We start from the raw sequence: 57671 nt of genomic DNA on the forward strand, positions 1-57671 counted from the left end.
ATTAAGTTACCACTTCGGTTTTCAAGCAGAAAAAGGCCGTCTTCATAAGTACCAGCCCATATTTGATTTTGAGTATCGGCGAGTACAGTTCTGAATATTGTTTTTTTTGACAATCCCAGAACCTCATTCATTTTTAGCGGCACAAATTTCTGCCTGCTTCCGTCCAGTTTAAAAATATCATCGTCAGTAGCTACAAAAACACTGCCATCTTTGCCTTCTGTTATATCAATCAGTCTGTTGGAAAATATAGGATAATGCCTGATTGCCTTATTTGCGGTTTCAAAGTAAAATGCACCATTTTCGTCTGTTAATATCCAGATATTCATCAACTTATCCATCATCAAAAGTTTGACAGACACGCTTTGCAACAAATGATCTTTCCCTAAGAACTGATGAAACCCTTTAAAACTATCTTTTTCAGAATTGTAAATATTTAACCCTTTGATGGTACCAACCCACAAATGCCCTTTTTTGTCATCTAATAGAGTCTGAATAAAATTGGAATTAGTTTGTCCGGTTTTATAAACTTTAAAATCATATCCATCAAACCGGTTCAGCCCGTCCTGTGTTCCGAACCACATAAAACCATCAAACTGAACCGATGTATAACCGCTACCCTGCGACAAACCTCTGTCCTGCGAATAATGCTCAAAGTAAATCTGGTCTGTATTTTGGGCCAGGCAGCTTAACCCAATCAAACAAGTGATAGCAAGTAACAGACGCTGAGCCATATTATTGAAAATATTGTATTCTAACAGTCCAATTAATGCGCAATTAATTTCACTAAAATTTCACAATTCCTGTAAGTATTTCTGGGAATATATTATTTACCGAACTCAAAACCTGCCCCTGAAAGATGGAATCGTACTTATCACAAATATGTATTTAAAATCCATAGTATTATAAAGTAAAATTACCCGATTTAATTAATCAGGTAATTTTACGTGTTATCTTGTTTTATTACCAAAACCAGATTTAACTATAAATATTATACGTTCTTAAAATTGAAGGATAAAAGACAGATTAATTACTAAACTGCTTTAAGTAATAATGCATGTTCTTACTTGCGCTTGTCAAAACATTACTTTTCTTTCAAAACCATGAAAAGGGAACTACCGAATGGCGCAGTATGAAATATAGTTTCTTCAAGTGACATCATACGCAGTAGCAGGCTGTTGATAAAATTGCCGGGATAACTTACATCCGAGTCGGGCGTGGCAGTACTTAAATTCTCTTTTCTGATTTGACGGCGCTGCCAAATCCTTACTAACCATATTGGAAGGGATAGCAGAAATGGCCAGTACGTTTTGTATTTCACATTTAGATTGACCAATCCGAGGTACACTTCAAAATCTTCGAATGTAAACCTGCGTGAACTGCCGACAGCCAGATCGTGCGTGCCAGAAAATGCTTCAAATGCGTGAATATTGATCAGAATAATTCCATCTTTATTCAATCTTTTCCTGAATATTTTCAAAGCGCTAATGATCTCTGTGTCAGTCAGAAAATACAACGCATCGTTGCAGCAGATCACATCAAAAGTTTCATCGGGCCGAAAAGCGTTTACATTTTTGAGATCACCAAAACTCACATCCAGATCCCTGGCCAGTGAGAAATCTATGGCATGTTCGGAGAAATCAAAACCTGATATATTGTGATACCCTTTTTCCTTTAAAAACGAGAGCAGCCCGCCGGTTCCACACGCAGCATCCAGTATTTTGAGTCTGGGGTTAAAAACCTTAAAGTGATTTGTAATCTGCAACAAAATTTTGCGGTGAAGTACCTGATACCACCACAGTTTTCGCTCTGCTTCATACATGCGCTGGTATTCAATTCTGTTATTTATCATAGCGACTGTGTACTGTTATACTTGATAACATACTGTGGCTGACCACTCTGCGCCATAAAACTTTTCCCAATATATTCACCCAAAACGCTCAGAAGTGTACATTGAATTCCTCCAATAAAAATGAAAGCTGCTGTTACGACCTGCCAGCCTTTGGGGTCCGGGCCAACTATCCATTGTCCGAAAAGAAAAACCAGCATCAGAAATCCCAGGCCAAACAGCCCAAGGCCAACAGGCATGAACAGGCGGATCGGTAAAGAAGAATAGCAGAATAATATGTTGAGAAACAATGAAATAAGCTTTTTCCAGGTATAGTTAGAATTGCCTTTTTCCCTTTTCTGATGCGCCACTTTTACTGTTCCTATATTGCCGGTGATGCGAAAGATAAGGCCATCTATATACGGATAAGGTCCCTTATATTTAATAATTTCCTGCACTACTTCCTGTTTTAATAATTTGAAACTTGACAGGTACAAATCCCTGGGTTTGTTCAACAAGTAACTGGTGAGCCAGTTAACAAATTTACTTCCCATATTTCTGTGCATGGCATGCTGTTTTTTGGAGTAGTAAGTATAAACCACATCGAAATCACCGGTTTCGGCAGTAGTTACCAGTTTCAAAATTTCCTCCGGCGGATTTTGAAAATCATCATCAATCATCACGCAATATTCTCCAAATGCCCAATTGAGTCCGCACATCACTGCATTAAATTCTCCAAAATTCCGGCGAAGTGATATAAAACGCACATTGGAATTCTTTTGAGCTATTTCTTTACATACCGCTTCTGAACCGTCACGGCTGTTGTCATTTACCAACACAATTTCAAAAGAGACAGTAACCAAAGCAGCCTGAAGACGGTCAATCAGGAGCCTGATCGAGTGTTCGCTGTTATAAACGGGTATAATAACAGATAGCTTCATATAGTATCAAACCGGTTAATACACTGAATAATATAAGTTACTTCTGAGTCCGTCAAAACCGGATGTAATGGAAGGCTAATCACCTGATTGTGAATAAGTTCTGTAATGGGCAATTGCAAATGACTGAGATGGGAATAGGCGCGTTGCTGATGAATGGGCAAAGGATAATGTACATTGGTCTGTACACCGGCTTTTTCAAGATGCGCTATTAATACAGTTCTCTGAGGATGCCTTACTATAAATAAATGCCAGACGTCCTCATTGCGTTTGTCACCGGGTGGCAATATTAATTCCTGCAATTTTATTTCGTTTAGGTACCGACTGGCAATGTGCTTTCTCCGTTCATTATCCTTATCTAAAAAAGGAAGTTTAATGCTCAGAATGGCCGCCTGTATTTCGTCCAACCTGCTGTTTACCCCCTGGTAATCATTTTTATACTTTTCAACTGAACCGTAATTTCTCAGATAAGTAATTTTTTCAGCCAAATTTCTATCCGATGTTGTAACAGCCCCGGCATCTCCTAATGCTCCCAGATTTTTGGTCGGATAAAAACTGAAAGCGGTAGCATCTGCAATACTTCCTGTTTTCTTATTCTGGTAAATAGCTCCGTGAGCCTGCGCCGCATCAGTAATTACCTTTAAATTATAGCGGTTTGCAATTTCGAGAACTGGTTCCATTTCACAACTCCGGCCATAGAGATCAACCGTAATGATGGCTTTGCTAAGCGGTGTTATTTTCTCTTCGATTTTAGCAGGATCAAGCAGCATTGTAACCGGATCGGGCTCCACAAATACAGGAATATGATGGAGATAGCTTACGGGCAGTACTGACGCGATATAAGTATTTGCAGGAACAATAATTTCGCTGCCAACAGGAAATTCAAACGCTTTTAATATTAATGTGATGGCATCCAGGCCATTGGCTGTTCCAATACAATACTCCGCTTCACAATAGGCTGCAAAATCTTTCTCAAATGTTTTCAGCTCATTTCCCAAAATATACCAGCCTGACCTCAATACCCGTAAAGTCGCTTCCTCAATAGCTGGAAGGTAAGGTGCATTAATTTGATTTAAATCCAGAAACGGGATCATTGGGGAATTAGCTGATTCAGCATATAAGGCTGGTCGATATAATCCGACTGATCGTAATATTCGTTGGAAAGCACCAGAAGAATTGAATCCTCAGAAAAGGAATCCATAATATGCCAGTCTTTCGGTTCTAAAATAAGGCAGGAAGCAGGATTGTCAAGAAAAAAATATTCTTCATTTTCACCATCGTTAGAGTACACACGGCAACTCCCATGAAGGCAGACAAGTGCATTCCAGGTTTTGTGATGCCTATGCCCTCCTCTTTTTATTTCACTTGCCCCGTAAATGTAAAATACACGCTTGATTGTGCCAGGTATAATCTTTTCAAAAACTGTAAGATTACCGGCGCCAGAAGTAAAAGTATTCAACTCAACTAATTGTGGCATATTTAAAAATGTGTGTTAGGAGTTAGCTAAAAAGCCCGTATCAAATTCTAAGTTTTTTCTAACCTCATTGCAAGGTAAAAAGTTTTTTTATTTAAAATATCCTATATACGTAACCTATTAAAAGTGACTAATCATTTCTTGGAATAGTTACTTAAAATTAATAATTTAATTAAAGAAATTCCAGCCTGCTATTTTATCCAAAAACATAAATATCTTAACAGGTAATGGTTCGAGCCATAGAATTTTATTATAACCCATATAGAATATTTGTGGGTGGCTAACACAAATAATCATTGAAAAAAATAAAATAATACGTATGGATGACATAGAGGCTGTTTTTACTAAAATAAACATAGCAATCAGCAGGAATGGAAATCCGTAAGACAGAGCCCGGTCAATATCGTGCACATAAATACCGGTGGCTACCAAAATAACAAAACCAATAACCAGAGCTGACAGCAATATGTATCTCTTGGTTAAATACAAAATAAATGCTGCGGCTAACATGATCAGCCAGGTTCCTTCGAAAGCCGCCCAGATACTGCTTCCCAGGCCATTTCGATGCGCATCGGCAAATAATACGGGCGTACCGATCGTGGAGTAATGATGATTAGGAAAATAAGTGACCTGGACATAATAACGTATGGTAAAATAAACTAACCATGCAGCCCATACGACAAGGCTTTCCTTTGAAAAAGCAAGTTTTAAAAGCGTACCAAAGCTAAAATTATTTTTCTCCCACGCTTTGGTAACCATCCACCAAAGCAACAGATAACCGCCTGCAACTACTGCCCGTTCGTCCGTAAAAAAAGCTGCCTGCAGAGACAGAAAAATAACACCAGAATTTTTGCTGAGCAAGGCAACCAGTAAGAAAAACCAGGCAAAACCATCGCCATAACCATGCACGTCCGCAAATGTCCAGACATTGACAAAAATGTTGGATACAGACAGGATAAAGAAAGCTGTGATGATTTTATCCTCTGAAATTGAATAAATGTATTTTCCTGTCTTATATAAAAACAAAATGCCCAGAACGGCCTGAAATACAAGGATCAGGAGCACATTATGCCCTGTAAGGTATGAAAGTAATGGAAGCAGCCACCGGAAGATCATATTTTCGCGGCGGACATCATACTCCATATCTCTGGGATGAAAAAGATCCTGAGCCTGATTTTGTATAAAAACCCAGGCATCCATTTTCACGCCATTTTCACTAAGATGGTCGATCAGTAATGTGTAAGGAGGAAAGGCAAGAAACAGGGATAATACGACCGAAAAAAAGACAAGCTGCCAAAGCCAATTCCTGGCAGATAACTTTGATTCGAGCCAAAATGTAAAAGAGTGGTAAAAATTTTCTAAAAGCATGCTTAACTGTAAATGCGAATTACTTGTTCAAATATACAGCATGTATACGTTAAATAGTTCAATACCGCCGTTAGCACATTTCAAATTACATCAATTGCAATTCAGATCAATACCTCCCACACTTTCATTTCCAGCTGGCCACAATCCTGCTTCCCTCCTCACTTTCTTCGATATGCAGATAAGTCTGGATTTCCTGCTGCAAGTCCTCTACATGGCTTATGATACCAACTATCCGGTTCTCTTTTTGCAATGATTTCAGGGTTTCAAAAACCATTTGTAATGCATTTTTGTCAAGAGAACCAAATCCTTCATCCAGGAAGAAAAAGTTATGACTGGATTCATTCCTGACGTGTATATGATCGGCCAGAGCAAGTGCGAGTGACAATGCAGCCTGAAATTTTTGTCCGCCCGATAAAGTCTTGAGCAAACGCATATGACCGCCATTAAGCAAATCCCGGACCCAGAAGCTATTTCCTTCTCCCAGTTCCAAATGCAACTGCTGGTGGGTCATCTGATGAAAACGGTGATTGGCCGCCTGGATCAGGTTCTGGAGATAAATACTGGATGCATAATCTACAAAACCGCTGGAACGGAAAAGCTTTGCCAAATCATCCAAATGATCTTTACGTAACAACAGGCGGCTCCTTTCTTTTAATAACAATGCTTTTTTTGCCAGATCTTCTGCCATTTTTTTTAGTAAACCGTCCTGCCGGCCTTCTTCCTTTCTCCATGCATTCAGGCTGGTTGTCAGATTACTCTTACCATTGATCAGCTCTTCATGTTTTTCTGGTATGTATGTTTGGTCCTGGTTTTCGAGTAACAGATTTTCAAGGTCTCTCTTAGTTGTGTTCAAAGTGGATTTGAATTCGTCAATTGTCTTTCTTTCAACCGCAATCCGGATCGGCATTTCCAGTATTTCCCTGACTAGATTTTCAGATTCAAATTCATATTTGTTTAATTGTTCATAAATAACCACCTGTATCCCTGTTAATTGCTCCCGGTTTATTTCAAGTGCTGCAAATAACGTCGCCTGACTTCCGGAAATCGTATTTTTTTCTTTTTCAAGAATATCAATTTCTCTTTCTGTCTTTTCATAAAGCTCTTTTATTTTCTGATAATTGTGTTTCAGAGCTGCAATTTTATCGATAATAACGGCTTTATCCTGCCCGTTAAAGTCAGTCAATTTCACTTTTTCCAGCTGACCGGATAATGTAAAAACTGTATTTTCAATTCTGAGGATTTCGTTTTTCAGATTTTGTAAAGGTTTTTCGATCTTTTCTACTTTTTCCTCAGTATCAGATTCTATTTTAGCTGTCATACTTTTGATCAGCACATCGTTTTCTTTTACTTCTTTCTGAATTTTCTCAATTCCTGAAAAATATTCATCGAATGCTTTCCGGTCACTTTTATCAAATTTAGCCCAAACAAAAAGCGACTCATGACGTGTGATACGCTCGTTTATAGCTTTCAATCTGGATCTCATCGTATCGAGCTGATTCATCAGATTATCAATCCGGCCAAAATCTTTTTCTACAATGGATTGAAATCTCCGGACTGATTGATCCAGTTTTTGCAGGCGCACCCGCTGATTTTCAATTTCAGTAATTTCTCCTGATAAATGACCGTCTTCATGTAACACAGCCGGATGATGCTCAGAACCACAAAGCGGGCATGGTTCACCACTGGTAAGTGTACTCGCATATTGGTGTAAAGCACGCTTTGTTTCTATTGATATTGTTTGTTTTTCAAGATTTTTCCTGGCAATCTCATTATCGGCCAGGTAATTCTGAACAGCAGTTTCAATAATTTCTGCGTTAAAATCAGAAGCAATATTGATGAAAAATGACTGGTTAGCCTGTCCTATTTTTTCTTTCAGGAGTTCTTTCTCTTTTTCAAGATTTTCCTTTAAACTATTTCCTTCGGCTAAGGTAATTTTCTTATTCTCATGGATTTCATCGCAAGTTGCAAACCATGACCTTACCTGGCTAAGTTCTTGTATATCTGTTAATTTACTTTTTTTATGCTCGTTTTCTTCTTCCTTTTCCTGTTTTTGTTTTTTCAGCAAAACAATCGTTTCTTCCTTTTCTCTCAGCCTTTCTTCTCCCCTTAAAAGCGCACTTTTATTTTTTTCAACCTGAATATTCTGGTCTAAAATCAGGATAACTTTTTCCAATTCTGCGGCCATGTCCAAAAGCTCCTCACGCTTTTCGTAGTGATCCTTTAATCCAGTTAATATTCCACTTTGGCTTAATAAAAGTATTTCAAGCTCCGAACTTCTTAGCGCATTTTTATCAAATGTATCCTGATTCCGAAGTATAGTATCCGTAAGTGATTTTTTTTGATCTATAAGCGTTTTAAAGTGCAAAGAACAAATTTCAAAAATTCGTAATTTTTCTTCCCGGCCTTTCATTATGGAGCGTTTGGATTCAAGCTCTGCCAGTTGGAATTGAAGCAACTGCATTTTCTCAAACACCAGTTTCAACCTCTGCATCTGGTCAAGCTGGCTGGTAAGGACAAGTAATTCATCATTAACTGCTTTTATTTGAGCCCTGACTTCCTCACGCTTTTTTTCCTCCTCTTCGATCATGTCCGGAGTTACTATTCCCAATCCCAGTAACTGTCCATCCAGATTAGACAGATCCATGTCATTTTTTTTGCTGAGGCTCCCCACATTCCGGCTCAGATCGTACTTTTCCAACTGAAAAAGCTCCTTCATCATCCGTGTCCGTTCCGAATCTTTCAGCTCTATAAATTCCTGGAACCTGCCCTGAGGAATAATGATCGTTCTCCTGAAATTGTCGTAGCTGAGGCCAATAATACTTTCCGTAGTTTCATTTTCGGCAAGTGGAATCCAGGCATCTTCTTTCCATAAATAAGCCTTTCTTTCAAAAGTTTTTACCTCCTTAAAATTCTTGCTGTTACGCTTCCCTTTCACGGTAAACTTATACAGCTCTGCTTTTTTTCCTGCAATACACTCAAAATCAATCAGTAATTCATCCGAACGAAGGTTCATCATATTGTACGTCCGGTCATCACCTTTCGAATTCAATCGTTCAGTATCTCCGTACAAGGCAAAGGTAATGGCTTCCAGAATAGAGGATTTTCCGCTTCCAACCGCACCAAAAATCCCAAAAAGTGATGCATCCGTTAACGGATCAAAATGTATTTCCTGTTCTTTCTGGTAGGAATATAAACCTTTGATTTTAAGATATTTTGGAATCATTATGTAGAGGCTGTCGGCCGTTAGCTTTCGGCCTTCGGCTTCATTGATGTTTCAATATATTATTAGTGGCTATTTGCTGATTGCCGAAAGCCAATATTTCAACCCTTTGCTGATGGCCGATTGCCAAAAGCCGACGGCTCATCCAAAACCATTGCAAGCAAATCATCCAGATAAACACGGTCATTGCTCAATCTTGGAACCTTGTTTTGGCCGCCCAGTTTCTGGCGTTTTCCCATCCATGCATAAAAAGTACCCGCAGGAACGAAGTGAATCAGGGGAGCCAGCAATGCCATATCTTTATAACGTTTGGCATCATAATCAGAATTTACTTCCCGTAATGCCTCGTCCAGAACCCGCGTAAATTCTTCACGGTTATGAGGTTCTTCAGTAAACTCAATGACCCACTCATGGCGCCCACGCGAACCGTCACCCATATAAACCGGTCCGGCAGTATAATTAGCAGCAAGCGAATTTGTTTTTTGCGTAGCTACTTTAATCGCGTGATCCGCATTTTCCACGATCACTTCTTCACCAAAAGCATTGATAAAATGTTTGGTACGTCCGCTCACTTTAATTCTGAAAGGATATTTTGAAGTAAATTTGATCGTATCGCCAATCAGATACCGCCACAATCCGGCGTTGGTTGAAATCACCAGTGCATAGTTTTCGCCCACTTCCACTTCATCCAGTAACAGTGCTCTTGGGTGTTTTTTACCGACTTCATCCATGGGTAAAAACTCATAAAAAATCCCATAATCCAACATGAGCAGCATTTCGCCTATCCTGTTCAGATCATCCTGAATAGCAAAAAATCCCTCAGAAGCGCTATAAGTTTCCAGATAAGTTACCTGATCAGAAGGAAAATATTTTTTAGTGAAAAGATCCCGGTAAGGCTCAAAAGAAACTGCACCGTGCACAAAAACTTCAAAATCCGGCCACACTTCAAGCATATTGTCCTTTCCGGTCAGTTCCAGTATCTGGTCAAGCAGAACGATCGTCCAGGTTGGTACACCTAATATGCTGGTCACATTCTCCTGTGAACAAATCGTGGCCATTTTTTCCAGCTTGCTTTCCCAATGATCCATCAGGGCAACTTCAAGCGGTGGTGTACGCATTATTTCTCCCCATGCCGGCAGATTTTGCATAATAACTGCCGACACATCTCCAACCTGTGTATAATCGTCGAAAGGGTTCGCATGCAGAGTTCCGCCAATAGATAACCCTTTTCCATCAAAAACCTGGGTGTCGGGCCTGTTCTGGATCAGCAATGTCATCATATCTTTCCCACCTTCGTAGTGGCATTCTTCCAGTGCTTCGGGCGATACAGGCAAATATTTGCTGCGGGCATTGGTAGTACCGGAAGATTTGGAGAACCATTCGATTTGTGAAGGCCAAAGCACATTAGGTTCACCTTTTAAAACACGTTCTATATAAGGGTATAATTCCTCGTAGGAAGATACCGGAACCTGGTTCTGAAAATCTTTGATGGTTTTGATCTGGCCATAATTGTGCTTACTGCCCCATTCTGTATAACGCGCTGTTTCAATGAGTTCTGAAAATATGCGCTGCTGGGTCTCAATCGGAGACTTCATAAACTGCTCTATCCTTTCATAGCGCCGTTTCAAAAACCAGACAGTCATATCGTTTACCAGCTTCATGTTTTATCAATTAGTTGAACGTTTTAATCTTCCAGATTTTGTAAAAATAGCAAATAAAAATGGTGAGAGAACAGATTAAAACTGTTTCCCTCACCATATGCATATGACGTATATCTAAGATTTGGTACTAAATTTCCTGTAAAGAAACAAAAGAAGTACTGCACCGAGAATTGCAATAAAAAGACTGCCAAGGTTAAAACCATCGACGGTGCCAAAACCCAGTAAAGATGAGATCCAGCCACCTACCACTGCTCCTGCAATACCAATTAGAATGGTTACGATAAAACCTCCCGGATCAGCACCAGGATGAAGTGCTTTAGCAATTGCTCCGGCCACAAGGCCGACGATGATCCATGTTAAAATTCCCATGTACGATTTAGATTAGATTATAGTGAATGATTACTTCCCTAATATTATAAAAACTATGCCGTACACAAAAATTTCGCAGGAAATTTGTAAATCCAACGCTTTCGGAAACGCAATTTCTGTAACGGTGCATAATTCCTTATTACTGCGTGCGCATCCTGTCTATTTATCATAAAACATATTACTTCCACCTGCTTTTTTTGTAATGCTGGATTCTATTTCCGATGCATTTTCTAGAATCCTGGCCGTTTCCTGCGGCATTTTCCGAACAACCCTGGCTCCGACTATCTGATACAAAGCTTCACCTAACAGCGGGTCTTTGGGATTACCATAAGGATACAATTTCATACTTTCCGTGACAGGAAAATCCGGTGTGAACCCCACATAATAATCCGATTGATGCTGGCTATTCAATGATTTGGTAACTATCGGCTGCAATCCCCATTTTATCTTTTTTGAATCATCACTGATCGTAATGGAACCTACATTTTTTCCATAAGTTTTAGCTCCGACCAATGTTACATTCATGAATGGTTTCAATCCGTTGATCAGCAGTTCACTGGCAGAAGCCGTATTCCCCGACGTCAGAACAATAAAGTGATTGAGGGACGATCCGATATTTTGAGTTTTAGCTTTAAACTTATCATAAAAATATGCCTCTCCAAATTGTTTTTTCAAAACCGGCGTGACAGTGGAATTATATTCTTTATAGTAAAAAATATCATTGGAAGTAACTTTTCCGATCAGACTGGCCAGATTGGTTGATGAACTCACATAACCGCCTCCATTATATCTCAAATCAAGTATTAGTGAATTAACATTATTGGCTTTAAAATTGGCAAAAACCTGATCCAGTTTCAGGTCGTACTGGTTGGAGTTGCTGCCATTGGGGCTTGGGAAAAACTGATGATAAACAATATAGCCGATTTTATTACTGCCATACTGAAACAGCGTATCAAAGTAAACCGGGTCTTCTTGTAAAACAATTGGCGTAACTTCTTTCTTAACCGTGCTTTCAGAAATAACGCCATCGTCGGTTATAGAACCCAATGAAAAAGTTAACACGCCTTCCGCATTTAGCAGCTGACTATAATTTGCCCCGGTTAACGCCTGGCCATTCACACCGGTAAATACATCACCACGTTTTATTCCTGCTTTTGCAGCCGGAGAATCCGGCAAACTGTACAATACAACACCTACGACATTACTACTGCCTTTTGGATAGTAATACAGTTTGTAATCCATTCCCGTAGATTTGGATTCACCACTCAATCCCGCTTTCAATTCATCCGCACTTTCCTGGATCCAGGAAAAACGGTCGCCTTCCGGATTGGTCGTTGCATTGTATTTGTAAAGCAAAGATTCGAAAAAGGCCTCAGGTTCCAGAGATACGTTGGGATTTGCAGGAATTTTATCATTCCAGTAATACCAATATTTCATCTGTTCCAAAATCCACTTGTCAGTTTCTGATTCTGTGGCCGGCTCTACTGTTTTATCATGACAGGCAGATAGAAATCCAAAAAGCACAAAAAACAGCAATACATGCTTTACATTCATTTTACTTACATTTTATAATCTAAAAATACGCCACTAATGATATCGCAAGCCAGATTCATTTGTTCCTCATTGATTACCAACGGCGGAGCAAATCTTATTTTATTTCCGTGTGTAGGTTTACAAAGCAATCCTTTATCCATCATCTGATAACAAAGTTTCATTGCAGTCGGGCTGTCTTCGGTATCATTAATTACAATTGCATTTAAAAGCCCTTTACCTCTAACGGTTTCAATCAGAGAACATTGCTTTTGAAGAGCCAACATTTTGTTACGGAACAATTGCCCCATCAACTCTGCATTTTCAGCCAGGTTCTCGTCCTCAACTACTTTCAAAGCAGCAATAGTAACTGCACAGGCAAGCGGATTTCCACCATAAGTAGAGCCGTGTTCACCAGGCGCAATTGTCAGCATAATTTCGTCATTGGCCAGTGCCGCCGACACAGGAATGGTTCCTCCTGATAAAGCTTTTCCTAAAACCAGAATATCCGGTTTTACCCCTTCCCAATCACAAGCCAGCCTTTTCCCTGTTCGTCCAATGCCAGTCTGCACTTCATCCGCGATAAACAATACATTGTATTTTGTACACAAACCGCGAACGCCTTTGAGATAACCATCTTGTGGAACTACCACACCTGCTTCTCCCTGAATAGGTTCTACCATAAAACCTGCGATATCCGGATCATTTTTGAAAGCATCTTCCAAAGCGTTCAGATCATCGTAAGGAACCAGGATCACACCGGGTAAAAAAGGGCCGTAATCATCCGTGCTCGATGGATCAGTAGACGACGAAATTGCAGCCAGTGTCCTGCCCCAGAAATTACCTGAAGCATATACGGTTTTAGCTTTATTGGGAGCGATTCCTTTTACTTTGTAAGCCCATTTACGTGTAAGTTTTAAGGCAGTTTCGCCACCTTCTACGCCCGAATTCATCATCAGGACTTTATCATAACCAAAGTATTCACAAAGAAATTTTTCACATTCACCCAGTTGGTCGTTATAAAAAGCACGGGAAGTGAGAGTGAGTTTTTGCGCCTGTTCTATCATGGCAGCAACTATATCAGGGTGGCAATGCCCCTGACTTACAGCACTGTACGCCGATAAAAAATCCAGATACTGCTTTCCTTCCACATCCCACACATGCACACCCAATCCTTTGGCAAGTACAACAGGCATGGGTTTATAATTATGCGCTCCGTATTTGTATTCAAGTTCTATAGCATATTGAGAAGTATCCAAAGTAGCTGTGTCTTGTGTGATTGTGTTTGTATAGCTGGCCATTAATATTATGGTAAATAGTTTTAATTTAATGATGTAAAATTAGGCAAACCCTTCTTATTTTAACAGGTTTAACTTAGCTTGTTTGCTTACTTATTGCTATGAAGTTACAATATATTTCGGACAGTAAAGGCATTACAACCGACGTATAGATTCCTGTTACATAATGAAATACATTGAAAAAGAAGTAGCTGCAATTGAACCGGGTGAAAAATAATTGTTATGTGCTGTATGCACTACCTGTTTGTAGCAACACATAATTCAAATTGAAAGTCATGCCGCATGGGGGCTACACCACAATACTGATTTGTGTATTTTACTGCAATCGGGGTAGTCGCTGCGTGGCAAAAAATAAGCTGACAAAATATATTTTGCTACAAACGAGGTAACCACAATGTGGTATCCATCCATTTTACAATTAATAAAAAAAGCAAAACAATAAATCCCCATTTTTATTGAATCCCCGGATTATCTGAATTAACTTTGCACAAAATCTCATAGGGGTGCCCAACCGAACGGGCTGAGATCATACCCATACTACCTGATCCGGATAATGCTGGCGTAGGAAGAGAAAGCTAAAAGTAAGAAACTTGAAAATTCACTTTAACTGATTTCAAATTATTACAATTCGAAGCGTTTCACATTTTATTTTTAGAACCAAAGGATAGGTGGCCCCTGCCTGTTCGTAACAACTTATCATCGCTATGCGAAAAGTTACGACCTATCTGTCGACGCTTGTTTTAAGCGTATTATTTATTTTCCCATCCTGGGCCCAACGATCAGTTTCCGGCCGGATAACTGATGGAGACGATGGCAAACCTCTGCCCGGCGCTTCTGTAAAAGCCGGAGAAATTCGTGGCGCCAGTACGGATAAAAATGGAAATTTCACTTTAAAGAACATTTCTGAAAACATCCCAACACTCGAAATATCTTACATCGGCTATGAAACAGTTAAAATGGATATTTCTGACTCTGGTATTCCGCTGGAAATCAAACTCAGTAAAAGCACCTATCAGGCTGATGAAGTGATTATTAATGCAACCCGTGTAAGTAATAAATCGGGAATGGCTTTTACTAACGTAAGTGCTGAAACGCTCAATAAACAGAATCTTGGCCAGGATTTGCCGGTTTTATTGAATTTCACACCATCGTTGGTAAGTACAAGTGATGCAGGAGGAGGGGTTGGCTATACCGGTATCCGGATCCGCGGCTCCGATGCTTCCCGTATCAATGTAACTGTAAATGGAATTCCCTATAATGATGCTGAAAGTCAGGGTGTTTTCTGGGTAAATATGCCCGATTTTGCTTCTTCAGTTAATAGTATCCAGATTCAGCGTGGCGTTGGAACCTCTACCAACGGCGCGGGAGCATTTGGTGCTAGTGTTAATATCAACACCAATGCATTTCATAAAGAAGCCTATGCGGAACTGAATAATTCGCTTGGATCCTTCAATACGTTCAAAAATACCATTAAAATCGGTACCGGATTATTGAAGAACAAGTTTTCGGTTGATGGGCGTTTGTCCAGGGTTTCGTCGGATGGTTTTGTAGACCGCGCCTCTTCCAATTTGCATTCCTATTATCTTTCCGGGGCATATTTTGGTAAAAAAAGTTTTGTGAGAGCCAATGTATTTTCAGGAAATGAAAGGACATACCAGTCCTGGAATGGTGTGCCGGAAGCTAAACTTAGAGGTAACCAGAAAGGAGTTTTAGAATATATCAAAACAAATGAACTTGATGAAAAAGATGCGGATAATCTGATCAGCTCCGGCGACCGCACCTTTAATTCCTATACCTATAAAAACGAAGTCGATAATTACCGGCAGGATCATTACCAGCTAGTTTCTTCCCATACGTTAAGCGACAAACTGACCTTAAATGTAAACGGATTTATGGTACGCGGACTTGGATATTACGAGCAATACCGGACGCAGGATAAATACAGCGATTATAATCTTCCTAATGTCGTGATAGGTGGCGATACGCTCTCACGCACGGATCTGATCCGCAGGCGCTGGCTGGATAATTACTTTTATGGAAGCACTTTTTCCGTGGATTTTAATAGTTTCAAAAAAATTACTGCAAGTATTGGCGGAGGCTGGAATAAATACGATGGTGATCATTACGGACAAATTACGTGGGCTCGTAATGCTGGAAGTATTGAAAATGAACATCAGTATTATTTCAATAAAGCAGTCAAAAAAGACTTTAATATTTACGGAAAAGTATACTACCAGCTTACGTCCAAACTGAACGCATTCGTCGATTTACAGTTCAGGCAGGTTAGCCATACTATCAATGGAACTGACAATGACCTGGTGCCGCTTTCATTCAACCAGTCTTATTCATTTGTAAACCCTAAGGCCGGACTTACGTACCAGGTTGCAGAGCAAAGTTCCGTTTATGCATCTTACAGTATGGGCAACCGCGAGCCTAACCGGGATGATTTCACGTCCGCCACGGCACAGTTGTTTCCAAAACATGAAACATTACATAATGTTGAAGCCGGTTTCAGGACACAAAAAGGCATTTGGGCATTTGCCGCCAATTATTATTTAATGAAATACAAAAATCAGCTCGTACTCACCGGACAAATCAACGACGTTGGAAATGCTGTTCGCGTCAATGTACCGGAAAGTTACCGGACAGGTATTGAACTGGAAGGGGCGGTTGCTTTTGGTAAATTTCTGAAATGGAATGCCAATGCCACATTCAGCCAGAATAAAATCCAGAATTTTACCGAATATGTTATCGACTACGATACTTACGAATACAAAACCTTTGATCACGGGAAATCTGATATTTCATTTTCGCCTGATGTCATTGTAGGTAGCCAGCTTACATTCAGTCCGAAAAAGAGCCTGGAACTGGCATTATTAACCAAATATGTAAGCAAACAATATCTGGATAATACTTCCAGCGAAACCCGTAAACTGGATGCATATTTCACCAATGACATCCGCCTTACATGGACAGTAAAACCAACCTGGGCAAAAGAAATCTCATTTAATTTACTGGTGAATAACATTCTGGATGAAAAGTATGAGTCCAATGGTTACACGTACGGCTATTATTCCAGCGGTGCTTTAACACAGGAGAATTTTTATTTCCCTCAGGCCGGGACGAATTTTCTGGTTGGAGTTAACCTGAGGTTTTAAGTTAATAATTTGCTTCCTACATTGCCTGCCAAACCAAACTAGTTCGAGCTTAAATTATTAGATAACAAGACATCAAAATATAAAATAGCGTTTCGCCGGGCGACGGTCGCTGAAATTTTTCTGTACCAGAAAAGTCGAAATTTCAAACAAAACAGGAAAGTAAAGGTGAAGCGCCTGCGTGCAAACGTGGGCGTTCCTTTTGCTTTGTGTTGTGGGCTTCGACTCTCTCGGAAACAAGCATCGGAATCAGCCCGCGCTTTTGCGTTTATACAATAAAAGTCAGACGGTTCCTTGAAATAGCCCAGGCAAGGAATTATGAATCAATCAGAATCGATTACAGGCCCCGATTTCGTTCATGCAATACAAGAAAAATATGTAGCTATGGTTGACGAGTTTATTTACCGTGTTGTACATGCTACAGAATATGAAGACGGTTGCATCATCTTTAAGGTTGTCGTAGCCATTGATACGCCCTAGGAGTCCGAAGGCCTTCCCATGCATTATAGTCAGTGGCTTACCTGGGATTATTCCACTCAGGTTCAGCCGGGAACCTGCCCGTTACGCAGGTGCGGCCTATTGGAAACGGCTTACTATTATAATGAGCCCCATGTTATGACTGCGACTTTCAAGTTCATGAATGACCCGGACGTGATTATCGAAAGAATTGTTAACCGTAGCATGGGTGCCAATTTTGAGTATAATGAGCATAATTTCAGCCACATACAGTACTTTTTAGATCAGCTGCACCCAATCATTATAGATCATGATCAGGAAAAGTACTCTTACGATGAAGCTGACTTTCCGCCGGCTGTTACCACCGGTTAATAATTTTTTTGTTCTATTCTACAAGCCATTAAAAGTAAAAGTGATAGGTTTGAGCGCTTGTTGAAAAAGAGTTACATCATCTAACAAATTAAAGCAAGCATTTAAAATTGAAAACTTCACGATGCTGTCACTGAACAATACAGCATACTCTTAACTGGTAAGCCTGTCATAGAGCTACCGATATATCTCAACGGAATTTGTGAAAAACTTCTTTTTGAACGGCCCTTACGGGGCATTCAAAGAGAAAATTTGTGCGCCCTAGCGCTTCTTTGATTATTTCTTAAAACGCAAATTGCCTAAAAATCATAATACAGTACTCATGAGAAAAATTTACCTGTTGATCCTGTTGATCGTATTTACCCTTGGTTCAATCAATGCTCAAAATGTAACTTATCAAACTCTACATACTGGTTCTACTTTTGATAATAGAGCTATCAATCAAAGCTTGACCGTTGGCAGTCTAGCCGCTTCTCCTTCCGTTTCCGGATCTGGGGGTGCAAACTATTCAATTCCTATTTTTGCTGCTCCGGGAAGCAATTCAATAACTCCCTCATTATCTGTTGAATATAACTCTCAAGGGGGTAATGGAATTGCTGGAATGGGTTGGGAGATATCCGGATTATCGTCGTTGGTAAGAAGTCCGCGAACTGTATATCATGATACTTATGCAAACCCGGTTGAAGTTACATCTGACGATCGTTTTTCACTTGATGGCCAAAGATTGATTCTAAAAACCGGCACTTACGGTGTAAATGCGTCAACATACGGATCGGAAAGCGAAAATTTTTCGACAATAACATTAAATGGATCAGGAGTTAATATGTGGTTTAATGTTATCTCAAAGGACGGTGTTATCATGGAGTATGGAAATACTTCTGACTCTAAAAGGGTTGCCGATGGAGAAACGGCGGTTCTTTTTTGGCGCGTAAATCGAATCCTATATCCCGATGGAAACTACATTGAGTTCAAATACATTAATCTCAATAATGATTTTAGAATTGATGAAATCAATTACACAGGTAACGCGTCTGCCGTTCCTGTGCTTCTCCCATATAACAAAATTAAATTCGACTATAAACTTAGGTCTGATTTAAATGCTTTGGAGGATGGTGGAAATTCAATCGTAAATGCTTATCTGTTAGACAAAATAGTCGTCACAGCCGAAGGATCCACCGTTAAATCCTATCAATTTAATTACGGGTGGGATAATATCAATTCATATTTAAAAGAGGTTGTTGAGTCTGGCAGTGACAATTCGGTATTAAATGCCACTATATTTAAGTATGGTGATGCGCCAATAGAATTTCAATCGGGCGCGTCAGGAATTGTTGCAGGTCAAGCAGTCGATTTATTCCCGGGCGATTTTGATGCGGATGGCTATACTGACGTAATGGCCGCCACTTACCAATTGAACAATTCTATCAAGTATCACACTGGATTTAAAATCTATAAAAGGACGCCGGGAAGCGCAACATATACTTCTTCTCCGACTATTACCCTTCCTTCATCTACTAATTATACGTTACTCGAAAAAAAGAATTCTTCACTTTCATATAACTTCCTTAGTGCCGACTTCACAGGTGACGGGTCGGATGATATTTTAGTGACCAACACAACTGGTTCCGGGGCTGGGAGAGTTCTAAATAATCTCCTCCTATATAAGAGTGATAATAACGGCACGTCGTTTACCCCAACAACAATTTCTACTTATCCGGGATACCCGTATATCAACACAACAGGCAACTTTATTTTCCCCGGTGACTTTGACGGAGATGGGGTTCAGGATATTTTGACCATTTTAGGCAGTTCCAGTACTAATTTTTATTCACATCTGTATTTTGGCAACAATTCGACTAGTTTCGGTTCTGTTGGTGTAACTGGATCCATAAATTTCCCTGTGAGTGATTGGGCTACTATGGACCAAATTCATGTTTTAGATTTTAACGGAGATGGGAAAAGTGACCTAATGCTCATTAAAAATAGTACATGTGAGATACTAACTTTTGATGGTTGGGTGGCAAGACGTATCAACTTGTCCACAGGTTTTCTTTCAAAAGACCATCTTATTTACTTTGGAGATTTTAATGGCGATAGTAAAACAGACATTCTTACCCGTGGCTCACTAACCAACAATACTTTTCCGTGGACGAAAGCAATCTCATCAGGAAAAACATTCATTTTAACCCCCATTACCTTCCAGCACACACCAGATATCACAGGATCCTACTCTGACGATCATTTCACCATTTCAGATTATAATGGTGATGGCAAAATGGACATTTACCATGGATGGAATTATTTTGTCGGGGCAGGTGCGAGTACTTCACGGCTAGACTTGTATTACTCAAAAGGATCCAGTGGGTTCTACAATACACAGCATACCTTCTCGAGTACATTAGGATTTGTAGGGAATCAAGTATTCGATCTAAATGGCGATGGAAGGTCTGATAATGTAAACATAACTTTCTACGGCGACCCATTTGATATATTCTATTTCAAGAAAGATGGCAAGGAAAACTTACTGGAAAAAGTTAAAAATGGCCATAATCATATAACAGAGTGGAATTACAAAAGACTAAACAATGCGGACACATTCTATACCCGGGCGAGCCTCACAGTACATCCATTAAATACTCTTCAGCCTTCGTTTAACTGTGTTTCAGACTTTAAAAGCCAAAATGGCATTGGTGGTTATTCAATCAATATAGTTATGAAGAAGCAAAATTGAGTAAAACAGGTAAAGGATTTTTGGGATTTAAAAAAGTAACTATCTCAAATCTGGCTACAGGAATAATAACCGTTTCAGAAAATGAATTTAATACCACTTTTTTTGCTGTCGCGCCCTATCGTACCAGCACGTACCTTAATTCTATATCACCATCAACATTGCTAAACCAAAGTACGCTGACTAATCAATTTGTAGATCTGGGAAATAAGCGTTTTTGGTATCGGATCAACAATGTTGCTGATAACAAAAATTTTGAAGGGCAGACCGTTAATACAGCCAACACGTATGATAATTATGGTAATGTGACAACAAGTATTGTCAATAATAACAATATTGAAACCAAAACAACCACGTCGGTTTATGGGGCATACGTTACCACGATACCTAACAGGCTTACTTCCATTACGGTTTCTAATTCCCGAATAGGAGACCCGGTACCACATAACGTTAGTACAACCTTTACTTATAACTCCTTGGGACAATTAACCTCTAAAACAGATTTTAGTGGCCTTCCCAAAAATGTTATCACGGCTTATGAGTATTCTGATCTTGGCAATTTAAAGAAAACCACAATAATGCCTGCATCTATGACTGCTCGGATCACATCCGGAACTTATGATAGCAAAGGTCGTTTTTCACTCTCTAGCACTAATGTTTTAAGTCAGGTTTCCAGCGCTACTTACGACGCCAAGTGGGGAAAACCGCTTACCCTTACGGGAGTTGACGGGCTCACTAGCACAAACGAATACGATGCTTTTGGAAAATTAAAGAAAACGACCTATCCTGAAGGATTTAGCCTTATTCAAACTTACGCATGGGATCTTGCAAATGGCGTTTGGTATAGCCTGGCAGACTACGATCAACCAGGAAAGCCCTTTACAAAAACAACTTATGACATTCTCAATCGGGAGGTCAAAACAGAGACTGAAGGGTTTCAAAATGAAACAATCACAAAGGTAAATAGTTATGATGCGCGTGGTAATGTTGCAACTTTTACCCAACCGTATAAATCGGGAGAATCTGTTTTGGTCACTACAAATACCTATGATGCTTACAACCGGCTTTCTTCTTATGGAAACAGTGTTTTTGGTACTACAAACATATCATACTCATTCGGCTCCGGAAACCTCTATACAGGGATTACCAATCCTGCCGGGCAGTTAACAACGAAAGTGACAGACGCAAGCGGAAAAACCATTATCGCATCAGACGCTGCCGGTAGCCAACTATTATATACCTATGGCAGCCACGGCAATTTACTAACTGTTAAGGCAGGAAGCGCTACAATTGTTACTAATGAATATGACGCTTATGGAAAGCAAACCAAGCTCATTGATCAAAATGGAGGTGCCACAATCTATGAAAGTAATGCACTTGGACTACTTGTTAGCGAAACCAACGCTAAGTCAGAAGTCCACACAATGGAATATGATCTGATGGGACGAAATACATCCAGAACAGGGCCCGAACTTACCACAACCTACGAGTATTATCCTTCGGCGACAGGGCCACTGGCTACTTCGGTGAACCAGCTTAAAAAAGTCACAGGATTTTCTGGAAATACAACCGAATATACTTACGATGGTTTTGGGCGGGCTGCTTCTATAAGGGAGACCATAGAAGGTACTCCATATACGACAACGTATGGTTATGATATTTATGGGAGTATAACTTCTGTTGACTATCCGTCAGGATTTGGCACCAAACATACTTTCGATTCAAATGGATACCCAACCACAATAAAGAATAGTGATAACTCCATCACCTTCTATACCAATACGGGAATGAATGGGAGAGGGCAAAATACCACTTACACGCTTGGAAATACAAAGAATTCCGTCAATACCTATTACCATGGAATGCCGACGCAATATTTGACGGCCGGGCTTCAAAACTTGGAAATGAGTTGGAATTACACCAGCGGAAATCTAACCCAGAGAAAGGATAACATTAAGTCAAAAACAGAAGATTTTACTTATGATAATCTTAACCGCCTCCTGACTGCTACTATAGTCGGGCAAGCTGCACAAATAGCTACTTATGATAATAGTGGAAATATATCATCGAAAATCGATGTAGGATCCTACACGTACCATGCTACAAAAAGGAATGCGGTCACTGGCGTTGCCAATTCTTCATCTGCTATTCCTTTGCTTCAACAAGACATTGGCTATACGTCGTTCATGCAACCTCAAGCTATAAGCGAAAACGGGGCACTGCTAACCTACACTTATGGAGCGGACTACGAACGTACCAAGAGTGTGCTTACCTCGCCCTCTGGTAATGCAACCCGTTATTATTTTACGGCTGGTTTTGAAAAAGTTATTATTTCAGGAGTTGAACGGTACATCCATAATATTATTTCTCCTGCTGGATTAATTGCCATTGTCGAGATTCAAGGATCTGTGCAAACTCCTCATTACATATATACGGATCATTTAGGCTCCATCCTTACTATTACCAATAATTCAGGAACAGTTGAAGGGGAACAAAGCTTCGATGCTTGGGGAAGAAGAAGGAATCCGACAACTTGGGTGCCATTACTACCGACGGCTGCAAACGGCTTACCGACATCATTGGCTTGGTTACAAAGAGGCTATACCGGACATGAACACCTGGATAATTTCGGGCTTATTAACATGAATGGGCGTTTGTATGATCCTGTTGTAGGCAGAATGTTAAGCCCTGATAACTATTTGCAAGACCCGTTTCACACACAGGATTACAACCGTTACTCATATTCCAAGAACAATCCTCTCCTTTATACCGATCCAGATGGTAATCACCCGATAGTGGTAGCAATAATTATTGGTGCTGTTATTGGAGCATATTCCGGGGGAACAATAGCAAATCAAGGAAATTATAACCCTTTCCAATGGGATTATAGATCAGGAAAAACATGGGGTTATATGCTTGGTGGTGCCATAGTAGGGGCAACTTCTGCCGGAGTGGGTTACACGATTGCTGCGTCCGGTATTGCGTTTGCTAATACAACTGGAATCGTTGTTGGGTCGTATATTAGCTCCGTTGGAACAGCTTTGTATACTTCCGGGCAAACAGACGTAAGCATAGGTATCGGTTTCGCTAGCTATAATTTGGCAACAGGCAAATTTGGCTATTTTGGTAAAAAAGGAAATTCATTTCTTGACAATTTAGGCTACGGGCTGGGTGCATTGGCAAATATTCAGGATATTCTCATCGGTTTTAAACCGGGAAGTGCGCAGATTCAAACCGAAAACCGGCCAGCTCAGGGAAAAGAATTGGATTTAATTGGCCATTTTCAAGTATTGGATGAAAGGGTGGATCACTGATTGATTTTGGGCCTTATAAAGAACTGGATGGTCATTTTACACGTTTTTCACCTGCTAGGAACAACTGGGTAGAGTATGCTATGGCTGATGGAACAATAGAGACCAAAAATATACCTGGTAATCTACATCCAAGTTCAATAACCATTAAAGGGCTAAATATTACTAGACTTAAAAGTATCTCGAGCAACCTTAATTCAAATGCCGGCTCTTATAACTTTTTACTAAGAAGTTGTTCTTCCGTTGCTTCAAGAGCTCTTATGGCTTCTGGGTACTTTACTTTAGGAGGAATCCATCCTTATTTATTAAGAGCTTCCATTTTCTTAAGAGAATTTGGGGTGAGACCGAGTTTATCAGGATACCTTTTAACTAGATAAAATTATGAAATCAATAATAATAATAATAGTACTAGGAACCCTTATGTTTTCTTGTTCCAAATATTTACCATTATCGTCAGGAAATATCGTTTCCATTCGGCCTGTTTTTAACGATAGTTCGTCGTATTACTCTAACAGTTACTCTTATGGTTACATAGTCGGGTCTGATTCGGTAAAGTTTGATAAATGGAATATTAATGTAACCGAATACCTTTCCAAGAACATGCATAAGATTGATATCTTCGAAAAGGAACAAAATCCTGAACGAGTTATGAAATTATTTGAGAATAGGAAAATCTCAAAATACGTATCAATTAAGGTGGCTCGTTTAAGAGAGTTCGGATATATTCAAAACGATAAAGGACAAGTAATTCTTTATGGAATAACGAAGGGGCAAACCTTTATTGATCTGTGCAACAACCGTGTTTATCATTAACGATATACCTTTTAGATCAACTTGGATTAAGCTCCAAGTTGATCAGGATATCTTTTAACTAGATAAAATTATGAAATCAACAATATTTTAAGTATAGCACTAATCATGTTTTCGTGCTCAAAATATAGTCAGCTACAACCAGAAAAGATAGTTTCTATCCGTCCAGTTTTTAAGGATACGACATATTATCACCCCTACGGATATAGAATTGGGAAGGATATAGTCAAACAAGATAATAGCAATTTATTTGTAAAAGAAAATCTTTCTGAGCACTTGAACCATTTGGTTTCTTATGAAAATGAAATAAACCCTGAGCGAATCACAAAACTATTTTCCAATAAAAAGACTACAAAGTACCGTCCTATTAAAGTGGTAGGGTTAAGAGAGTTTGGTTATATTCAAACAATGGATCAAAAAGTAATTTTTTATGGGATAATGGGGAAACGTAGTTTTATTGATTTATCAAGCAATCAAGTTTATTTACATAATATGTTCCTAACCGTTTGAATCATTGGACCAGTTTGTAGCCTCAAACGAGAAACAGAAATGGTATCAGAGATGATTAAGAATGCACGCCTAAGTTCATCAGGAAGAAAATTGCTTACCTCGCAACAAAAGGCTTACTTAGTGGAAGAATGGGATTTATCTGGCTTGTCTTGTCCCGAGTTTTGTCGTCGACACGGTCTAATATCAAGCCAGCTATATAAATGGCGTAAGGATGCAAAATCAGGAGCAGTTATGAGTATAAAAAATGATGGCCAGCTACACTCTAAAACGGAGTTAGAGGTCTTGCGAAGAGAAAATGATGAACTTAAGAGGGCTCTGGGAGAGGCCACACTTGATATTAAGGTTCTAAAAAAAGCTGGAGATGGATCAACTACGAAACCGGCAGTTGAATCGCTATCCAGGGAATTCGGATTAAGTATCAACCGAATCATCAAAATATTGGGAGTTGCCAAATCTAGCATCTATTACCAAGCCAGGCCTTATCCCAAGAGAAAGAAAATTGTAAAAAAATACCTGTCAGATGCGGCTAAGGCTAATATTCGATCAATATCAAGCATGAAGTCAACCTATGGAACACCTCGTGTGCGAGCTATTTTACAAAGGGATTATGGTGTTACATTATCCAAATATATGGTTCACCGCTTTATGAAAGAGGAAGGTTTACTATTAAAACGATTTCGAACCAGAGGAAATAGTAGGATTCATACTGGAAAAATAGCCGTTGTTAAATCCAATACAAGATGGGCTAGCGACATAACGTCTATTAAGTGTTGGAATGGTCAAAAACTTCGACTGGCCTTTGTGATCGACTGTTGTGACAGATCAATTATTAGCTGGAAAGCAGGCACGCATATTCAAGGATGTGATATCGAATTATTAGTACAGAATGCCCTATTTGAAAGATTCGGTGAAAGTTTACCGCCAAAAGGGCAGCTTCAACTACTACATGATAACGGACCTGAATACATAGAGAAAAATCTAAGAAAAAGTCTTAAACAATGGAATATTGAAGATTGTAATACACCGACATATTCACCACAATCAAATGGCATGTGTGAGGCACTGAATGGCACTTTTAAAAGAGATTACGTCTTTGAAAATTGTCTCGATAATCCAACAGTTGTGATGTCACAAATACAAAAATGGGTAGATGAATATAATAATTTTGCTCCTCATTCAGCTTTAAAAATGAAAACACCAAAAGAATATTTTAACTTTCAAATCGCTGCGTAACTAGTCCAGTTTTTAAGCGGAAAGAGCAAATACAATTGACTGAGAATTTAAAAGGTTCTATTCTAAATCATGAAATCGATAATACTAGCCGTAGCAATTATGTTTTCTTGTTCTAAGTACATCCCGCTACGGCCTGAAAATATTGCTTCTATACATCCCGTATTTAAGGATACAACAAGTAATCATTTTCTAGGATATAGATTGACTAACGGAATTGTTGTAAAATATGATGGACGAGATACTTATGTGAAGCAATATTTATCCGAAAACTTAGGTATTCTGGATTCAATCGAAAAAGACGCTGACATAGAGAGGTTTACAAAGGTGATTTTGAACAAAAAAACTTTCAAGCCAATACCGATACCTGTAAAAGCCTTACCATTTAAAGAGTTTGGATATATAAAAACAAAAGAAGGTGAAATTATTTTTTACGGTTTACCGAAGGATGGTTTTGTAGACCTGACAAGTAACCGTGTTTATTATTAATGATGTGCGTTTTAGACAAACTTGAAAGTCATATCAGGTTTGTTAGGATATCTTTTAATCAGATAAAAATATGAAATCAATAATAATAGCTGGAGCAACCGTTATGTTTTCTTGCTCCAAGTACACTTAGTAAAATTACCCAACCATTAAACATCAGTATAATATGAAGAATTTAATTAGTGCTTTATTGCTATTTTTTATTTGTAGCGCCCAAACCTGCTCTTCGCAGGATGAACCTAATGTCGTTTCCAATGAATACGAATCTTGCTGTGGCACCCAGCCCGTAGAATTTACATCTGGTAAGGCCTATGCATATGTACCCAATGTGTTTACTCCTAATGGTGACAATATCAACGATGTATTTATGCCCTACGTCAATGAAGACGTTTTAGAGGTACGTGCATTCACGATATTGAGCGCAAAGGGTGACACAATTGTTTTTCAAAGGCCATTTTTTAACTATAAAGACATAAATGAATATGCATGGAAAGGTGTACGGTCTGACGGTTCCCGCTATACAGGTCTTTTTAAATATAAAATGCAAATTCTTAATTCGGAACGGGTTTTAAAAATTGTTGAAGGCCAAGCATGTGTTATTCAATGCGGAACAGATGCTAAGGTCTTTAAATCCAAAGAAGGCTGTTTCTATCCTGTACAGGCCGCAAAAAACGGAACATTGGACAAATCTATATCTATTGCCGAAAAGGATTGCTTTTAATCAAGAATAGGCTAAAACTTCTTTTTTTATGCTAAAATATTACTTTCTTATAGCCTTCGCACTTACCAGCCAAATTTCAAAAGCGCAAATAGTTTTTGAATATGATGTTTTAGGCAACCGTATTTTAAGAAAAAGATCGGGCGCACTCCCTGTAACCTTGATCAGCTTCACCGCTACCAAAGTATCCGGAGAAGTTGAAGGATCCACCGCATTATTAAACTGGCAAACTTCATCAGAAACCAACTCCGACCGTTTTGACATCGAGCGTAGCCTGGATGGAAAAAAATGGATGAACATTGGCAACGCGACCGCTAGTGGGGATAAGAAATCTAGTTCTTCATATTCATTCCCTGATAAAAAGCCAATGGACGGCGAAAATCTGTACCGGCTTAAAATGATCGACCGAGACGGCTCATTTTCATTCAGCCGGATACAAAGCGTGTATTTTGATACTCAAATTAGCCTTTACCCCAATCCGGTTAAAGACCTGCTTAAAATAAATGGCGCTGCCTCCGGAAAAGTACAGTTAATAAACAATGCGGGTAAAGTGGTTTTCAGTTCAGGCAATATCCCAACTGAAGGGATTGATATGGTCAATCTATCCGCTGGCGTTTACCTGGTAAGAATTACACATAAAGATGGATCATCGACAGTCAGGAAGGTCGTAAAACAGTAAGGCAGACATGTTTTACATTCTTGTTGTAGACACCGAAGACAATATCATCGCAGAAATCGAGGAAGATGATTATGAATCGTTCATCATCAAATGTTATAACTTTAGGGAAGAAGAGCCATTAGATAACATGCATGTATTCGAAATCCTGGACGGGAAAACGACCCGGCTCACCAGTGAAACCATTGAAGAAATGATACAGACCTGGTTAGATACAAACGTGAAAGCATTTGCCCAATAACCTGCTAATTAATGATAATACGTTATGCATTCTTCATTTCCCGGACACCGTTGTCCGGGCTTTTTTATGAAAATTATACTGTTCATGCGAATTAAGAGTTGAAATGTAGCTGATTTTAATAGCAAAATGGAAAGCCACTTTATAGGTTAATATCTTGACTATCAGTGTATTTGAAGTGTCAAAAAGCACTAAAAACAACACATGATTAACCAAGCTATCACTACCAGATTAGCGGTCCGCCGCCTTTATGGAAATAAAATTTATATAAACAAACTTTTTTTGATAAATTTCAGGAGCAGAAAAACAACGAAATGCTTGAACCGGTAAAACTCACAAAAGGAGAACCCGAAAACATTAGACAATTCAATAAAGCATTTAACGACATGTACTCGAAAGCGGTCTCATCCCTTAGACAACCAATAGAATCATACTTCAATTGGTTGATAGAAAAAACGGATATCCAAAGAGCAAGCAAAGTTTGTTCAACAAAAGGTTTACTTGTTCACCGTTTCGGAAAAATTGCTGCCGCTTTCCTAAATCCAATTGTTAATGCTTAATTCGCATTAATATGTAATTACAACCAATTTTAAGTTTTAAGTGTCCAATCAATGAGATTCGAAACTTAAAACTATCTAAAATGAAACGTTTGTTTTTTCTATTCACAATATTGGGAACCCTGTTAGCTTGCTCAAAAAAAGAAACTTCCCCGGAAGGTTTGACTACCAAGTTTAATTCTGAAAAATTCCCGCAAAAGTGGCAGTTGGTTTCTATGACAGGAAATGTCGCCAATATCCCGCCGCAAACTGGTTCTGATATGTCATGGCAGGAATTTTATCTTTTTAATGCCGACGGCACTTTTAGCAAAACAAGAGAAAGGGACGGTGTTACAAAAACGATAACAGGTAAGTTTTCATTTAAAAATATCGGGCAGGAAAATTACATGGAGCTAACTTATGATGAGGACAGTGAATTAATTGGAAATTGTTATGCAACGGCAACAGAAGAATTAATTATAAAATCCGACATCCAACTTGCAAACACGTGGAATGCATGTGATGGCCCCGGACTGATGTATAATAAAGTTGAATAGAACCAGAAACCATATCCAAATTTTAATGCCATAGGAATGAAATATCGGTAGTAACCAGAATCCTTGTACTGATCTCAATGCCATTTGGCATGAAACGTTCCATCGAAAGTAACTTCTGTCATAATATATTCTGTTACATCCTGCTGGGATTTTGTAAACATTTGCATCTTTTGCTACTGATATTCTATTACCGCGTAATTAACAAACAATACCTCCTAAGAAATTTTTCTTTTGAGTTAAATATTATAGACAGAGAAATTAACTCCCCGCAACGCTGCGAAAAACTCCCTTTACCACCGCGTTTAAAATTTTTTTGACCAACTTTGCCGCATGAAATTGAAAAATGATCTTTTGCTTCGGGCAGCACGTGGCGAGAAAGTGGAGCGCACGCCTGTCTGGATGATGCGCCAGGCCGGACGGATTTTGCCGGAATATCGTGCAGTCCGTGAAAAAGCAGGTAGTTTTATTACCCTGGCTACAACACCCGAAATGGCTGCTGAAGTTACTTTACAACCTGTGGATTTGTTGGGCGTGGACGCCGCCATCATATTTTCCGACATTCTGGTGATTCCCGAAGGAATGGGATTGCCCTATGAAATGATTGAACAACGCGGGCCGGTTTTTCCTGATACTGTACATACTATTGAGGATCTCGAAAAGCTTCACATCGCTGAACCGGAGGTTGATCTGAAATATGTATTGGATGCTATAAAACTGACCAAAATTGGCTTGGAAAACCGGGTTCCTCTCATTGGTTTCGCCGGAGCTCCATTTACGATCTTCTGTTATATGACGGAAGGAAAAGGGTCTAAAACTTTTTCCGTGGCAAAAAAACATTTGTATGCAGATCCCGGATTTTCGCATTTACTGCTCCAAAAAATTACGGATAGCACCATCGCATACCTGAAAGCACAAATCAAAGCCGGAGCAGATCTGGTTCAGATATTTGATTCCTGGGCTGGTATTCTTTCCCCTGAACAATACCGGATTTTTTCCCTGCCTTATATCAGGCAAATATGTGATGCCATTACGGAGGCTCCCGTTACCGTTTTTGCAAAAGGTGCATTTTTTGCAAGAGAAGAAATCAGTAAATTAAATTGTTCGGTAGTTGGCCTCGACTGGAATATGGACATTGCCGAATCGCGTAAACTGATACCAAATAAAACTTTACAGGGCAATCTCGATCCATGTGTATTGTATTCGTCTTATGACGGAATTAAAGCCGAAGTGAAGAAAATGATAGACCAGTTTGGTACACAACGCTATATTGCCAATCTGGGACATGGGGTTTATCCGGATACCAATCCCGACAAAGTCCGCTGCTTCATTGAATCGGTAAAGGAGTACTCCTCGTAGCAGGCGTAGGTTATACGGAGAACCACGGAGACAAGAGGAGAGCCACAGAGTTATATTCAAAAGATGAAAAACAAAATCTCCCTTAAATTACACTCTGTGGCTCTCTTTAATACTCTGTGGATCTATGTGAACCTAACCTTTCTCCAATGCCCTTCAACAACAAAACAAAGTGCGTTTTCCTTGACCGTGATGGTGTTTTAAACAAAGAACTTGGAGACTATTTATACAGAACCGAGGACCTCATCATTCCCGATGGCGTTGTTGAGGGTTTGCAGTTATTAAAAAAGGCAGGTTTTCTGCTGATTGTCATTACAAATCAGGCTGGTATTGCACGCGGATTATACGACGCTGAGGCAGTTTATGCCATTCACCAGCGTATGCAGGAAGCATCAGGAAATATCCTGGACGATCTTTATTTTTCTCCTTATCATCCTGAATTTTCGGGAAAATCACTTTCCCGAAAACCTGATTCGTTGTTGCTGGAAAAAGCAATTTCCAAATATCATGTAGATCCCGGGCAATCCTGGATGATTGGCGATCGTGCACGGGATATGGAAGCCGGGCATAAAGCCGGCCTGCAAACGATACACATTATTTCAGGAAATGAAATTTCAGCTGGAAACTTTGCCGCAGCTGATTTACTTGAAGCAGCAAAAATTGTTTTGAGTAGCTGTTAGCTTGCAAATCAGTGTAAGAAAACCGAGCTCCTTTACAGCCATTTTAATAAATTAATTATTTAAACGCGCTGTGAAGTAGTTGCTGGCGCTGTTTTTTGGATTGATCCGTAGGCCGGACATGCATGTTTGGTACAGGATGCAATTGTAAGTGTTCCGCAAACGGCAAGAAGAAATAGTATTTTTTTCATCTTTTCAGATATGTATAGTTAAATGTCAGTGTAAAAATATAAAAATAATTCTTTGAACGAGTGTTTTAGTCTGACTAATAACGAACTCATTCAAAGAACTTTATATCAAACCTTAAATTTTTGTTTCTACCAGCTCTTCTTCCGGCTCAGAAATTCCTTCCTCGGCCGGACTTTTCATTTCAGGTGAAATATATGATTCATCTTTGAAGCCTAAAATTCTCAGCATAGAATCACTATTTTGTTCATTGGCAAAAACTTTGGTTACAATACGGCCGTTTTCGTCCTTATCTACCAGCACATGCTTTGGTGCCGGAATCAGGCAATGCTGAATGCCGCCATATCCACCCAATGATTCCTGATAAGCGCCTGTATGGAAAAATCCGATATACTGTGGCTGATCATCCTCATAGATAGGCATGTATAAATCAGCACTATGCATTTCGCTGTTATAAAAATCCTGAGAATCACAGGTCAGTCCGCCGAGGTTTACTTTTTGATAAGGGCTATCCCAGTTATTGATTGGCAACATGATGTATTTCTGGTTCATACCCCATGAATCAGGAAGCTGAGTGATGAATGAACCATTGATCATATACCAGAGCTCCTTGTCATTCTGAAGTTTTTTATCGATCACTTCATAAATCACAGCTCCGCTCTCACCAACCGTATAACTTCCGAATTCCGTAAAAAGATGTGGAACAGGAACATTGTTTTTATTACAGATCCACTGGATATTTTCAACGATTTCATCAATCATCTGCTGATAATCGAAGCCGGTCTGCAAAGAAGTCTGAATAGGTAACCCGCCGCCGATATCAATTGAATCAAGATCAGGGCAAATTTTCTTCATCTCGCAGTATTTGAACATAAACCGTGTAAGTTCACTCCAGTAATACGCACTATCTTTAATGCCGGTATTGATAAAGAAATGAAGCATTTTTAGCTTAAACCGCGGATTCGACGCAATTTTCTCTTTATAAAGTTCTGTTACATCGTTATACCTGATACCGAGACGCGAAGTATAAAAAGCAAAATTAGGCTCCTCGTCCGTAGCAATACGGATCGCCAGGTTCATGGAATCGGCTGTAACCAGTTTTTCATAAGCTTCAATTTCCCGAAGATTATCCAAAATAGGGATACAGTTAAAACCTTCATTGATCAGTTCACTCAAATACTGTGTATACAAAGGACGTTTGTAGCCATTTGCCAATATAAAAGTTGATTTGCTTACTTTCCCTCGGCGATACAATTCTCGGATGATCGGGATATCGAAGGACGATGAAGTTTCGAGATGAACATTATGCTTCAGAGCCTCTTCCAGTACAAAACTGAAATGCGAAGATTTTGTACAATAGCAATAGGTATAACTTCCTTTGTAATTATGTCTTTTGAATGCGTTCTTAAAAAACATATTTGCATTTTCAATATGTTCTCCAATTTTAGGAAGATAATTCAGTTTTAAAGGCGTACCATGCTCCTTGATGATGTCCATCAGTGGTACATTGTTGAACAGCAATTCATTATTGTCAACGTTAAACTCCATCGTAGGGAACTCGAACGTTTGCTGAATCAGGTCAATGTAGCTTTTCATTTATCTATTAGGCGCGGATGCTGTTTTAAATTGTGAGTTATTAATTAATATTTTTTAAATTTTTAATTGTAATTCTTTCTGTTTTACGTCTTTAACCATTTTACTATGATCTTTAATGTAATAGTTAAGGGCATATAAAAAGACTGGAAAATTGGCCAGAATATGTGTTAATTCCAAACATCATTTGTTTATAAATCATTCCAGCCAGGCTGCACTTATCTTACAAATGGATCAGTTCATACCGTAAATCATCCGTTTGATACTTTTTTGGTTGTTCTGCATTCCGTTTCATGCCTATTTTTAAAACGTAATTGTAATAAACGGATAATAGATGCGGTAGATTATCAAATTATTATCATTTCAGGCCCAAAAATATTCCCAATGAATTTTGCCCTATAATTAACTGAATTAAAGGATTTTCATGCCGTGAAAACTTTGAACATTTTTAAAGTTTTCTTAGTTTTACAGTCTGAACACTTCAAATTAAATTTGTGAAAGAACGAATTGTAAAATCTGCCTTAAATCTATTTTGGCGATATGGCATCAAAAGCGTCACAATGGATGATATTGCCAAAGAACTGGGGATCTCGAAAAGGACCATTTATCAGCATTATCCTGATAAGGAAGCAATTCTTGCCATGGCTATTAAAGGAGAACTCAGTTCCCAGAAATGTGAGATAGAGAAGCTGGATACTTTTTCGGATAACCCAATTGAACAAATGATTCAGGCGGCCGACCAGATAAGGACAGCCATTGCGCACATGAACCCTACATTGATATACGATTTAAAGAAATATTATCCCGAATCCTGGAACCTGTTCCAATCTTATAAAAATGAATTTATTAACAAAAATATACAGGGCAACCTCAGGCATGGGATTTCTCTGGGGCTTTACCGATCAGATATAGACGTTGAGGTGCTTTCACTATTACGTATCCAGGAATTTGAAATTGCATTTGACCCGACTATTTATCCTGCTGACAAATTTCACATGATGCACGTTCAAATGCAGTTCATTCATCATTTTTTAAGAGGAATTTTAACTGAAAAAGGATTTATACATTACAACACCATAAAAGATAATTCAGAAACCGAGTTTATCCATGAAAAATGAAAGAATAATACGCAGCGGGGTTTTGTTCCTCGCGATGTTTTTAAGCCTTGTTTCTGTCAGAGCGCAGGAGGCGGGTTTTACGGTTAAAGAAGCCGTTGACTATGCCATCAAACATAACCTGAATGTAAAAAGTACGCAGCTGGATGCCATTTCTGCGGAAGCAAGAATCGGTGAAGTACGCGGTGCGGGGCTGCCTCAGCTGGCCGCCAATTTAAATTTGAGTGATAATGTAATTATCCAGCGCGTTTTTCTTCCCGCTAACTTTGCAGATCCGAATGCTTCTCCTGATGCGGCACCGGTAGCTGTTCAGTTTGGTGTTAAGTATTCCGGAAGTGCATCGGCAACTTTAAATCAGCTGATTTTTAGCGGCTCCTATTTTATCGGTTTGCGTGCAGCTGCGACCTACCGGGAACTTGCCAGCAAGAATGTTACCCAATCCAAAGTTACCGTTGCGGAAGCCGTAACCAAGGCCTATTATTCTGCGCAGGTTTCGGAAGAACGTGCCAAAGTGCTAGACCTGAATATCAGCCGCGTCGATTCTCTGAGACGTGAAACCAAGAAAATGAATGAAAGCGGATTTGTTGAACTGCTTGATGTAACCCGTCTGGAAGTGCAGATCAACAATCTGGTTACGGAACGTCAGAAAGTTCAGAACCTGATCGAATTGAGTTATACGCTTTTGAAATACCAGATGGGTATGCCACTTGACGAGAAGATCCAGCTGACCGATAAAGTTGACGACTTAAACATTGAAACATTAAAAGCGGATTTTGCCGACTATAAAGTTGATTATAACAACCGGATTGAATACTCTGTATTGAGTACGCAGGAAAAACTGGCGGGACTGGATCTGAAAAATGTCCGTGCAGGTTATCTGCCAAATCTTTCCGCTTCTTTTGGGTATGGTCATAATAACGGTAGAAATTCGCTGACTGATCTGTTTGGAACAAAATGGTTTAATAACTCGCTGCTTGCTATCAATTTAAATATTCCAATCTTCGACGGTTTCATTAAAAAATACCAGGTAGATCAGAAAAGGGTTGCACTGGACAAGGTGAAACTCAATCAGAAATTTCTGGAACAAACAATTGATATGCAATCCAAACAAGCAGCTATCAACATAAAAAATGCTTTTGCCACTTTGGAGACGCAGACAAGAAATGTTGATCTGGCTAAGGAAGTTGTCCGGGTTACCAAAATTAAATACAAGGAAGGCGTTGGTTCAAACATAGAAGTGATCAACGCAGAATCCGCATTCAAAGAAGCACAGACCAACTATTTCGCCGCATTGTACGACATGCTGATCGCCAAGGTGGATCTGAGTAAAGCAAAGGGAGAGCTTTATACCGAAAACTGAGTTCAGAATTTAAAGTTTACAGGAAAAACCAGGCTAACCTGTGCAGTTTACAAATAACAAACTTCAGGGCTCCTGTGATAATATTGATTAACACCAAAAATTAGCATAAAATGAAAACAAATATTTTAATTATCTTATTTATCGCTACGATTCTTTCTGCTTGTTCAGGCGAGAAAAAAGTGATCTGGTAACCAAAAAAGAAGAACTGGCCAAGCTTAAAACAGAGCAAAGCGAGACAGACAAAAAAATTAAGGCGCTGGAAATTGATATTGCCAAGCTTGATCCTAAAAAAGCTGGTGAAGCAAGGGTGAAAGCAGTAACAGTGGCACCGCTTAATGCAGAAACTTTCAGGCATTATATAGAACTTCAGGGCACTGTTGATGCAAAAAACAGTGCTATGATCACGCCAAAATCAGGAGGTGCTGTTACGGCTATGTATGTAAAAGAAGGTGATTATGTCAATGCAGGCGGTGTGATCGGCAAGATCGATGATAGTATCCTTCGGGAATCATTGGAAGAATTAAAAACACAGTCCTCGTTGATAAACACGCTTTACGACAAACAAAAAGGACTTTGGGATCAAAAAATCGGTACGGAATTACAATTCCTGCAGGCAAAAAATAACAAGGAATCATTAGAAAGAAGGATATCTACTTTGAATTCGCAGCTTGCCCAATCCAAAATTATATCTCCTATGGCTGGTGTTGTGGATCAGGTCAATGTGAAAGTAGGAGAAATGGCTTCTCCGGGTGTTGGTGTGGTTCGTATTGTAAATTTGAGCAACCTGAAGGTACTGGCCAAAGTTTCGGATACGTACGCAGCCAGTGTAAAGAAAGGCGATGAAGTGATTATTAAATTCCCAGACCTGAAGAAGGAATATAAAGCCCGCATTACTTTTGTAAGCACTACCGTAGATCCGTTGTCCCGCACTTTTACCATTGAGGCAAATCTTCCGTCTTCCAAGGATATCAAACCTAATATGATGGCCCAGGTGCAGATTAACGATGCTACAAGTAAAAGTGCTTTGGCAATTGACCAAAACTTTGTTCAAAGCACTGAAAAAGGTAACGTAGTGTATGTTGCTGTGACAGAGAATAACAAAAAAGTAGCAAAGGCCAAAGAGGTTACTACCGGACAGAGCTACAATGGGAAAATTGAAATACTAAAAGGATTAACGGCTGGTGATCAATTAATTACTTTGGGATACCAGGAATTATCTGACGGACAGGCGATAGCGTATTAAAATACAGGGGTTAAAAGGTGAAAAGGTTAAGGGTTAATGGCAAATCAGCCGCCTTAGCATTCTTCCCGTTAGCCCTTTAACCATTAACCTTTTTCATAGCATGAAATTTAACGAATATAAAACCCTTGGCTTTACCAACTGGTGCGTAGAGAACCGGACAACGGTTTACATCTTTACGTTCATCATTACCCTGGCCGGGTTCATGGTTTACAACAACCTGCCCAAAGAGCAGTTTCCGGATATTAAAATTCCGCAGATCTATATCAATACGGTCTATTTTGGAACAGCTCCTGCCGATATAGAAAACACGATTAACAAGCCGATTGAGAAACAGCTTAAATCGTTGAGTGGTGTCAAAAAAATCAAATCGAATGCATTGCAGGATGTGTCGGTAATTCTGGTAGAATTTACACCTGATGTAGCCGTGGAAGTTGCGCTCCAGCGAGTACGTGATGCCATAGATAAGGCCAAAACAGACTTACCCCAAAACCTGGATACCGGCCCTACTGCACAGGATGTAAACTTTTCGGAATTTCCGATTATGAACGTCAATCTTGCCGGGAATTACTCTCTTAAACAGCTGAAAGAATATGCCGAAGATTTGCAGGACGGAATTGAAGCATTGCCCGAAATCACACGTGTGGACATTCTGGGTGCTCTCAACAGGGAAATCCAGATCAACGTGGATCTTCCGCGTATGCAATCTACCGGGCTGACTTTTTACGATATTCAAACAGCAGTACAAGGTGAAAATATCAACGTTTCAGGTGGTGAACTGAATGTGGAAGGTGTGCGCCGTACATTACGTGTAAAAGGTGAGTATACCAATGTAGCAGATATGGCCAATATCCGTATCCGTACCGGCACTGGTGCTACCATACGTTTAGGTGATGTAGCAGAAGTGAGCGATAATTTTGAAGAACAGCAGGATTTTGCACGTCTGGCAAACAAATCAGTTATTACATTGAACGTGATTAAACGTTCCGGTGAAAACCTGGTGGAAGCTGCTGATAAAATAGAAAACCTGATCGCCGAATATAAAGAAAACCGTTTTCCGCAAGGACTGGATATTAAAATTACGGCGGATTCATCCATTCAGACCCGTGCCGACCTGCACGATCTGATCAATACCGTTGTACTTGGTTTTATCTTTGTAGTAATGGTACTGATGTTCTTCATGGGTGTTCGGAATGCCATATTTGTAGGACTTTCCGTACCGCTCTCAGCATTGGTTGCTTTTGTGATGATGCCCATTATAGGGCCTATGGTGGGCACTGAATTTACATTGAACACAATTGTGCTATTTGCTTTTCTTTTGGGAATAGGGCTTGTTGTGGATGATGCGATCGTGGTAATTGAAAATACGCACAGGCTTTTTAACAACCATCGGGACTGGACGATCCAGCAAGCTGTGAAAGCGGCAGCGGGTGAAGTATTTATCCCGGTACTTTCAGGAACACTTACGACCATTGCACCATTTTTCCCATTACTTTTCTGGACAGGTATTGTCGGGGAGTTTATGAAATTTATGCCCCTTACGCTTATTATTACCCTGGGAGCATCTCTTTTTGTAGCTTATGTAATGAACCCTGTTTTCGCAGTTTCATTTATGGGGCGGCACGAAGACGAAAAAGACGCGCATGATACCAGCTTTAAAGCCATTCGCAATCCACTGATTATTCTTGCAGTTGCAGCAGGACTTGGTTATCTGATCGACCGTGGTATTGGAAACTTCTTTGTTTTCATTATTATACTTTATATTTTCAATCATTACATTCTTACGCCGCGTATACTGGTTCCATTTCAGGATCGTTTGTTACCAGCATTAAAAAATAACTACCGTAAACTGATCAGCTGGCTTCTTCAGGGATGGCGGCCGGTTGTTGCCATTTTGTCGATGGTTGTTTTATTCGTTTTTACCATAGTGCTTACAGGCATTGTCCAGCCTAAGGTACTTTTCTTCCCGAGCGGCGATCCTGATTTTGTGTATGTATATACTAAAATGCCGATTGGTACGGATGCCGTAGTAACAGACTCTGTTACGAAAGTGATCGAGAAAAAAGTATTTGACGTGTTGGAAAAAGAAAAAGCAATGGGTATTGTCAACTCGGTGATTGCCAATGTGGGTAAAAACGCCGGTGACCCGTTCAATCCTGACCGCTCCGCTACTCCGCATAAATCGAAGGTAACTGTTGCATTTGTATACGGAACAGAAAGAGGCGGCCGTTCTACCCAAGTTATCCTGGGTAAGATACGCGAAGCTGTTTCGGGCATACCGGGTGCGGAAATTTCAGTAGAACGCGAAGCTGTTGGCCCGCCAACGGGAAAACCGATTTCTATTGAGATCTCAGGAGATGATTTTGAAATACTACAGAAACTGGAAAAAACGGTTCTGAAAAAAGTGCAGGATTCAGGTATTGAAGGCATTGATCAGCTCCGTTCCGATCTGGTCACCAACAAGCCGGAAATTGTGATTGACATTGACCGAGAAAAAGCCCAGCGTGAAGGAATCAGCTCACAGCAGGTTGCATTGGCTGTAAGAACCGGGCTGTTCGGACTCGAAGTTTCCAAATTCCGTGATGACAAAGACGAATACCCGATCATGGTCCGCCTGAAAAAGGACGACCGGGAGCAGATTGAGAAACTTTTAAGTCTCAATGTAGTTTACCGGGATATGACTATGGGTGGTGCCTTGCGCCAGGTGCCGATCACATCCGTTGCCAATATCCATTATTCTACCACTTTCAGCCAGATCAACCGTCAGGATCAAAGCAGGATTGTAACGCTGGGATCAGATGTATTGCCGGGATATAATGCCAACGAAATCGTAGGGCAAATTGAATTGCTGATCAATGACATGACGGTTCCGAATGGTTACAAGATAAAAATGGGTGGAGAGCAGGAAGAACAGAATGAATCCATGGCTTTCCTTGGCACCGCTTTTGGCGCGGCTATCCTGCTGATCTATCTGATACTTGCCACGCAGTTTAACTCTGTGGTAAAACCATTTATAATCTTTTTTACAATTCTGCTATCGCTGATTGGCGTGTTGCTGGGCTTCATTATTTTCAACAGGGATTTTTCAATCATTATGTCCGGTGTGGGAATTATCGCACTTGCAGGTATTGTAGTGAAAAACGGGATTCTTATGATTGAGTTTATTGAAGAGTTACGTGGGCGTGGCTATCCAATGCGTGAGGCCATTATTGAAGGCGGGGCAATACGGCTTACTCCTGTGTTACTCACGGCTTCCGCTGCGGTTTTAGGCCTTGTACCGCTGGCACTTGGTATTACCGTCGACTTTGTCGGATTGTTCCAGGATCTTTCACCGCATCTTATTGTGGGTGGGCCAAGTGCCGTTTTCTGGAATATCCTTGCCTGGACAATTATTTATGGACTCACTTTCTCGACTATTCTTACCCTTGTGATCGTACCATGTTTGTATTACACCAATGAACGCATCCGCGACAAATGGTTCAGGAAAAGCAAAAAAGAAGAAGTAGTGAATCCAAACTGGCAAACGGAAACGATTTAAACTAAAAGAGACTCAGGCTGAGGACATAAAGTTAAGGCACTGTGGACGTAGAGTTTATTAATACTTTGTGTCCTCAGTGCCTTAACTCTTCTCACTCCTTGTGAATCCTTTTTTTTCCAAAACTTAGCAGCAGAATGGACATTTTTGTAAAAGATTATTACATTTGCAACCCCTAAGACAACGGGATTTAGCGCAGCTGGGGACGCCTGGTCCGGTAGCGTATCCCGTAGAAGGCGATAAGTATTAGGGTGAAATACCAAATTATTACTAAAACGGGATGTAGCGCAGCTCGGTAGCGTACTTGCATGGGGTGCAAGAGGTCGCAGGTTCAAATCCTGTCATCCCGACAAAATTTAGAAGCAAGGAATGCAGGAAGTCACAGGCTTAGGCAGCCCCGATTAAATCCTGTCATCCCGACAATGTTAACAGGCACTTTTGATTAATTTCATAAGTGTCTTTTTTTGTTAGTTTGAACGTTGGCTGAACATTTTCAGTCAGTTTTTTTTAAGTTTTTAGTTTTAGAAAGTTTTATTATATATTCTTTAAGCGAATTTTGGTATGTGTATTTTTGAAGATCTTACAAGCAACTAAGCCAGGATATCAATCTGCTCATTGAGTTAAGGAAAACTTATAACCTATCTGCGAAGAAAGAGGTGTGTTCATATTAAACATTCCATAAATGATCACATATGATCATAATACTCGATGCAAAAAAATGAATAGGGTGCTACGTCTGAAATATATTAGATTACTATACAAAAGAGTATCATTACACATGATTAGTCATTATCCTAGCATTTTTCTTTAATTATTCACTTTATAATCTCCTAAAAAAAGCAACTCACCACCTGTACTAACCTGAAGACCTCTAATTGAAATATCTTGCTGAACTTTAATAATATGCCCTTTATTAATTTTAACAGAATCATTTGAGCCAGGTACTTGCCCGCCCGACCAAACCAAAGAATCCGCCCAGTTTCCTGATTTGATTGATTGCACAATATAATCTGATGGCATTTTTATTAAAACAATTCCTCCATATGCCTTTAGTTTGATATTAGAAGTATACTTTTTACCAGTTACATCAGAATATAATGAATTAAGTGGAATTGTGACCTCAGCATCTGTGTAATTATAGTAAAAACTCAAATTATTTTCGGAAGTTGTAGATACTTTTGATTTGGAAGAGTTGAGATCCTGCTTATAATCAGATTTCCATTTAGCAAGAGAAAGGCTTTCATCTCCACCGCCTACATATGTTCTTTTAATAGAAAATGTGTGGCTATCATTTATTGGACGAGCATAAACGTTTTCATCAAATAAACCCATTAGATTAGGCTTGTCATTAATGGAGAAATCTATTTGAACGGTTTTCTGAAAAGCATTTTTTGCCACAAAAATATTCCCGTTTACCTTGAAATTCCTGTTTATTTTACCTGACTCCACACCGAATAGCATCTGTTGGCGAAAATTATAAACGAAATTATTGGTAATCTGATTATTGCCACAATTATGCAAAAATATGCCTCCCCAATTTCCATTCGCTAAAGTATTTCCATCAACAAGGGTATTGTAACTACGATCATCAAGATAAATACCTGCTGCCTTGCCATATGCTTCCCAATAGTGTCCTTCCGCACCAGCAAATGCACCAATAGCATTTAAAACAATGTTTTTTCTAATTATCCGGTTGGATGCGGTTGTCCCGGGATTGTAGGTATAAATTCCGGCGCCGTCATCTTTGACATTAGAGAAAGTATCCACCAAATTTTGAGCAACTAACACATCATTTCCCTGAAAGTTAATACCAATATATCCACTGTTTATGACTGAACAATTTGTGATTGACATCTTATTTCCTACAACAAAAATCCCTTCCTGTGCACCATCACCAGACCTGCTCATACCTGCAATAAAGCCGGAATTCTTTATTTTAACCTGATCTATAATGATATCTTTTCCCCCTGTTCAATAGTTATACCATTATTCAGACTGTTCGTGAGCGTCGAATTTTTTAAGGTAAAGTTTGTGAGGTAGCTACCCCAAATTCCATCTCCTCCTTGAAAGTTAAAATTGCAATTGTTGAATTCTATGTTAGAAGTTCCAATCACATAAGCTCCGTATAAATTACCTCCTTCAAAATCAATGTTATTAAAATTGATATTTGCCCAATAATTAAGATATAGATTTTGTTGATATCTGCTTGCTTTTATGATTCTGCCATCAGGCGAGCCACTACCAAAATGCATATAAAGAAGCTTATTGTTTTTATCATAATACCATTCTCCTTCATTTGTAAGTGTACCTAAATGATTTTGTATAAAATAACCATTACCATCAATAGGGCTGTACAAACTATTATTCCCGTAATTATTATTTGTATCGTAGAATAATGTACTATCCGTTCTGGATTTCACTGAATGTCTGTCAAGTATCCATCTTTTTTTACGGATCACTACTTCGCCACCTGCCGGATCGTAAGGCAGTTGGTTCACAGATTTACCATTAATACTTGCATTGTCTTTGTGACTGCTGTAAGGCAAATATGTATGATCAGGATACCTGCCCATTCCCATCACTTTACCATCAAGCGTTACCATGTTCAAAGAAGGAACTTCGAGTGAAGTGTAGTAAATATTTTCTTTTAAATGTGTCCATGAGGCCAATTCAGTAAAGCCGCTTATTAATGGATTTGGGCCCGCTCCGTATGCATCAAAAATGATTGGACTACCTGGTCTGCCTCCACTATTACAGATGTAAGAACCATAAAAAATATCTCCTCTTTTAAAAAGAATACGGTCTCCCGGAGCAAGTTTAGTGTCATTTAATTTTTCAAGATTCCAGGCATTGGCATCATCCAGGCCAGTGCCGGATCCTCCATTAGATTTTATGTAATAGGTGGAGGCAAAGGAAGTCTGTATCTCAAAAGCCATAAAAAATAACAAGCATAGAGCTTTTAAATTTATCAATAAGCCATAGTTTCTGGATAGCATAATAACTTGATTACAACGAATAAAGTTAACAATCAAATCTAAATATACAACCAATTATAGAATTAAAACTACAACAAATATTAAACTAATTATCCATTCCGGCTGCGTCGTTTAATATGCTGACTATCCTTACTTCGAATTGCTGGAGTGTAAAAAAAATTTCAAAACGTTGCCTGCCTTTTATTCCCATTTGTTTTCGCAGATCAGGATTAAGAAGAAGAATGGCAAGTTTATCAGCCAAAGCTTGTGAGTCTTTTTGAGGAACAAGAAAGCCGGTTTCTGCATCCAAAACAATATCCCGAATTCCTCCTTCCGGCGTAGAAACTATGGGAAGGGAATGCTGCATAGCTTCCAGATTAACCAGAGGAAATGCTTCATAAAAGTAAAATGTTGGAAAAACAAAAACATCTGCCTGATTCCAGAATTTAGCTTTGTCCTTACCATAAATTGGCCCATGTGCATATACATAACCTGATAGGCCACTTTCTTCAACCCTTCTGTTAAATTTAACCTCTGTAATATCTGACCAGCCACCTACAAAATTGCAGCAAAAATTAAGGTTTCTTAGTTTTAATTCCTTCAATGCCTCTAACAATATGTAAACCCCCTTCTGCTCTATCATGTTGGAAAGAAAAAGAAAAGTGCAAGGTTTCCCTGAATCGGATTTTACCTCGATCTTATCTGTAAATATTTCCATATCCGGTATTCCGTTCGGACAATAAAATACATCGCACTCCTTAACGTATGGCTGTATTTCCGGATATAAAAATCTCGACAAAAGGATAGACCTGGTATTTTGAAATACAAAACGATACAAAACGCGGTTAAGCCATATTTTGCTGGCGTCAGCAATGCCTTTATTATGAAAATGATATATGATTCTTACACCAGAAATTTTAAGAAGTGCGACAATAAGTACATCTTTATAAAAGCCGGCACCGCTTGCTGTGAGTGATATATAACATAAATCAAACCGTTTTTTTGCCAGAATAGTGAAAATATTAGCAAGAATGGAGAAAAATGTCAATAGTTTTTTAAATCCGGCCCTTCCCGATTGTTCTAATTTGGTATTTGTAGCCAGATTAATATATAAAGCTTCGATTTCCTGATTGATTAAACTACTGGTTTTAATAAAATTCCCAACCATAGCCGCACCGTGAATAGGTGGTGGCAGGTGCATGATAAAAAGTACTTTAAATTTTTCGGAAGCCATATTTAATTGTAAATATCCAATTAATCAAAAGTTTAGCTGATTTAAAAAAAGCTCCGGAGAATGTTCCCTGTAAAATGAAGTTCCATCTATCCTTTCCCCATTCAAAATATCATTAAATGCTTTGAAAATTTTTAAACTGATATCTGTGGGAGAATATGGATCACACAAATATCCAAGTTTATAATCTTCACATAACTCGGCCATCAACCCGACATTTGGAACAAGGGATATTGAATTATACTTGGCGGCACGGCCAAGCAATCCACTTGATCCATAAAATTTAGGATATACTACCAAAGACACATCGGTGTTGCAGAAATAATATTCCATATGACTATCCGAAACAAATTCATTTATCAGAACCAGCTCAATATCTGGATTATCTCTAATAAACATATTAACACGCAATTCAAATTCGTCAGCAAAATATTCTGGTATTTTACCAATTATCAATAATTCGATATGCTGATGAATCTGTTTATCAAGTAAAGTAAAAGCTTCAAATATATTCTTGATATTTTTCCGCCAATCCAATGCACCGAAAATTGTATAAACAACTTTTCGGTTATTTCTTTTGATCCAATATGGCATAGATGATGCATCCGGTTTTTCATAGTCGTATACGGGATCTACTGTACATCGAAATATATTTGTACTGTAATATTTATTTAATATTTCCGATCCTTTCGGATCATTTAAAATAAATATTTCATGAATAGAAGGTGATCTTAAAATAATATTCTCAAAAAAAACACGCTTATAGTGCTGAATCGTTGCCGAAATTTTTTTAGTAAATCCGGCGTTCTCTATCTTTATTCTATGTGACGGCCTGAATTCTATACCAGAAATTTTAAATGGAGTTTTATTAAATCCAATTTGAATTTCATACTTGGTCAATTCCATGATAAAAACTTCATCCACTCCTAGCACTAAGGCATGATGCTTAATTAATTTCCACTCTTTAAATTTAATTTTTTCAAATAAATTTCGTGTACCAAAAGTCCGAATCCGAATAAAAAAATTTATTCTTATCAATTTTAGATTTTGAAATATCAATAATATTTTTAGCCTTATTATTAAAAAGAAAGAAAATATTTGTACCTTTTCTTTCCATAATATTATCAACGATATATTGAACATATCCCGCATTGTGTCCTCTTAATGAAATATTGAGATCGCAAATTAGTTTGATCATAATTTTTAAGTTAAGCTAAAATAACTATTTCCTTACGAATTACTATCTTTTTATTTTGAGTATTTATGTACATAATCCTATAAGCAAATCCTGCAAAAAGAAAAAGAATAGAAAACTGAAAACTGAAATAAGGTATATTTTCAAAAAACATAAGCAGCAATTCAACCAATACATATATACCAATGTAAAAAGGAATTTTCATTTCCGAGTGCCAGAATATACCCTGAATAGCAACATACCATAATGGCAATGTATAGAGAAAGTAAAAAACAAAACCTCCTTTTAATATAAGCTGTAAGAAGCCCACTTCAATGCCAAAACGTTGATAAAAATCACCTGTATCATCCAGGTTCTGCATCAACATCAGGAAATAATCACTAAAATAGGTCCCTAAAAATCCCCGGCCCAGAATAAACTCATACCCCTTGAAATCAGCAAAAAGCTCCTGATATAAAAAAGACCTTGTATCCGCTCCTTCGAAATCATTTCTTCCTATAATACTTTTAAATATGTTAAGAACATCTTCCAAATTGTTAAGCATAAAAAAATAAGCAGACATGTCAGGAAAATTGTTATAAATTTTAAATAGCTGTTTTTACTAAAAATATTTAATAGCAGGAACAGACTAAAAAAAGCAAGTATTTTAAGAAGCACAATTCTATATCCGGAAAATATACTAAAAGCAGCAGCGGTTAAAATAAGTATAACAGCAAAAGAAATTTTCTTTTTATCCACTGATGAAATGATAAAAAATGGCAAAATTGCATGCGATGTAATATATCCCTGGTAGTAGGGAATCCTTCCTGGTAATTGAATTACCCACGTCATCAAGAAGATAACACAAATAATTCTAAGCAAATCAAATAATTTCGTAAGGTCATATGTCATACTCCCTACAATAAAGATAAATAAAGGAATAACTGAGAGCAGAGCCTGTGGGTTATTGAACAGTGTAATGAAATTAAGATTTGGATTTATTAAATCTCCGATTACATTTATGATTATAAAAAAAGGTAAACAAAGATATATCTTTTGTTAAAATACGGAGACTTTATCAATGTATTATTCAAAACCGATTTCCAGCTAAGATAAATAATATCAAAAACTGCCCAATAAATAAAAATCGAATAAATAACTCTTTTATATAAAAAGTTATGATTTTCTTCATAAAAAAAATTAGCTACGAAAATAAAAAATATTATTTTACAAGAAGGAGTCTTAAACATTATGTAATCATGTAAAAATTTAACTCCAAATTCGTTTTTGAATACTACCAGTCATAATCTTTCCATACTGCATCCGCCAAAGGACCAGTGACACCACAACCCAGAAAATATTTAAAATCAACAATCCGGAAATACCTAATTTAGCTATTTCTATCAGTAAATATGCCAATGGAATTTGGACGATAATAGTGACGATACTTAGCGTAGCCTGCAAATTCAATGCTCCTATTCCATTAATGAAATAAACATAAGTTTGCATGAATAAATAAAATACGAAATAAAGGAACAGCAGCAAATCGATTTCCCATGGAATTTCAATCTGAGGGCCAATCCAGATATTGTAAATCTGGTTGTGAAAAATGAATATTCCGAAAAGTAAAAGACATAATACAAAGTTCATTTTATTGACTTTAATGATCACTCCTCTGATCCAGGAATAGTCTTTTAAAGTGTAGGCATGCGTAAAACCCGACCATAAAGGTTGAAGAAACATCAGCTGAAAAATGGAAACAATACTGTAAAGCCGGTACGCAATATTATAATACGTAACATTGCTGTTATCAATAAAATGTGCAATCAAAAAATTATTTCCTGTCAAAACGACGATGACGCAAATTTGAATGACAAAAAATTTAATGCTCAGGCCAAATAAATTTTTAGAGTAAGAGAGATCAATATTTTTTATTCCCGGACAGAAATTCCTGTACTCCGAACTGTAAAGGATAATTGAGAATACAAGTATGAAAAACGGATATGAAAATGCCAGTACCGATCCGAAAAAGAGAAATTTACTATCAACAATCATCGGACCCAGAAAGTAAATAAGGGCCAATGCAGCTAAATTCCCGGAAACCTGTATAATGTTTGCCAGAAAATGCTTTTGTTTCGCCATTAAAAGCGACACGATGGGTTTTAAGATAAAGAGAAAAGCAAATGATGCAAATGTTATATTTACTGTTTTCTCCAAAATAGCAGAATCCATTTGGGTACTGAAAACATTATTCCAATTTACCAGCGGAGACACAAGAATATAAATCAGAAAAAGTATTGTGGTAATTAGAAGCAAAATGAAGTACGTTGTTGACAAGTAAACGGTTGCCAGGCCGTCGTCTTTTTCTGCAAATGCTTCTGTTAATCGATTTGTCAACCCATTTGACAAACCAAAATCAAAAACGCTAAACCAGGTAATTACAGATGCAATTGTAAGCCAAACCCCATAACTTTCCTTTTCAATATATTGCAGCGATACGGGGATTAAAGACAAAGTAACAATCGTGCTAAAAACTTTAACCAGCAAAGATTTTAATATATTGGAGATAATAGCACGTGATCTTTCGTCACTACTATTTAGCTTAAAAATTAACCCTCGGAAATAGCCGGTGTAATTCTTAATCATTACCATAGGCTTTTTCTTCATTTCTGGTGATAAAACTGCTTTCCTCGCCGATATTAAATTGAAGCTTATCGTAGTACTTATTATAAATATCAGCATACGCTTTTACCTGCTTATTTTGCGAATAGCATTCGTGAGCGTCAGTTGAAATTTTTATTCTGTCAAATCCGGTTATCTGTCTGGCAGCCGACATAAGTGCTTCTTTAAGTTGACTAACCGAAATATTTTCTGCTAATAAACCATTCTCATAATTATGGATAGACTCTTTCAATCCCCCTATGCTAAACCCGACGACGGGCGTTCCGCAGCACAAGCTTTCTATCATGGTATTGGGCAGGTTGTCCTCTTTGCTGGGAATAATAAACAAATCTGCGGCATTATAAATCAATGCCATCTCATGTTCAGAACTTACTTTACCCAAATACTTAATCTCTGATAATTGATCTTTATTTGCTGATTTTCCAACTGCGATAAAAGTACATCTTGCTTTTATGTCCTGATCTTCCAGAAGCTGTTGTACCATATCAAATCCTTTACGGTAATTGTTCAGCAATTCTGATACAAACAGAACCGTTAGCTTTTCCTTTGATAATCCAAGTTTTTCTTTACTTTGATTTTTATCGAGAACTGTAAATACTTTATGATCAATGCTATAAGGAATATGCCTGTGCTCAAACCTTCCCAGCATTTTAGAATGTTGGGATAACTCCGTGAGCCAACAGGATGGCGCAACAATTGTCATTGCATCAGGTGAAAGATGACTAAGCCCGGACTGCTTAATTTCAAACTGGCGATTATCCAGACTTCGCAAAAATGGTGCGTTTCGATCCTCATCTGCTTTATAATGAAACCCTCCCTGAAAAGGTAACATATCATGTAATGTCCAGACAATGGGCTTTTTAACATATTGAAAAAATGTTCCGTAGTCTACAAACTTAGCTACCCAATGAAGATTTACAATGTCACTTTCCCTTACCAACGGATGTAGGTGCAATTGAGAATATGGACTACTGGCAAAAGAGAATGTTTCGTATTTTTCGCGGTATGCCCGAGCTCGTAACTCAGACAGAGACAACGGAATCCCAAACTTCGTAACAATCTTCCACAAAAAATAACTAATAAAATTCCATTTTTTAAATCTGAAAATGGTATCGGATTCCTTGCATTCAAAGAATAGAAATTTACTATCATGACCATTTGCCAAAAGTGCACGGTGCAGGCGAATTGCTGCTACGGACGCACCACCGCTTTGAAATGTCGAAATATGTAATATTTTCATCTGTTAAAATCTACTCCAGAAGTTGCTGAATATGGTTTCGTTTTTGGTCTCTGTGTAGTAGGTATGCTCATAATTATAGCCATAACCATACTTCTTCCAGTGAACCCCATTGAAAATAATTTGAATGTTGGAAAGCTTTTTGTTACTGCTTAATTTTCCCAAAAAATTCAATTCGCTTTTTTCCGTTAACCCTTGTCTGATCACATATAGAGTGACATCAGCCAAATGAGAAAGGATCATTGCGTCGGGAACCAGATGCACTGGCGGACTGTCAATAATAATATGATCATACAACTTGCGTAAGTTTTGAATCAATTCTTTTAACAATGTCCTTTCCAGCAATTCAGAAGGATTCCGGACCATTGCGCCGCTGCTTATAAAATCCGGCTTTTCCGTCGTTTCAGAATGTTGAATAATATCTTCAATGTTCGCTTTTCCATTCAGAAATTCGCTGACTCCCATGTGTTCATTAGACCTGTTAAGTATTCCTGCCATCTTAGGTTTCCTCATATCCAGTTCCAGAATAATTGTTCTCCTCGACGACAAAGCAAGTGTGAACCCCAGATTGCTGCTGACAAAGCTCTTTCCCTCACCCGGTAATCCGGAAGTGATTAACATTACACGCCCTCGTTCCACATTTTCCAATAAATAGTTAAGGCTTATCCGTAAAGTTCTGAATTGTTCACCAATTACTGTTGCATGGCTATCTCTTACTGTTACTGAATCTTTTAAGGCATGGTACGGCAATTCTCCTATAACCGGAATACCCGATGTATCTTCTATTTCGTTCAGGTCTGTAATTTTACTGCTTATGAGGTTCCTTGTGAAAATCAATCCAACCGGAGCTATAAAACCGAGTAACAGCGCTGCCGCAATTGCCAGATACTTATAAATATTTCTGGGCTGTATTGCATAAGGTGGATCAATAATCCGGTCGCTGTCCATTTGAGTTGCATTGCTTACAGATATTTCTTCCCGTTTTTGCAGCAAATACGTGAACAAACTCTCTTTAATCGCCTGCTGCCGTTTAATGCTGATATATTGGCGTTCCTGTACAGGAATATTTTTAATTGAAGATTCGAAACGCTGGTTTATCGACTGCAACTTATCCCTTGTATTTTGCAGTGATGTCTTAATGTTTGCTACATTTTCTCTGATGGCTAATCTGGTGCTTGCTATTTGCCGGTTAATAGGTTCAAAATCAGGATTAGTTTCGGGAGTTGTGGCCAGCAGCCGTTCGCGTTGCAGCTCTAATGAAGCCAGTTTCTCAATCAAACTATTCAACGCTGTGTCCTCTACCCCAAGTGTCGCGGGTGCTTTATTGATATTCTGTGATGAGTTGATATATTTTTCTATACCTTCAATAATGCTCAGTTTTACATTTATCTCGTTCAATTGATTGTCACTCACTTGCATATTTTCCAGACTTACCCGGGCATCAGAACTAATATCAGTCAACTTCCTGCTGCTTTTAAATGTTTCTATACCCTTTTCGGCATCATTTAAATCTCTTGTCAGCATTGCCAGTCTTTCATCAATAAATTGCAATGTGCTCTCAGTTTCCTTGTTCTTTGCAGTTGCGGAAGCAAGGTTATAATTATACATAAGCCGCCTTAAAATATCAATTCCCCGTTGAGCAACCTGATCTTTAATTGATAAAATAACAGTCGTTGACAATTTATTTGGCAGTTCGGCAACGATCCGTTTTTGGTAAGCAATGGCTAATTTACCAGGATCAAAAATCGTGATCATCATTTCAGATCCTAAGTATTGATCGACATAACTGGTAGGTTCCAGTTTCCAGGCGCCAAAACTGTTTGTAAGGGTATTTCTGAACAAAAATGTCTTCATATTACCATCCGGCATTTCCATCAAAAAAGAATTTCGGTCCTTAATTACCAGTCTGATTTTACTATTTTCATAATTACCTGTTGCCCTTATTATGGTCATTTTTACAGGGCCGGATTTATAAAGATCGAATGCAGATAGTCCATCAACTTTCTCATAATTTATTTCCAACTCCAAATCAGAAATAACCTGACTCATAAGTTGCTTTGACTTCAGAATTTCCAGCTCATTGTCGATAATCCGAAAAGAACTAACAAGATCAATCTCGTGGAGAGGTGATTTTTCCTGAGATCTTTTCTTCTCATCCTGAATGAGAAAAGATGCCCTTACTTCATAAACCGGATTGAATAACCTGAGAAATACATATGACCCCGCAATAGAAATCCCAAGAGCAATAATAAAAAGTGGCCAGTGGTATAAATATTTTTGGATCCTGCTTCTGATATGAACAGGGGCGCTTTTTTTTCAGGAAATGTAAATGTTGTATAACCTGGCTGCTGTGTATTCATTTTAAAATTTCCTAAATAAGTTTTGGAAGAAACCAATGAGAAATTTCAAATAGTTGGTTGCTTTTTAATTCTCAAAATCATTAGTAACAGATGCCAGAAAAACAGCATTTGATTTCCAATGTTTCTCCTGAAGATTTCCGGTCTGTAAAAAATCCTGATAAGCCATGCCAACCTAAGTTGAAACCAGATGGGATGAATCTCTTTTTGAGTTCCGGCATACCAGTCGAAAACATTACCTATACTGATAATCAAGTTGCAGTCCAGCTTTTCCCTGTGTAGAAATGACCATTTTTCTTGCTTAGGTGCTGTCATTCCAACAAATACCACATTTGGCTGAAATTCATTAATCTTCGAAATCATTTCCATGTTATCTTCTTCGGAAAACTCCTTTTTGAAAGGAGGAGAAAATGTTTCTATTAAAACGGTGGGATACTCTTTCATGGCCCTTTCTTTGATTTTCGCCAGAACATCCTCGGATGAACCCAGGAAAAATGCTTTCCCTGAAGTTTTGTCAAGGCGTTTTATAAAATGTTTAAAAACTTCCGGACCCTGATTTTTTTTAATATTCCTGCCCATCAGCAAAATAGAAGCTAATGCAAAGTATACGCCGTCAAGAACAAGATAATCTGTTTTTTTTAGTACCTGCCGGAACTCCGGATCCTTCACTGTCATGCCATAATTATTGGGACTAATGCTACAATTTATCACCCTACTTTTATGACCTTGAATGGGTATTTTTAAGAGACTGTCAGAAAAAACCTTGAATCCTAAAATATGTACTGAGTCGAAAGCATCCTTCATTATTGTATTATTTTATTATCCGCTGCTCCCACAAAACCAGAACTATGCAAAAACTGCTTCGTTAGCATGTGCAACAATTTTATTAATCCATTCATATGTTTTAGTCATACCTTCAATAAGTGGCGTCGATACTTCCCAGTTCATTTCTTTTTTAAATAATCTGTTATCTGAATTTCTGCCCCTTACACCCAGCGGACATTTGAAACCATATTTATTGAAAAATTCGTCTCCATATATATTATGGATTGAGATATTCTTACAGGAGATATCAATGGCCATTTGTGCCAATTGATTTATTGTAACTTTTTCTTCAGAACCAATATTAACAGGTCCTGAAAAATCAGATTCCATCAGACTTAAAACAGCATCTACACATTCATCAACATAAAGGAACGAGCGTGTTTGTGCACCGTCTCCCCAAACTTCAAATGCTCCTCCATCCGGCGTTTCAGCTGCTTTTCTTAGCATGGCCGCAGGAGCTTTTTCTTTTCCACCTCTCCATGTCCCTTGAGGTCCAAAAACGTTATGGAACCTGGCTATCCTTACATCCAGTTTATAATTACGATTAAATGCCAAATACAATCTTTCACTAAATAACTTTTCCCATCCGTACTCAGAATCAGGATTGGCTGGATAGGCAGAACTTTCTTCACAATTTGGATTACTAGGATCTAGTTGGTTATTTTCAGGATAGATGCATGCTGATGAAGAATAAAAAAGTTTCTTAATTTTTTTGGCAACGGCTTCTTTTGAAACATTTAAGTTAATCAATGCAGAGTTTTGCATAACATTGGCATCATTCTGGCCTGTAAAAATATAACCGGCACCACCCATGTCTGCGGCTAACTGATAAACCTCATCAAAGCCCACTCCAATAACCAGTTCAACTGTTTTTGGATCAGTCAAGTCACCTAATATAAATTCATTACAAATTTCTCTGTGATCAAAGTACTCATGACTTTTGATGTCACAAATCCTAACGTAATTCCCATCTTGCTTTAATCTTTTGGCAAGATGTCCTCCAATGAATCCGCCACCACCTAATACAATTACTTTTTTCATTTTCTAGCCGATTTATGATTTAAAAGTTTGATTAAATTCATCTGTTAGTCAAAAGATGTTACAACACGCTCTGCATCTTTGATGACATGCTTTTCTCTTTAATCAAAGCAGCTGTCTGCCTGATATTTTCCGCAGAGGAAGCACCAAATAAAATGGATTCAATGTTAGGCAAGTTGCAAACGTATTCAATGGCCTCACGAGGTCCGATAGCACCTCCAGCTAACACCTGCATAGCTATCACCCTTACTTTTTTAGTTCTTAATGTTTCTTCATACAATTTAATACCCCCGGACATCCTAAAACCGGCTTTATTAATAGAAGTACATATAATTGGATTTGTAATTCCTCTTTTTTCAAGGACTTGCAATAGCTTAGGTAGGTTCATAGTGATAAAACCGGCCTCGGCATTGTATTTCTTTTTTATATAGGCGTGAAATGCAGCCAGAATATCATACATGCCCAGTCCTAACAACAGATCCGTAATCACATTCTGTAAAAAGATAACTGGGGTATCAATTCCCTTAAACATTTTCATCTCAGAATCGACAAGCAATTCCATGATTGATAAATAGTCCTTCGACAAAAATGCAATTCCTCCTTTAAAAATAGAGCTGACAAAATTACCCGGAACAAAATGTTTGAGTGTCCCGGCATAACCAAGCTCAGTAACCGCATTAGCATACTTGTGTGCATAAGGCATACAAGGATAAATTTTAAAATTATTAAATCTGCTAGGGTTTGTGCGGATGTGATCACAAATACGTTCGATTCTGTCATGAGTTGTACACATAAAGGTCTCAATACCATTATCCATTGCAAGTTCCAAGGTTTGAATAATGGCTTTGTCTTCTTTAAACCGAATAGATTGTGCACGGGATTTTTCGTCGGAGATGTGGTTTACAGCAAAAAACTGATTGTCACCAAAAATGATTCTTTCCATGTTATTGTAGGCTACTTTGTTTAATCATTGCAATTGCATGATCCGTCTGCCACGCGCTGTAAAAGTCATTTATTGAATTGGTAGATCGACCTTGAATAGTGTTAATAAAATGGTCTATCTGGGCAGAGTATTCTTCACCACGTAAATAAAAATCAACCGAATCAGTTAGATCCGTAACGTTTCTGATATTCCATCCTTTTGAATATCCCTGTGGGCAATCGTTTGACTTAAAGTATATTTTCAGCTCATTGGCATCACAAATAATCTTTCCTTTTTTCCCCAAAATCGTAATTGAAGTTGACATTTTTCTATAGGTCTCATCACTCCAGTTCACAGAAAGGACTCCGGTTATATTCGTTGATAATTCTAACATGCAAAAAACTGCATCATCCACGTTCTTAGAATAAATGGATTCTAACATAGCTCCTTTAACCTTTGAAATGGTTCCTAATAAATAGTTGATCAGGTCAATGACATGTGATGCATAATCCATTAAGCATCCTCCACCTTCTTCCGGATTTGAACGCCAGTTATCTTGCTTTTCCCGAATGACTATAGGTCCATAGGACTCACCGGTAAAATGTACAATTTTGCCCAATCCCTCACCGTCCAAAATTCGTTTAACTTCTCTGAATGTTCCGATGAATTTATTATGGTAACCTACCTGATTGACCAGTTTTTTATTTCTAGCGAGCAATGCTAATTCTTTTCCGTCTTCGGAATTTAAACAAAAGGGTTTTTCAGCAAAAACATGTTTCCCGCAATCCAAAACTCTCCTGACCATTGTAGCATGATATTTCGTTGGCACGGCTACAAATACGGCATCAGGCTCCGTAACCTTTATCATTTCTTCATAATTTGCAAAACATGGAAAGGAAGAGTATTTCTCAAAAACATCAAGAACCATTTTGGAAGTGTCGCTAATCCCTACTACATCGACATTTGGATGAGCACCAAGAATAGCTAAATGAGATATACCCATCTTTCCTGCACCTATTAGAGCAACTTTTACCATTTTTTTTATTGTTATCTATATAAGTTTGACAAGACAATTGCAATGATAGAAAGACCAGAAAGTATAAGGGTTGTTATCCGAAATCCACGGTCCACGGAAGCATATTTGGTGCGATCCGGTTGTACATATATTTCGTCGTTATTTTTCAAATAGTAATAAGGCGATGAGAAAATTTTTTTAGATGTTAGATCCAAAGGAATGTAATGCCGCTTTCCATTTTCTTCTCGGATCAGCGTAATATTTGACCGAATTGCCGTTATGTTAAGATCACCAGCCAAGCTCAGTGCTTGTGTGATTGTCGTTCTCGTATTTTGCAGCGTATAAACATCTGGTCGCTGAACGTCGCCAAATATTGAAACCTTGAAATTAAGTAAACGAATACTGACAACTGGGTCTTTATAATAGGTTTGTAGGAGTTGATTCATTTTCTCCTGCAGTTGAAATATTGAAAGGTCAGTTACTTTAAGATTACCAATTAAAGGAAGTGTAATCTCTCCATTCTGATTTACAAGATACCCAGTAACAGGATTGTCAGAGGATTGATCATAATTGTTTCCGTTTACTCGATTTAGGTTGTAATTAAAAACAGAAGATGACTCTGGATTTCTACTATTAACGTTAATACCAAGTATATCAGCAGGTTGAATTGTTAAAAGTGAAAAGTTTTCGACTTGCTCCTCTGTTGGAGCACTTCTGTCAATATCCTTGAAATAAGGGATATTTTTGTATGATCCACAAGAACAGAGAGTAAAATAAATCAGTACTGTAAACACTAAGTATTTTTTCATAGAAGAGGCACACCAGTAAGTACAAAAAAGGAAAACGGTATTGTGACCTCACGTCCAATGACTGGTCGCAAGGATAATTTTGAATTTTATAAGCAAAAAGGTTTACAAAAGAATATTTTAAAACTAAATATTCTTAAAATATTGTAACGAAAATGTGTGTAGAATAAACATTTATTAAAAAATGTATGACTGTTAACCAACACAAACTTATGGTTAACACTATGTTAAGAATATGCCTTATACAATCAGAAAAGGCTATCTATTGTTACACGAAGTCATACACTACATATTTACAATATGTTATAAAGATAATAAATGTTCCTTTATAAAAAATTGATTTAAGCAAAAAAAACAGAATTTTTTTTTGTTTAATGACTATTTTGACAAATATTAATTTGTTTTCTACAATTTTTCAGCAATGTAACTCGCTTTTTATTTGTAGTATTATTTAACTTCAAAGTATTACTATATGATGAGAGGCTTTTGAGTTTTGAAAATTTTTACAAGAGTTCTATCGGTAAGTAATTTTGGCGTGATTCACTTTTAAATAATTACATTGGGAAAAGTTGTCACAGTACATTTCTATCAGTATAAGTCTCACCGGGTCAGCCTACTCCAACAATTTATTCTACAAGAAGACCAAATACTTGTTAGCAATACGATCAACCGTTGATATGCCATTATATGGACAGGCTTTACTCTGATGCATTTTTTAAAAAGTCAAGGTATATTTGAGATAGTTTCTTTCATTTTCATCCTTGTCCGAATAAAAATGAATTTCCTTGTCCTTTTACCTTACTGATCTTGCTTGTACAAAAAGGAAAGTGAATTCTAGAAAGTGAAGTTTGTGGCCGAGAGAGACAAGTCAATTTAAAAACCAACTC

Annotated in this window: 44 protein-coding genes, 1 tRNA gene and 1 riboswitch (1 of these 46 running past the window's edge); of the genes, 19 read left to right on the top strand and 26 right to left on the bottom strand. The window is 38.3% G+C overall.

The window, feature by feature from the left end:
• From KZC02_RS13535 to rocD, 11 genes are all read right to left on the bottom strand, one after another.
• Positions 1-731, bottom strand: partial view of a two-component regulator propeller domain-containing protein gene (locus tag KZC02_RS13535; RefSeq protein WP_221394575.1) — the beginning only. 2326 nt of this gene lie to the left of the window's left edge; 731 of the gene's 3057 nt are visible here — the first part of the coding sequence; the start codon lies at positions 729-731; its stop codon lies beyond the left edge, outside the window.
• Between the two features lie 350 nt (positions 732-1081).
• Positions 1082-1849: a bifunctional 2-polyprenyl-6-hydroxyphenol methylase/3-demethylubiquinol 3-O-methyltransferase UbiG gene (locus KZC02_RS13540; RefSeq protein WP_221394576.1), complete on the bottom strand. Its 768-nt coding sequence runs from the start codon at positions 1847-1849 to the stop codon at positions 1082-1084.
• A complete protein-coding gene (locus tag KZC02_RS13545; RefSeq protein ID WP_221394577.1) occupies positions 1846-2766 on the bottom strand; it encodes a glycosyltransferase family 2 protein in 921 nt (306 codons plus the stop codon). The genes KZC02_RS13540 and KZC02_RS13545 overlap by 4 nt, the downstream gene beginning before the upstream one ends.
• Positions 2763-3857, bottom strand: coding sequence for a DegT/DnrJ/EryC1/StrS aminotransferase family protein (locus tag KZC02_RS13550; protein WP_221394578.1), 1095 nt, complete (start codon positions 3855-3857; stop codon positions 2763-2765). The genes KZC02_RS13545 and KZC02_RS13550 overlap by 4 nt, the downstream gene beginning before the upstream one ends.
• Entirely contained in the window at positions 3854-4240 is a 387-nt protein-coding gene (locus tag KZC02_RS13555; protein ID WP_221394579.1) for an FdtA/QdtA family cupin domain-containing protein, read from the bottom strand. The genes KZC02_RS13550 and KZC02_RS13555 overlap by 4 nt, the downstream gene beginning before the upstream one ends.
• Positions 4241-4405: 165 nt before the next feature.
• Positions 4406-5605, bottom strand: coding sequence for a hypothetical protein (locus tag KZC02_RS13560; protein WP_221394580.1), 1200 nt, complete (start codon positions 5603-5605; stop codon positions 4406-4408).
• A 124-nt stretch (positions 5606-5729) separates the two neighbouring features.
• Positions 5730-8828: an AAA family ATPase gene (locus tag KZC02_RS13565; RefSeq protein ID WP_221394581.1), complete on the bottom strand. Its 3099-nt coding sequence runs from the start codon at positions 8826-8828 to the stop codon at positions 5730-5732.
• Between the two features lie 98 nt (positions 8829-8926).
• Entirely contained in the window at positions 8927-10486 is a 1560-nt protein-coding gene (locus tag KZC02_RS13570; RefSeq protein WP_221394582.1) for a GH3 auxin-responsive promoter family protein, read from the bottom strand.
• A 114-nt stretch (positions 10487-10600) separates the two neighbouring features.
• Entirely contained in the window at positions 10601-10855 is a 255-nt protein-coding gene (locus tag KZC02_RS13575; protein WP_221394583.1) for a GlsB/YeaQ/YmgE family stress response membrane protein, read from the bottom strand.
• A gap of 159 nt (positions 10856-11014) precedes the next feature.
• Positions 11015-12409 (bottom strand): S41 family peptidase, encoded by a 1395-nt coding sequence (locus tag KZC02_RS13580; protein WP_221394584.1) that lies wholly within the window; start codon positions 12407-12409, stop codon positions 11015-11017.
• Between the two features lie 5 nt (positions 12410-12414).
• Positions 12415-13686 (bottom strand): ornithine--oxo-acid transaminase, encoded by a 1272-nt coding sequence (gene rocD, locus KZC02_RS13585; RefSeq protein WP_304488628.1) that lies wholly within the window; start codon positions 13684-13686, stop codon positions 12415-12417.
• Positions 13687-14172: 486 nt separating this feature from the next.
• Positions 14173-14268: riboswitch (TPP riboswitch) on the top strand.
• A gap of 119 nt (positions 14269-14387) precedes the next feature.
• On the opposite strand from rocD, the gene KZC02_RS13590 reads away from it, so the two are divergent.
• The 14 genes from KZC02_RS13590 (at position 14388) to KZC02_RS13655 (ending at position 31496) form a co-directional block, all read left to right on the top strand.
• Positions 14388-16841: a TonB-dependent receptor gene (locus KZC02_RS13590; RefSeq protein WP_221394585.1), complete on the top strand. Its 2454-nt coding sequence runs from the start codon at positions 14388-14390 to the stop codon at positions 16839-16841.
• A 495-nt stretch (positions 16842-17336) separates the two neighbouring features.
• On the top strand, positions 17337-17666 hold the full coding sequence (locus tag KZC02_RS13595; RefSeq protein WP_221394586.1) for a hypothetical protein: 330 nt from the start codon (positions 17337-17339) through the stop codon (positions 17664-17666).
• 319 nt (positions 17667-17985) lie between these two features.
• Positions 17986-20394: an FG-GAP-like repeat-containing protein gene (locus KZC02_RS13600; RefSeq protein WP_221394587.1), complete on the top strand. Its 2409-nt coding sequence runs from the start codon at positions 17986-17988 to the stop codon at positions 20392-20394.
• Positions 20391-23705 carry an RHS repeat domain-containing protein gene (locus KZC02_RS13605; protein ID WP_221394588.1) on the top strand — a complete coding sequence of 1105 codons (3315 nt, stop codon included), beginning with the start codon at positions 20391-20393 and terminating at the stop codon, positions 23703-23705. Before KZC02_RS13600 ends, KZC02_RS13605 begins: the two co-directional genes overlap by 4 nt.
• Positions 23706-24122: 417 nt before the next feature.
• Entirely contained in the window at positions 24123-24515 is a 393-nt protein-coding gene (locus KZC02_RS13610; protein ID WP_221394589.1) for a hypothetical protein, read from the top strand.
• A 105-nt stretch (positions 24516-24620) separates the two neighbouring features.
• Positions 24621-25022 carry a hypothetical protein gene (locus KZC02_RS13615; protein WP_221394590.1) on the top strand — a complete coding sequence of 134 codons (402 nt, stop codon included), beginning with the start codon at positions 24621-24623 and terminating at the stop codon, positions 25020-25022.
• A gap of 39 nt (positions 25023-25061) precedes the next feature.
• Complete coding sequence (locus KZC02_RS13620; protein ID WP_221394591.1) at positions 25062-26255, top strand: IS3 family transposase; 1194 nt, start codon at positions 25062-25064, stop codon at positions 26253-26255.
• Positions 26256-26324: 69 nt separating this feature from the next.
• Positions 26325-26741, top strand: coding sequence for a hypothetical protein (locus KZC02_RS13625; RefSeq protein ID WP_221394592.1), 417 nt, complete (start codon positions 26325-26327; stop codon positions 26739-26741).
• A 163-nt stretch (positions 26742-26904) separates the two neighbouring features.
• Positions 26905-27459 carry a gliding motility-associated C-terminal domain-containing protein gene (locus KZC02_RS13630; RefSeq protein WP_221394593.1) on the top strand — a complete coding sequence of 185 codons (555 nt, stop codon included), beginning with the start codon at positions 26905-26907 and terminating at the stop codon, positions 27457-27459.
• A gap of 28 nt (positions 27460-27487) precedes the next feature.
• The gene (locus KZC02_RS13635; protein ID WP_221394594.1) at positions 27488-28135 is read left to right on the top strand and encodes a T9SS type A sorting domain-containing protein; all 648 of its coding nucleotides are present in this window, start codon (positions 27488-27490) and stop codon (positions 28133-28135) included.
• Between the two features lie 7 nt (positions 28136-28142).
• A complete protein-coding gene (locus tag KZC02_RS13640) occupies positions 28143-28373 on the top strand; it encodes a hypothetical protein (RefSeq protein ID WP_221394595.1) in 231 nt (76 codons plus the stop codon).
• Between the two features lie 637 nt (positions 28374-29010).
• Positions 29011-29463: a hypothetical protein gene (locus KZC02_RS13645; RefSeq protein WP_221394596.1), complete on the top strand. Its 453-nt coding sequence runs from the start codon at positions 29011-29013 to the stop codon at positions 29461-29463.
• A 330-nt stretch (positions 29464-29793) separates the two neighbouring features.
• On the top strand, positions 29794-30819 hold the full coding sequence (hemE, locus tag KZC02_RS13650) for a uroporphyrinogen decarboxylase (RefSeq protein WP_221394597.1): 1026 nt from the start codon (positions 29794-29796) through the stop codon (positions 30817-30819).
• Between the two features lie 146 nt (positions 30820-30965).
• Positions 30966-31496: an HAD-IIIA family hydrolase gene (locus KZC02_RS13655; protein WP_221394598.1), complete on the top strand. Its 531-nt coding sequence runs from the start codon at positions 30966-30968 to the stop codon at positions 31494-31496.
• Between the two features lie 59 nt (positions 31497-31555).
• Here the strand turns inward: KZC02_RS13655 and KZC02_RS32495 are convergent, their stop codons facing one another.
• Positions 31556-31684: a hypothetical protein gene (locus KZC02_RS32495; RefSeq protein WP_255637453.1), complete on the bottom strand. Its 129-nt coding sequence runs from the start codon at positions 31682-31684 to the stop codon at positions 31556-31558.
• A gap of 112 nt (positions 31685-31796) precedes the next feature.
• Positions 31797-33275: an arginine decarboxylase gene (locus KZC02_RS13660; RefSeq protein WP_221394599.1), complete on the bottom strand. Its 1479-nt coding sequence runs from the start codon at positions 33273-33275 to the stop codon at positions 31797-31799.
• Between the two features lie 491 nt (positions 33276-33766).
• Here KZC02_RS13660 and KZC02_RS13665 point away from each other — a divergent pair, with 491 nt between their 5' ends.
• The 5 genes from KZC02_RS13665 to KZC02_RS13685 all read left to right on the top strand — a co-directional run bounded on the left by KZC02_RS13665 (position 33767) and on the right by KZC02_RS13685 (position 40872).
• Positions 33767-34390 carry a TetR/AcrR family transcriptional regulator gene (locus KZC02_RS13665; protein ID WP_229254296.1) on the top strand — a complete coding sequence of 208 codons (624 nt, stop codon included), beginning with the start codon at positions 33767-33769 and terminating at the stop codon, positions 34388-34390.
• On the top strand, positions 34380-35747 hold the full coding sequence (locus KZC02_RS13670) for a TolC family protein (protein ID WP_229254298.1): 1368 nt from the start codon (positions 34380-34382) through the stop codon (positions 35745-35747). Before KZC02_RS13665 ends, KZC02_RS13670 begins: the two co-directional genes overlap by 11 nt.
• A 160-nt stretch (positions 35748-35907) precedes the next feature.
• Entirely contained in the window at positions 35908-36990 is a 1083-nt protein-coding gene (locus KZC02_RS13675) for an efflux RND transporter periplasmic adaptor subunit (RefSeq protein ID WP_310590441.1), read from the top strand.
• A 100-nt stretch (positions 36991-37090) separates the two neighbouring features.
• A complete protein-coding gene (locus tag KZC02_RS13680; protein WP_221394600.1) occupies positions 37091-40525 on the top strand; it encodes an efflux RND transporter permease subunit in 3435 nt (1144 codons plus the stop codon).
• A gap of 273 nt (positions 40526-40798) precedes the next feature.
• A tRNA-Pro gene (locus tag KZC02_RS13685) sits at positions 40799-40872 on the top strand.
• Between the two features lie 457 nt (positions 40873-41329).
• On the opposite strand, the gene KZC02_RS13690 is transcribed toward KZC02_RS13685, so the two are convergent.
• The 13 genes from KZC02_RS13690 to KZC02_RS13750 form a co-directional block, all read right to left on the bottom strand.
• Entirely contained in the window at positions 41330-42310 is a 981-nt protein-coding gene (locus KZC02_RS13690) for a DUF1565 domain-containing protein (RefSeq protein ID WP_409014259.1), read from the bottom strand.
• Positions 42311-42468: 158 nt separating this feature from the next.
• Positions 42469-43458: a right-handed parallel beta-helix repeat-containing protein gene (locus tag KZC02_RS13695; RefSeq protein WP_221394602.1), complete on the bottom strand. Its 990-nt coding sequence runs from the start codon at positions 43456-43458 to the stop codon at positions 42469-42471.
• Positions 43459-43603: 145 nt separating this feature from the next.
• Positions 43604-44731, bottom strand: coding sequence for a glycosyltransferase family 4 protein (locus tag KZC02_RS13700; protein ID WP_221394603.1), 1128 nt, complete (start codon positions 44729-44731; stop codon positions 43604-43606).
• 24 nt (positions 44732-44755) lie between these two features.
• Positions 44756-45766 (bottom strand): glycosyltransferase, encoded by a 1011-nt coding sequence (locus KZC02_RS13705; RefSeq protein WP_221394604.1) that lies wholly within the window; start codon positions 45764-45766, stop codon positions 44756-44758.
• A 170-nt stretch (positions 45767-45936) separates the two neighbouring features.
• Entirely contained in the window at positions 45937-46485 is a 549-nt protein-coding gene (locus KZC02_RS13710) for a hypothetical protein (protein WP_221394605.1), read from the bottom strand.
• Positions 46486-47171: 686 nt separating this feature from the next.
• The gene (locus KZC02_RS13715) at positions 47172-48569 is read right to left on the bottom strand and encodes a lipopolysaccharide biosynthesis protein (protein WP_221394606.1); all 1398 of its coding nucleotides are present in this window, start codon (positions 48567-48569) and stop codon (positions 47172-47174) included.
• On the bottom strand, positions 48541-49824 hold the full coding sequence (locus tag KZC02_RS13720; RefSeq protein ID WP_221394607.1) for a glycosyltransferase: 1284 nt from the start codon (positions 49822-49824) through the stop codon (positions 48541-48543). Before KZC02_RS13720 ends, KZC02_RS13715 begins: the two co-directional genes overlap by 29 nt.
• 3 nt (positions 49825-49827) lie before the next feature.
• Positions 49828-51870 (bottom strand): polysaccharide biosynthesis tyrosine autokinase, encoded by a 2043-nt coding sequence (locus tag KZC02_RS13725; RefSeq protein ID WP_221394608.1) that lies wholly within the window; start codon positions 51868-51870, stop codon positions 49828-49830.
• Between the two features lie 356 nt (positions 51871-52226).
• Positions 52227-52853, bottom strand: coding sequence for a WecB/TagA/CpsF family glycosyltransferase (locus tag KZC02_RS13730; RefSeq protein WP_221394609.1), 627 nt, complete (start codon positions 52851-52853; stop codon positions 52227-52229).
• A gap of 171 nt (positions 52854-53024) precedes the next feature.
• Positions 53025-54044 carry an NAD-dependent epimerase/dehydratase family protein gene (locus tag KZC02_RS13735; RefSeq protein ID WP_221394610.1) on the bottom strand — a complete coding sequence of 340 codons (1020 nt, stop codon included), beginning with the start codon at positions 54042-54044 and terminating at the stop codon, positions 53025-53027.
• A 58-nt stretch (positions 54045-54102) separates the two neighbouring features.
• A complete protein-coding gene (locus KZC02_RS13740; protein ID WP_221394611.1) occupies positions 54103-54984 on the bottom strand; it encodes a hypothetical protein in 882 nt (293 codons plus the stop codon).
• Between the two features lies 1 nt (position 54985).
• A complete protein-coding gene (locus KZC02_RS13745) occupies positions 54986-55999 on the bottom strand; it encodes a Gfo/Idh/MocA family protein (RefSeq protein WP_221394612.1) in 1014 nt (337 codons plus the stop codon).
• An 11-nt stretch (positions 56000-56010) separates the two neighbouring features.
• The gene (locus KZC02_RS13750; RefSeq protein ID WP_221394613.1) at positions 56011-56787 is read right to left on the bottom strand and encodes a polysaccharide biosynthesis/export family protein; all 777 of its coding nucleotides are present in this window, start codon (positions 56785-56787) and stop codon (positions 56011-56013) included.
• Positions 56788-57671 lie beyond the last annotated feature (884 nt).

It is taken from the genome of Dyadobacter sp. NIV53 (genome assembly GCF_019711195.1).
In the GTDB taxonomy this organism is placed as follows: domain Bacteria; phylum Bacteroidota; class Bacteroidia; order Cytophagales; family Spirosomataceae; genus Dyadobacter.

Coding starts and splice junctions, on each gene's coding strand:
- KZC02_RS13560 (WP_221394580.1), bottom strand. CDS start 5,605: ATGCTTTTAGAAAATTTTTACCACTCTTTTACATTTTGGCTCGAATCA.
- KZC02_RS13595 (WP_221394586.1), top strand. CDS start 17,337: ATGCATTATAGTCAGTGGCTTACCTGGGATTATTCCACTCAGGTTCAG.
- KZC02_RS13630 (WP_221394593.1), top strand. CDS start 26,905: ATGAAGAATTTAATTAGTGCTTTATTGCTATTTTTTATTTGTAGCGCC.
- KZC02_RS13740 (WP_221394611.1), bottom strand. CDS start 54,984: ATGGAAAGAATCATTTTTGGTGACAATCAGTTTTTTGCTGTAAACCAC.
- KZC02_RS13580 (WP_221394584.1), bottom strand. CDS start 12,409: ATGAATGTAAAGCATGTATTGCTGTTTTTTGTGCTTTTTGGATTTCTA.
- KZC02_RS13735 (WP_221394610.1), bottom strand. CDS start 54,044: ATGAAAAAAGTAATTGTATTAGGTGGTGGCGGATTCATTGGAGGACAT.
- KZC02_RS13750 (WP_221394613.1), bottom strand. CDS start 56,787: ATGAAAAAATACTTAGTGTTTACAGTACTGATTTATTTTACTCTCTGT.
- KZC02_RS13655 (WP_221394598.1), top strand. CDS start 30,966: ATGCCCTTCAACAACAAAACAAAGTGCGTTTTCCTTGACCGTGATGGT.
- KZC02_RS13720 (WP_221394607.1), bottom strand. CDS start 49,824: ATGAAAATATTACATATTTCGACATTTCAAAGCGGTGGTGCGTCCGTA.
- KZC02_RS13670 (WP_229254298.1), top strand. CDS start 34,380: ATGAAAAATGAAAGAATAATACGCAGCGGGGTTTTGTTCCTCGCGATG.
- KZC02_RS13660 (WP_221394599.1), bottom strand. CDS start 33,275: ATGAAAAGCTACATTGACCTGATTCAGCAAACGTTCGAGTTCCCTACG.
- KZC02_RS13695 (WP_221394602.1), bottom strand. CDS start 43,458: ATGGCTTTTGAGATACAGACTTCCTTTGCCTCCACCTATTACATAAAA.
- KZC02_RS13575 (WP_221394583.1), bottom strand. CDS start 10,855: ATGGGAATTTTAACATGGATCATCGTCGGCCTTGTGGCCGGAGCAATT.
- KZC02_RS13745 (WP_221394612.1), bottom strand. CDS start 55,999: ATGGTAAAAGTTGCTCTAATAGGTGCAGGAAAGATGGGTATATCTCAT.
- KZC02_RS13550 (WP_221394578.1), bottom strand. CDS start 3,857: ATGATCCCGTTTCTGGATTTAAATCAAATTAATGCACCTTACCTTCCA.
- KZC02_RS13700 (WP_221394603.1), bottom strand. CDS start 44,731: ATGGCTTCCGAAAAATTTAAAGTACTTTTTATCATGCACCTGCCACCA.
- KZC02_RS13600 (WP_221394587.1), top strand. CDS start 17,986: ATGAGAAAAATTTACCTGTTGATCCTGTTGATCGTATTTACCCTTGGT.
- KZC02_RS13545 (WP_221394577.1), bottom strand. CDS start 2,766: ATGAAGCTATCTGTTATTATACCCGTTTATAACAGCGAACACTCGATC.
- KZC02_RS13540 (WP_221394576.1), bottom strand. CDS start 1,849: ATGATAAATAACAGAATTGAATACCAGCGCATGTATGAAGCAGAGCGA.
- KZC02_RS13715 (WP_221394606.1), bottom strand. CDS start 48,569: ATGAAGAAAAAGCCTATGGTAATGATTAAGAATTACACCGGCTATTTC.
- KZC02_RS13635 (WP_221394594.1), top strand. CDS start 27,488: ATGCTAAAATATTACTTTCTTATAGCCTTCGCACTTACCAGCCAAATT.
- KZC02_RS13620 (WP_221394591.1), top strand. CDS start 25,062: ATGGTATCAGAGATGATTAAGAATGCACGCCTAAGTTCATCAGGAAGA.
- KZC02_RS13725 (WP_221394608.1), bottom strand. CDS start 51,870: ATGAGTCAGGTTATTTCTGATTTGGAGTTGGAAATAAATTATGAGAAA.
- KZC02_RS13680 (WP_221394600.1), top strand. CDS start 37,091: ATGAAATTTAACGAATATAAAACCCTTGGCTTTACCAACTGGTGCGTA.
- KZC02_RS13610 (WP_221394589.1), top strand. CDS start 24,123: ATGTTTTCTTGTTCCAAATATTTACCATTATCGTCAGGAAATATCGTT.
- KZC02_RS13710 (WP_221394605.1), bottom strand. CDS start 46,485: ATGTCTGCTTATTTTTTTATGCTTAACAATTTGGAAGATGTTCTTAAC.
- KZC02_RS13645 (WP_221394596.1), top strand. CDS start 29,011: ATGAAACGTTTGTTTTTTCTATTCACAATATTGGGAACCCTGTTAGCT.
- KZC02_RS13570 (WP_221394582.1), bottom strand. CDS start 10,486: ATGAAGCTGGTAAACGATATGACTGTCTGGTTTTTGAAACGGCGCTAT.
- KZC02_RS13565 (WP_221394581.1), bottom strand. CDS start 8,828: ATGATTCCAAAATATCTTAAAATCAAAGGTTTATATTCCTACCAGAAA.
- KZC02_RS13615 (WP_221394590.1), top strand. CDS start 24,621: ATGTTTTCGTGCTCAAAATATAGTCAGCTACAACCAGAAAAGATAGTT.
- hemE (WP_221394597.1), top strand. CDS start 29,794: ATGAAATTGAAAAATGATCTTTTGCTTCGGGCAGCACGTGGCGAGAAA.
- rocD (WP_304488628.1), bottom strand. CDS start 13,686: ATGGCCAGCTATACAAACACAATCACACAAGACACAGCTACTTTGGAT.
- KZC02_RS13730 (WP_221394609.1), bottom strand. CDS start 52,853: ATGACAGTGAAGGATCCGGAGTTCCGGCAGGTACTAAAAAAAACAGAT.
- KZC02_RS13590 (WP_221394585.1), top strand. CDS start 14,388: ATGCGAAAAGTTACGACCTATCTGTCGACGCTTGTTTTAAGCGTATTA.
- KZC02_RS32495 (WP_255637453.1), bottom strand. CDS start 31,684: ATGAAAAAAATACTATTTCTTCTTGCCGTTTGCGGAACACTTACAATT.
- KZC02_RS13555 (WP_221394579.1), bottom strand. CDS start 4,240: ATGCCACAATTAGTTGAGTTGAATACTTTTACTTCTGGCGCCGGTAAT.
- KZC02_RS13640 (WP_221394595.1), top strand. CDS start 28,143: ATGTTTTACATTCTTGTTGTAGACACCGAAGACAATATCATCGCAGAA.
- KZC02_RS13625 (WP_221394592.1), top strand. CDS start 26,325: ATGAAATCGATAATACTAGCCGTAGCAATTATGTTTTCTTGTTCTAAG.